Here is a 56894-nt window from a genome sequence, read left to right on the forward strand (position 1 = left end):
ACGTTTCAAACTCTAGCCGATCCCCGCTCCGAAAAGCGAATCCGGCCGCAATCCGATAAACAGCGCACGCCGAATAAGCACCGAGCCGAGACGCGAAAAAGCGAAACGACCGGCACGAACCGGAAGTGGTGTTTCAAGGGATTGGCTGCCGCGGGGCCGTCCGCGCAGATGCGTGTCCGGTGCTCCATGACAGGCAGCTCGAAGAACACTAGACCTCTGGAGTGGCCGAGTCAAGCACGGCAAGCGAATTTTCGGTGCCGCCCGCGGTGCCGCCCTCGGCGCCCTCCCTGCCCTCGTCCGCCGGCAGCTGGAAGGCCAGGACGGCGACGTCGTCGTCGTGCTCCGAGGTCACGCCCATCGCCCGGAGGAGCCGGGCGCAGATCACCTCGGGGGCGCCGACCGCGCCGGTGAGGGTGCGGGCCAGCAGGTCGAGGCCCTGGTCGATGTCCTCGTCGCGGCGCTCGACCAGTCCGTCCGTATAGAGGACGCCGGTGGTGCCGGGGAGCAGGCGCAGGGTGTGGGAGACGTGCAGGCCGTCCCCGGTGCCGAGCGGGGGGCCGTTCTGCTCCTCGCTGCGCAGGATGGTGCCGTCGGGGCAGCGCAGCAGCATGGGGAGGTGGCCGGCCGACGCGTAGGAGAGGGTGCGGCGGCTCGGGTCCCAGACGGCGTAGGTGCAGGTGGCGATCTGGTTGGCGTCGATCTCCATGGCGAGGCCGTCGAGCAGGCGCATCACCTCGTGCGGGGGGAGGTCGAGGCGGGCGTAGGCGCGTACGGCGGTGCGGAGCTGGCCCATCACGGCGGCGGCCCGCAGGCCCCGGCCCATGACGTCGCCGATGACGAGTGCCGTGCGACCGCCGTCGATGGCGATGACGTCGTACCAGTCGCCGCCGACCGCGGCCTCGGCGCCGCCCGGCTGGTAGGTGGCGGCGACCCGCAGGTCGGCGGGCTGGTCGAGCTTCTGCGGGAGCAGGCTGCGCTGGAGGGTGACGGCGGCCTCGCGCTGGCGGCGTTCGGCTTCGCGCAGGCGGGCGGCGGCGAGCACCTGGTCGGTGACCTCTGCCGCGAAGATCAGGACGCCGGCGGGCGGGCCCTCGGCGGGGGTGTCGCCGGTGTCGCCCGGGCCGAGCGGGACGCAGGAGACGTTGTAGTAGCGGTTGCCGGTGAGCCCGAGGATGCAGCGCGCCTTGACGCTCCGGGGGCGGCCGCCGCGGATGACCTGGTCCATCAGGGGCAGGACGCCCATGGTGCCGAGTTCGGGGAGGGCCTCCCCCGCGGGCAGGCCGGTGGGGCGTTCGCCGAAGAGTTCGCGGTAGGCCCGGTTGGCGTAGCCGAGCTGGTGGAGCGGGCCGTAGGTGACGGCGACCGGGGCGGGGATGCGGTTGAGCACCTCGCGCAGGTTCTGCGGTTTGAGGGGGTCGAGGAGTTCGGCGGTGGCGGCGGGGCTGGTGGGGTCCCGGGGGCCGGGGACGACGATGCCGTCGGTGGAGGGCGTGCCCTCGTCGGTGCCGGCCCCGTTGGACGGGGCGGCACGCCAGGGGACTCCGGTGAGCCGGGCGCTCCAGCGCATGAGGTTCAAACGACGGCCGCTTCCTCGTTTTCCAGGCATATCATCACTTTTTGTGTGCACAGCATCACATGGGGTAATGACCAGTTCGGGCTGATCCTGTCAGGCGGAGGCCCGGTTCCGGAAGTCGCGCGCCCGGCGTGGCCGTCGGTTCGGCTCCGGACCCCTGGCGGCGGGGTCACTCATCGGGGGGCGTCCGGCCCGGCACCGGACGGCCGCTCCGGCCCGGAATCGAAACCGCCCTCGAAGGCCGAACGCGGGTTCTCCATCGCCCCCAGCGAGACCACCTCGCGGGAGAACACCCCGCCGAGCACCCAGTCCATCAGCACCCGGACCCGTCGCTCCGCGCTCGGCAGCCGCCGCAGGTGCCGGGCCCGGTGCAGCCACCACGCCCGCCGTCCGGTGAGCCGGCCGCCGCGCCGGGTGTGGGCGACGGCCCGGTGCAGCCCCAGCGAGGTGGAACAGGCGGCCGGCCCGGGGCGGTACTCGACGAGGCCCGGCGCGTGCGGTCCACCCGCCAGCGCGACCGCGATGTTGCGGGCGAGCAGCTCGGCCTGGGCGAAGGCGTGCTGGGCGTTGGGCGCGCAGGGTGCGCCGTCCGCGTTCGGGTCGGGTACGGCGGCGCAGTCGCCGGCCGCCCAGACCCCGGGCAGTGCCCGCCCGTCCGGGCCGACGGCCTGGAGGGTGGCCAGGCAGCGGACCCGGCCGGCCGTGTCCAGCGGCAGGTCGGTGTCGCGCAGCAGCGGCGAAGGCCGGACGCCCGCCGTCCAGACCAGGGTGCGGGCGCCGAAGCGGCTGCCGTCGGAGAGCGTGGCGACCCCGTCGGCGGCGGACTCCAGGGTGGTGCGCAGGCGGACGTCGACACCGCGTTCGCGCAGCTGGCCGAGGGTGTGCTCGGCGAGGTCGGCGGACTCCTCGGCGAGGATCCGGTCGCCGGACTCGACCAGGACCCAGCGCAGGTCCTCGGCGCGGACGTTGTGGTAGCTCCGCACGGCGGTGCGGGCCATGTCCTCCAGCTCGGCCAGCGCGCCGACGCCCGCGTAGCCGGCGCCGACGAAGACGAAGGTGAGCGCGGACTGCTGCAGGGCCGGGTCGCGGGTGGCGGAGGCGAGGTCGAGCTGCTCCAGCACGTGGTTGCGCAGGTGCACCGCCTCGCCGACGGTGGAGAAGCCGAGCCCGTGCTCGGCCAGGCCCGGCACCGGAGCGGTGCGGGAGACCGACCCCGGGGCCACCACCAGGACGTCGTAAGGGAGTTCGAGCGGCGCCGGGGTCTCGCCGGGGCTCGCGGCGTCGGCCAGGGCGCGCCGGGCGGCGTGTTCGACGCGGGTGATCCGGGCGGTCACCACCCGGCAGTGCGGCAGGGCCCGGCGCAGCGGGACGACCACGTGCCGGGGATCGATCGAACCGGCCGCGACCTCGGCCAGCAGCGGGTGGTAGGTGGAGTACGCCTGGGGCTCGACCACGGTGATCTCCACCTCGCGGCGCCGCAGCTGTTCCCGCAGGACGCGCTGGAGGTGGAGTGCGGTGGCCATCCCGGCGCAGCCGCCGCCGACGATCAGGATCCTGATGGTGCACCTCCTGCCGGTGTGACGATTCGTCCCGGCCTCGCGGCCGGGGGTGTCCCCCCATCACGCCCCCCTATGAAGGACCGTCGGGGGTGGTCTTGTCCACAGTCCGTACGGGGCTGGTTGCGACGGAAGTGACGGGCGTGGCCAGTTGTGCTTCCCGGGCGACTTTCTGACGCACTTTCGGCTTCGAAGAGCCGTGAACTATGGTCGGATTGTGTGCCGGAGCGGCCACCGCCATGACAACCGGCGGCGACGCACCGTGGAGCGGCCACTACGGCCAGTTCCAGCGTTGGCGCGAGATCCCGACTGGGGGAGAGTCATCCGGGGAAGGGTAGTTCCCGGACGAGGCCCCGGTCGGTGCCGACGCGCCGAGCCGGACGCCGATGCGGTCCGGCGGCACGACCGTGGTCACCGGAACGCGACGGGCGGCACGAGCAATGGGTCATCTGGTCACTTCTGACGAGCTGAGCTGCACCGGGGGGTGCAGGGGCGGGCGACGACAGGGTCCGGTTTCGGACGCCTGCGGGGGAGAGTTGGGATGATGGAACAGAAGCAGGCATTGGGGCGGGCGAGCACACCGCACGCCGGACAGGGCATGGTCCCGGAGCAGCGCGGCCCGGTGGACCTGCCACCGGGCGGGATGTCGTACGCGGCGGTCCCGTACCGGACGGAGCCCCCGCAGGCCACCGCGCCGGTACCCGGGGCCCGGCTCCGGGTCGACGCGCGGCGGAACCTGGAGAGCGTGCTGCGCGCGGCCCGGGAGGTGTTCGGCGAGTTCGGCTACGGCGCTCCGATGGAGGAAGTGGCGCGCCGGGCCGGGGTCGGGGTCGGCACGGTCTACCGGCGGTTCCCGAGCAAGGAGGTGCTGGTCCAGCGGATCGCCGCCGAGGAGGTGGCCTGGCTGACCGCGCAGGCGCGGGAGTCGCTGTACGGCGGCGACGGCGCCTGGGAGGCACTGGCCGGCTACCTGGCCCGGGCGGTCGGCACCGGGGCGGGGCGGCTGCTGCCGCCGGAGGCGTTCCGGTACGCGGAGGAGCTGGGCCGGGTGCCCGAGCAGCGGGCTCCGGAGGCGCCGGCTGCCGTGCGCTTCGACCTGCGCGGCGAGGAGTCGCACTCCGGGGCGCCGGTCGAACCCTCGGCGGCGGACGCCGATCCGCGGCTGCTGCTGCAACTGCTGGCCGCCCTGGTGGCGCGGGCCGGTGCGGCGGGCGAACTGCGGCCGGGCGTCACGGTGTCGGACGTGGTGCTGGTGCTGACCGCGTCGGTACCGGTGCACGCGGCGCGGCCCTCGGTCACGGCGCCGCCGTCGGCCGGTTTCACGGCGACCGGTCCGCAGCCCGACGGTCAGTCGGCTCCGGGGCCGTCGGACCGGCTGCTGCAGCTCCTGTTGGACGGTCTGCGGGCCCGCTGACCCCGGCTCGGACCGCCCCGGGGCACGGGGCGGTGCCGGTCGCGTCGGTACGGGCGTCGGTCCAGGCACGGTCGACGCACCCGACGGGCCCGGGAGTTGGACGGGACCCGGACAGGAATCGGACGGGACTCGGACGGGAGTTGCGCGGGACACCGGCGCGCGGACAGGGCACGCGCGCCGGGTGCGGCCATCGTGCGACCCCGCGCAACACGCTGGGCGAACACGGCGCGAGGGCCCCTCGGAAGAGTGGGTACCGGCCGGTCCGGCTACCGCCCGTCCCTGCGCTATGCCATCCTTTGCCCGTGGTTGGAGCCAATGTCCCGATGCGCGCCCTTCGCGCGCCGTCGGCGCCGTACGCCGGGGAACCGTGCGCCTACGCACTCCCGCGCGCCCTGCCACACTACGGGGGCTGTCGTGGAATCTGGGGTCCGTTGTGAGCGCCGAGGAACAGAACGACTACGGGTACGGCCTCGACTTCGGGGGCTACTCCGGTAGCGCGGCCGAAGGGTCCGCCGCGGGCCCCGGCGGCACCGGGGCCGCCCAAGTACCCGGCGCCGCAGCCGGTTCGGGCCCGACCCCCGGTTCGAGCCCCGGACACGTCCCCGACCAGGCCGGGATGCCCAGCCGCGAGACGCTGTCCGCCTCCGCCGCCGCGCTGCCGCCCGGCCGGGTGCCCGGCCAGGCCCCCGCCGGCCGCGGCCGCGTCGCCCCCGAGGCCTTCGTCGGCGACGGGCGGACCGCCCGGCCCGGCGCCCGGCCCACCGTCCCGGCCCCCGCCGACCCGGTCGACGGCGACCGCCCGCCCTCCGACGCCGAGTTGACCGCCCGGGTCCGGGCCGGCGACGACCGCGCCTACGAGGAGATCTACCTCCGGCACGCCGACTCGGTGCGCCGCTACGCCCGCACCTGCTGCCGGGACAGCTTCACCGCCGAGGACCTCGCCGGCGAGGTCTTCGCCCGCACCCTGCAGGCGCTCAAGGCGGGCAAGGGGCCCGAGTTCGCCGTCCGCGCCTACCTGCTGACCGCCGTGCGCAACGTCGCCGCCGCCTGGACCCGCAGCGAACGGCGGGAACAACTCGTCGACGACTTCGGCGTGTTCGCCCAGACCTCGGCCGCCGTGGTCGACTACGACCTGGCCGACCCCGGCGCCGACGCCTGGGCGATGGCGATGGCCGACCAGCGGATGGTCATGCAGGCCTACGCCGAACTGCCCGAGGACGACCGGATGGTGCTCTGGCACACCGAGGTCGAGCAGGAATCGCCCAAGACCGTCGCCGTGATGCTCGGCAAGACCGCCAACGCCACCGCCGTCCAGGCCCACCGGGCCCGCGACCGACTGGCCGCCGCCTTCCTCCAGGCCCACGTCTCCGGCAGCCAGGCCGGCAGCTGCGAGGCCTACGCCAACCGGCTCGGCGCGTACGCCCGCGGCTCACTGCGCAAGCGGGCCTCGGCCGAGGTCGGACGGCACCTCAAGGAGTGCGACCGCTGCACGGCGGCCTGCCTCGAACTCGCCGAGATCAACACCGGCCTGCGCGCGCTGCTGCCCGGCGGCGTGCTGGTCTGGGTCGGGGTCGGCGGGTTCAGCGCCGCCGCGGCCGCCCTGGGCGGGGCCGCCGCCGTCGGCGGTGCGGCCGCCGCGGGCACGGCGGCCGCGGCGGCCGGCTCCTCGGGCACGTCCGCGGGAACCGCGGGGGCGGCCGGCGCCGCCGGTGCCTCCGGCGCGTCCGGCGGCAGCGGGGCCGGCGCGGGTGCCCTGGCCGGCGAGGGCCTCGGCACCGCCGCCAAGGCCGGGATCGCCGCCGCCGTGGCGGTCGCGGCCGCCGCCGTGGCCGCGTACGCGCTGACCGGCTCCCCCGAGCCGACGCCCCCGGCCGCCGCCCCGCCCGCCAGCAGCGCGCCGGTCGCCCCCGCCCCGGCGTCCCCGGCCCCGGTGCCCCCCGCGTCCGCACCGCCCGTCCCGGCCCCCGACAGCGCCGCCCCGGAGCCGCCCGCGACCAGTCCGAGCGCCGCCCCCAGCCCCGGCCCCAAGCCCAGCGCCAGGGCGAGCCAGGCGCCGGCGACCACCCGGGCACCGCGCAGCGAGCCACCCGCGGTCACCCCCGCACCACCCGCCGTCCCGGTGCCGACCCTCCCACCGGTGCCGACGCCCGAGGTCCCCGTCGTCCCGACGCCGACCCTCCCGCCGGTGCCCGAACCGACCGTCGCCACACCCACCCCGCCCAGACCCACCCCGCCCGCGCCCAGCGACTACTGGGGCGACTCGCTGCCCGTGGTCAAGCCCGGCCACCACCGGATTCCGCCCGAGGGGCCGAGCATCCGGCAGCAGGGCAGCGACCGGTTCTGGCAGCACGACGGCGGCTGGATCGGCGGCGAGTACCACCGGCACGCCATCACCGTGCACGCGCCGGCCACCACGCTGATCGACCTCAACCGCGGCTGCACGTCCTTCGACGCGGTCGCCGGGGTGGACGACGCCACGCTCAGCCCCGGCGGGGTGGTCTTCACCGTCCAGTCGGGCGACGGCGGCACCCTGTGGCGCTCCCGGATCCTCGCCGCCGGGGACGACGCGGTGCCGGTGCACGTGCCGCTGGCCGGGCAGAAGTCGATCCGGCTGGTGGTCACGCCGGCGAGCGGGATCTGGTCGGCGCTGAACGTCGCGGACTGGGCACAGGCCCGGTTCCGGTGCACGTGACGGCCTGAGAGGTGACGGTGAAGGGGCCCGGGGCCCGTTCCGGCTGGTTGCTCGGAACGGGCCCCGGGCCCCTCGTCACTCGGCTGCCGGGCGTCAGACCGCGCAGGAACCGTCCGCGCAGGCCTCACCGGCCGGGGCGACCTGCACCGGTACCGGACGGCGCTCGCCGATCTCGGCGGCGACCTGCTCCAGCACCTTGCGGAAGGTCTCGGCGTCCTGCCCGCCCTGGACCGCCCACTTGCCCTCGAACACGAAGGTCGGCACGGCGGTGATGCCCAGCTCACGGGCCTCGGCCAGCTGCGCCCGGACCTCGGCGGTGCCCTCCTCGCCCGCCAGGTAGGCCGTCACCCGCGCGCGGTCCAGGCCCGCCGCGACGGCCACGTCGGCCAGCGCGGCGCGGTCGCCGACGTCCACGCCGTCGGTGAAGTGCGCCTTGAGCAGCGCCTCCTTGAGCCGGCCCTGCACCTCGGCGCCGTACTCGGCCTCGGCGAGGTGCAGCAGGCGGTGGCCCAGGAAGGTGTTGGCGTGCAGGGCCGCGTCGAAGTCGTACGTGATGCCCTCGGCCAGGCCCAGCTCGGCCACCCGCGCGTCCATCGCGACGGACTGCGGGCCGTAGCGCTCGGCCAGCCAGGCGCGGTGCGGGCTCGCCGTCGCCGGGGCGTCGGGGACCAGCTGGTACGGGCGGTAGACGACCTCGACGGCCTCCTTGCCCGGGAAGTCCGCCAGGGCCTGCTCGAAGCGGCGCTTGCCGATGTAGCACCAGGGGCAGGCGATGTCGGACCAGATCTCGACCTTCATGTTCGGGGGGCTCCAAGGGGCGTCTCGTGGCGGATGTACGAGATAGGTGAACGATGAACCATCTCGGTACATTCCCGACACCGCGCCGGAAGGCCCCGGGGTCGCTCGATCGCGCCCCGGCGATACGGTCAGCCCTCGGCCGGCGCGGGGACCACCAGGACCGGGCAGGCCGCGTGGTGCACCGCCGCCGAGCTCACCGAACCCAGCAGCAGCCGGACGAACCCGCCGTTGCCGCGGGTCCCCACCACCAGCGTGTGCTGCCGGGTCGACGCCTCCAGCAGCACCTCGATCACGTTGCCCAGCACCACGTGCAGCGACAGCTCCCCCTCGTACGGCCGGACCCGCTGCCGCAGCACCGTCCCCACCGCCCGGCGCAGCCCGTCCGCCATGCTCTCGACCAGCGTCTCCACGCTCTCCTGCACCAGCTCCGCCATGCCCGGCGGGTAGCCGGCCGGCGCCGGGTTCACCACGGCCAGCACGTACAGCGGAAGCCCGAACAGCTCCGCCTCCGTCATCGCCCGGTCCAGGGCCCACAGCGAACCGTCCGACCCGTCGCAGGCCGCCAGCACCCCGGGCGGCCTGCCCGTCGGCGGCCGCCCCAGCACCGACAGCACCACGGGAACCTCCCGCCCCGGGCCCACACCGCCCACCGCACACGCTCCTCACCGCGGACACAGAACCACGCCATCATCCCGCCCGGCCCCTGCCCCGCCCGGCGACGCCGCGCCGGGCGGGGCGGGGCGGGGTCGGGGGGTGGATTCGGGCGGGCCGGGGGCTGGGCGCAGGAAGTCGGAGCGGCCGACTTCCTGCGCGCGGGGCGGGAGCGGGACGGGAGCGGGGCAGGACGAGCGGGGCGGCCCGGCGGCTGTGGGGTCAGGGGGTGAGGGCCGGGGGTTGGGGGCGGGGGAGCCCGGTCCAGCAGGCGCCGTGGCGGCGGGCGCGGAGGCGGCGGAGCCAGAGTTCGGTGGAGACGAGGTCGGCCAGGCCGGCCAGGGCGGCCGGGGAGAGCGGGGTGGCGGGGTCGGTGGAGTGGGCCAGGCCGGCGCGGACGGCGGGGAGGTCGATGAGGCCGGCCTCGGCGAGCAGGGGGGCGTCGAAGAGCTCGGCGAGCCCGTCGGCGGCGAGGCGCAGGCCGGCCCGGGTGGGGGCGGTGCGGTCGGGGCGGGGGCCGCGGCCCCAGTCGGGGGGCAGGTCGGTGCGGCCGGCGCCGGTGAGGACGGCGTGCAGGAGGGCGTGCCGGGCGCCGGGCTGGAGGCGGACATCGTCGGGGAGCAGCCTGGCGGCGCGGACCACCTGGTTGTCGAGGAAGGGCGCGTGCAGCCGCTGGCCGGGCCGTTCGGCGGCGTGCAGGAGCGTGCGGTAGGAGCGTGCCTGGCGGTAGAGGGCGTGCCGGGCCCGGTGCGCGCCCGGGTGTTCCTCGGGCGCCGGTCGGCGCGCCGCCAGCCGCAGTCGGAGGGCGACCGAGGAGAGCGCCTCGTCGGAGAGCCAGCGGGCGGCCGGGCCGGGGACGCACCAGGCGAGGTCGACGGCCGAGCGGTCGCCCGCGGTGCCGCCGCCGTCGGGGACGTGCCGGGCGGTCAGCTTGGCGGCGGCCTCGTCCAGTGCCTCGGCGTAGCGGACCCGGGAGAGCCGGTGGGCGGCCCGGACCACGGTGAGCGGGGTGCGCAGCGCGCCGGTCAGCACGCCCGCGGCGGCCCGGTCGACACCGGCCAGGGCGGCGACCGGGGGCAGCAGTTCGCGGGGCCGGCCGGCCCGGATCAGGTCGGCGAGCCGGGCCGGGTGGCCGTCCAGGACCTGGCGGGCGCCGTAGCCGGTGAGGTGGTCGGTGCCGCCGGCGTCGAAGCGGGCTCCGGCCCGGGCGGCGGCGACGAGTTCGGGGCCGGGCTCGTCGGTGAGCGGGCCGGACTGCGGGTCGGTGCGCAGGACGGCGTACGGGAGGGTGTCGGGGCCGGGGTCGAGCACGGTGTGCCGCAGCCGCGGGGTGTCGGGGGCGAGCGCGAGGCTGGTGGGCGCTTCGGTCTCGCCGAGCGTGACGGCGGCCAACTGCTCGGGGGTGGACGGGCCCTGGGCGGCCTCCCGGGCCCAGGAGCCCTTGACCGCGCCGCTCCTGGCCCCGGCGGCACTCCGGCCGCCGGTCGCGGTCGGCCCCGTCGACGCACCCGGAGCACCAGCCGGCACCGGCGGCAGCGGCACGGCGGCCGCGAGCAGGGCCACGGTGGCGGAGGCCGTCCCGTACGAGAGGTCGACGCCGAGCCGGGCGCGCCCGGCCGGGTCGGTGGCCGGGGCGGGGGTGCGGACCCGGGAGCGGACGGACTCCAGCAGGGCGCGGGTGAGTTCGCGGATGGCGGGGGCCTCGTCGCGGGGCTGTTCGGCGCCGGGCGGCTCGTCGTAGGCGTCGAGGTACGGGCGGCCGCCGCGGACGGCGAGCACGTGGCCGGGCGGCACCCGCTGGACGCCCAGGTACGGCGTGCCGGTGCCGAGCGCCTCCGGGGACTCCGGGCAGGCGAGCCGGGCGGCGAGGTGGCCGGTGTCCAGCGCGGCGCCGACCAGGTCGGCGAGCGGGAGGGCGGCGGTGGCGTACGCGGTGCCGCCGGCCCAGGGGGTGTGGAAGACCGGCTGGGCGCCGGCGAGGTCGGTGAGCAGCAGGGTGGAGCGGGCGCCGGTGCGCAGCACGACGGTGTAGCTGCCGGGCCAGGCGGTGAGGTGGCGGACGGCGCCGCCGCGGGCGGCGGCGAGGCCGGCGGCGAGTTCGGCGTCGGTGGCGCCGCAGTGGCCGAGGACGGCGAGCCGGGTGGTGGCGGGGGTGTCCTCGACCGGGTCGGGGGTGGTGGGGCCGGTGCTGACGACGGGGCGGGCGCCGGGGCGGAGGGTGACCAGGCGGATCTCCTCGGGCCGCCAGTCGCCCACGGCCCAGAGCGGGTTGGGGCCGGTCCACAGGGGGCGGGCGGCGATCGGGGCGACCGTGGCGAGGGCCTCGTGCACCGGCGCGCCCGGCCGGGGCGTGCCCGTGCTCCAGCCCGTCAGCCACCGCATCGCGCCTCCACCGGACGAGGACCTGCACTCGCGCGGCGCGTCCGGCGCCGGGCGGGCGGCCGGGTGGGTGCCGGGGGCGGCCCGTGGGCGCGTCCGGGCGTGCCCGCGTTCCGGCGCGCCGTCTGGAGACATCGTGCCACCACCGGGCGCTGCCGGGGCCGGTGTTGTCGGTTCCGCTTCCGTTTCGACGGGCCCGGCGCGGGTGTCGGGCGCGGGAAGGCGACGGGGCCCGGGCGCGGGGAGGCGGCGAGGACGGCGACGGGGGCGGGGTCGGGGGGTGGATTCGGGCGGGCCGGGCCTCCCCCTCCCCGGCCCGGACCGCCCGGGCGCACGCCCTTGACATGGGCATCGCGAGATGGCCGAAAGGCGTCGCCCCGCCCGGGAGGGCATCCGCATGCCCTCCCGGACTTCGCCGCCACCCGCGGGGATTGAGGCGGCGGCGTCCCCCGGCCCGCCGGGTCCTCGACGGCGGGCCGACCCACGACCACCAGCGAATCGCCGAGCAGCCGGTAGGGCCAGGGGGCACGGCCGGGCGCACATGAACACGGGACCGGAGCACGACGCTCCGGCGCACGGCGCGGCCGAACCGCTCCGGGTGGTCCGGACCAACCCCCGCGGCGGCCCGGCGCCGCGCCGCCGGGTGCGCGATCCCGCCATCCGGAATGCGGCCTCTTAACCGTCGGAACGCGTCCGACTACTCTAGGTACAGCAGCTACGGCCCGGTGCCGCCCGGGCCCCGCGCACAAGGCCGCAGGAGGTGCCGCCGCCACCATGACCGTCAGCCCACGAGGACCGAACGAACGGCTCGGCACGCTCCTGACCCTCGCCCAGATCAGCAACGCCGGACTGGCCCGAAGGGTCAACGACCTTGGCGCGCAACGCGGTTTGACGCTGCGGTACGACAAGACCTCGGTCGCGCGCTGGGTCAGCAAGGGCATGGTCCCGCAGGGGCCCGTCCCGCACCTGATCGCCACCGCGATCGGCGGCAAGCTCGGCCGGCCCGTCCCGCTGGAGGAGATCGGCCTGGGCGACACCGACCCGGCGCCCGAACTCGGCCTGGCCTTCCCGCGCGAGGTGGCCGACGCGGTGCGCTCGGCCACCGACCTGTTCCGGGTCGACCTCGACCTGCGCCGCGGGCCCGGCGGCGGCCGCTGGAGCGACAGCCTGGCCGGCACCTTCTCGGTCGCCGCGTACGCAACGCCCGTCTCCCGCTGGCTGATCAACCCGGCGGACGGCTCGGTGGCCCGCGACGTGCCGCGCTCCCCCAGCGAGAACTCCTCGTACCGGGTCGGCCACTCGGACGCGGTCAAGCTCCGCGAGGCCGCCCAGGAGGCCCGCCGCTGGGACTCCAAGTACGGCGGCGGGGACTGGCGTTCGTCGATGGTGCCGGAGTGCCTGCGGGTGGAGGCGGCGCCGCTGCTGCTGGCCTCGTACAGCGACGCGGTCGGCCGGGCGCTGTTCGGCGCGACCGCCGAACTGACCAGGCTGGCCGGGTGGATGGCCTTCGACACCGGCCAGCACGAGGCCGCCCAGCGGTACTACATCCAGGCCCTGCGGCTCGCCCGGGCCGCCGCCGACGTGCCGCTCGGCGGCTACGTGCTGGCCTCGATGAGCCTCCAGGCCGGCTACCGGGGCTTCGCCGAGGAGGCCGTCGACCTCGCCCAGGCCGCGCTGGAGCGCAACCGCAGCCTGGCCACCGCCCGGACCATGAGCTTCTTCCACCTGGTGGAGGCACGGGCCCAGGCCAAGGCCCGCAACGCGGCAGCGTGCGCGACGGCGCTCGGCGCGGCGGAGAGCGCACTCGAACGAGCACGCGCCGGGGACCCCGATCCGGCGTGGATCGACTTCTACGCCTACGACCGGCTGGCCGCCGACGCCGCCGAGTGCTTCCGCGACCTCGGAGTGCCCTCCAAGGTCCGGCAGTTCACCCGCGAGGCACTGGCCAAGCCCACCGAGGGCTACGTCCGCTCGCACGGCCTGCGGCTGGTGGTCTCGGCGATGGCCGAGGCCGAGGCGGGCAACCTGGACGCCGCGGTCGCCGCCGGCGAGCGCGCCGTCGAGGTGGCCGGCCGGATCTCCTCGCAGCGCAGCCGGGAGTACGTGGTGGAGATGCTGCGGCGGCTGGAGCCCTTCCAGGGCGAACGCCGGGTCCGCGAGCTGACCGAGCGGGCGCGGGCGGTGATCGTCGCTCCGGCGTGACGTCCGAGTGGCGTGGCGTTCGGGCCCGGCGATAAATGGGGTGCACCTGCGGGAGGGGACTGGATATGTTCTCTCTCGTCCAGGTGCGCAGGCGGAGGTTACTTCCACTCTTAATGGGCGTGTCGCGGGTTCGAGTCCCGTCACCGGCTTCGGGCCGGTGTAGCTCAGTTGGCAGAGCAGCTATGTCACCTCAGCCGTCCTTGAACTCTGGACACCCATACCTGAATAGAATTCCGCACCTCCCGGTGCGCCGGCAGCGGTTACTTCTGTGGAGTGCCCCTTCAACGGGGTGCGTTGAAGCAAACCCAAAAACCGCAGCCGAATCCATTGATCTCGGGAGGCAGCTGCGCTTCGGAGTGCCCGGTGCGCAGGCGGGGGTTACTTCGGATCTTGCGGTTCCGGGTTCAAATCCCGGGCGTGCCGTGCGCGAGCGCGGCCGCTAGCTCAATCCGGTAGAGCACAAGGCATATACCTCAGCCGACGTCGGTCGTCGTTCGACGACCGGCACGATCTCGGGCACCCCAGCCGCAGCATGCCTCCCTCCCGCTGACGACCGAGCACGCCGAGGGGGGCTGCAGCATGTCCAGGTTCAACATCCGCAAGACCAAGGCCAGTCCGAAGTCACCGGTGGCCACGACCGGGAAGCGCACCACCAACCACAACGGCGGCGTCGGATTCACCCGGGACGCCAAGTCCGAACTCTTCCTCCTCGCCGTGGCCAACATGGTCGGACAGGACACCTTCTACGAGCGCGGCGGCGCCCGCGACGACCGCTACACCGCGCTGGTGCGCGAACTCGGCGTCAGCGACCCGGAGTGGACCCTCGGGCTGCTGCGCTGGCTGCGGTACGGCGCGCAGCTGCGCACCGCAGCGCTGGTCGGCGCCGCCGAGTTCACCCGGGCCCGGCTGGACGCCGGTGCCCACGGGCACTCCCGGCAGGCCGTCGACGCCGTGCTGCGGCGGGCCGACGAGCCCGGTGAGCTGCTCGCGTACTGGACCTCGCGCTACGGCCGGGCGCTGCCCAAGCCGCTCAAGCGCGGCGTCACGGACGCGGTGCGGCGGCTGTACGACGCCCGCGCGCTGCTCAAGTACGACACCGCGGGCAAGGGCTACCGCTTCGGCGACGTCCTGGAGCTGACCCACCCGGCGCCGGACCCGGCCAAGCCCTGGCAGGGCGCCCTGTTCCAGTACGCGCTGGACCGCCGGCACCGGCCGGAGGAGGCCGTCCCGCCCGCCCTCGACCGGATGCTGACCGCCAACCGCGAGCTGCTCGCGCTGCCCGTCGGGGAGCGCCGGGCGGCCGTGACGGCGGAGGACGGCGCGGAGCGGCTGGCCGCCGCCGGGCTGACCTGGGAGGCGTTGGCGGGCTGGCTGCAGGGTCCGATGGACGCCGCGGTCTGGGAGGCGGTCATCCCGTCCATGGGCCCGATGGCGCTGGTGCGGAACCTGCGCAACTTCGATCAGGCGGGGGTGTCGGACGCGGTCGCGGCCGAGGTGGCCCGGCGGGTCTCCGACCGGGGCGAGGTGCGGCGCTCGCGCCAGTTCCCGTTCCGCTACCTGGCCGCGTACCGGCACGCGCCCTCGCTGCGGTGGGGGCACGCGCTGGAGACGGCGCTCGGCCACTCGCTCGCCAACGTGCCCGAGCTGCCCGGCCGGACGCTGGTCCTGGTCGACCGCTCCGGCTCGATGTTCGACCGGCCCAGCGCGCAGACCCAGCTCAACCGGGCGGACTCGGCGGCGATCTTCGGCACCGCGTTGAAGGTGCGGGCGGCCGAGGCGGACCTGGTCGAGTTCGGCAGCGTCAGCCGGGTGGTCGAGGTCGGCCGCGGGGAGGCGGTGCTGCGGGTGCTGGGGCGCTTCTCCAACCTCGGCGGCACCAACACCGCCCAGGCCGTCCGGGACCACTACCGGGGCCACGACCGGGTGGTGATCATCACCGACGAGCAGCCCGGCGCCGGGTACGGGGGCAGCGATCCGCTCACCGCCGTACCGGCCCACGTGCCCGTCTACACCTGGAACCTGGCCGGCTACGCCACGGGCCACGGCCCGAGCGGCGGTGCCAACCGGCACACCTTCGGCGGCCTGAGCGACGCGGCCTTCCGGCTGATCCCCCTGCTGGAGGCGGGGACCGACGCCGGCTGGCCCTGGGAGGTCTGACCACGACGCGGCCGGACGGGGGGCGGCGGCGACGCGCGGAGCCGGGGGGCTCTGCGCGGCGGCGCCACGGCCGCACAGAGGGGGGCGCGGCGCGCGGAGTCGGGGGGCTCTGCGCACCGCACCACGGCCGGTCCGGGGGGACCGGCCGATGCCCCGGGGGGCGAGGTGGGCGGCAGGACACTGCCGCCCACCTCGGCATGCCCCGGGCCGGCCGGACGAAGGACGAACCGACGAAGGACGAACCGACGAACGGACGAAGGACGCGTACCCGCGCAGCGGAGCCTTGACGGGCCGACCGCCGCGCGACGTCCGCCCCGCCCGTCACGCGGTCTCGACCCCCGCCCGGAGCCGTGGCAGCATCTGCGGCGGAAGCCGGGGCGGGGGGCGACGCACGCCGCCCGTACCGGCTTCGGCGACGGCGACCCGGCGGTGGACGAGGAGCGCAGCGTGGCGGACGACTTCGATGTCCTGGTGGTCGGCGGCGGGATCGTCGGACTGGCCACGGCGTACGCCCTGACCCGGGCCAGGCCCGGGCTGCGGCTGGCGGTGCTGGAGAAGGAGAACGGCTTCGCGGCGCACCAGACCGGGCGCAACAGCGGGGTGATCCACAGCGGCGTGTACTACCGCCCCGGCTCGTACAAGGCCCGCTTCGCGGTCGCCGGCGCCGCCGAGATGGTCGAGTTCTGCCGTGAGCACGGCCTCCCGTACGAGGTCACCGGCAAGCTGATCGTGGCGACCGAGGACGCCGAACTGCCCCGGCTGGCGGCGCTGGCCGAACGCGGGCGGGCGAACGGCATCCCGGTCACCGAGCTGGACCGGGCCGGGATCGCCCGGTACGAGCCCGCCGTGGTCGGGCGGGCCGGGCTGCACGTCGGCACCACCGGCATCTGCGACTTCCCGGCGGTCGCCACGGCCTACGCCCGGCTGGCCCGGGAGGCGGGCGCCGAACTGCGGCCCGGCACGGCGGTGCGGGCGGTGGCCCGGCGCCGGGACGGGGTGACGGTCGGCACCTCCGGCGGGGAGCTGCGCTGCGGGGTGCTGGTGAACTGCGCCGGGCTGCACAGCGACCGGATCGCCCGGCTGGCCGGGGACGACCCGGGGGTGCGGATCGTCCCGTTCCGCGGGGAGTACTACGAACTGGCCGAGCACCGGCGGGACTTGGTCCGCGGCCTGGTGTACCCGGTGCCCGACCCGGCCTTCCCGTTCCTCGGGGTGCACCTCACCCGGGGCATCCACGGGGACGTCCACGTCGGCCCGAACGCGGTGCCCGCGCTGGCCCGCGAGGGGTACGACTGGCGGACCGTCCGCCCGGGCGACCTGGCCGAGACCCTCGCCTTCCCCGGCACCTGGCGGATCCTGCGGCGGCACTGGCGGTACGAGGTCGGCGAGTTGCACCGCTCGCTGTCCAAGCGGGCGTTCACCGCCGCCGTCCGACGGCTGCTGCCCGCCGTGACCGCCGCCGACCTGGTGCCGGCCACGGCCGGGGTGCGGGCCCAGGCGGTGGCCCGGGACGGCTCGCTGCTGGACGACTTCGCCTTCGCCGGCTTCGACCCGGCGGACCCGCGCTCCCCGCGCCGGGCGGTGCACGTGCTGAACGCCCCCTCCCCCGCGGCGACGGCCTCGCTGCCGATCGGCCGCGAGGTGGCCCGCCGGGCCCTGGCCGCCCTGGAGGCCGGTGGCTGAGCCCGCCGCCGTACCGGCCCGGCGGAGCGCGCGGCCCCGGCCCGGATGAGCCCCGTCACACACCCCTCCGGGTGCCCCGCGCGGCCCCGTAGACTCGGTTGATTGTGACTTCCACCGCCCCGATCCCCCAGCAATCGCCGTCCGCCCGGCTGTCCGCGGCGCCGGCCGCCTACCCCGCGCCGATGTACCCGCACAAGGCCACCGAGGAACAGCACCGGGAGCGGCGGATCCGCAGCTTCCAGCCGCGCCGGGGCCGGATGACCAACGCCCAGGCGGGCGCCCTGGACCGGAGCTGGGAGACGTACGGCGTCCCGATCGACGGCACCCCGCTCGACCTCGCTGAGCTGTTCGACGGTCTGCCGGTCACCCTGGAGATCGGCTTCGGCATGGGCGAGACCACCGCCGCGATGGCCGCCGCCGACCCGTCGACCGGCATCCTGGCCGCCGACGTGCACACCCCCGGCCACGGCAACCTGCTCGGCATGCTGGAGCGGGACGGCTCGCGGAACGTCCGGCTGGCCGCCGGGGACGCGATCATCCTGCTGCGCGACATGCTGCCGGACGCCTCGCTGAACGGCCTGCGGGTCTACTTCGCCGACCCGTGGCCGAAGCCCAAGCACCACAAGCGCCGACTGGTCCAGCCGTCCTTCCTCGACCTGGTGCTGCCCCGGCTCGCCCCGGGCGCCCTGGTGCACTGCGCGACCGACTGGGAGCCGTACGCGGAGCAGATGCTGACGGTGCTGTCCGCCTCTCCCGAGCTGGAGAACCTGCACCCCGAGGGTGACGGGACCGGCTGGCTGGAGCCCGCGGACCACCCGGACGGCAGCGTCCCCGGCTACGCGCCCCGACCGGACTGGCGGCCGGTCACCAAGTTCGAGCGGGCCGGGATCGCCAAGGGCCACGTGGTGCACGACCTGCTGTTCCGCCGCCGCTGACCCTCCGGCAGCCGTTCGAACGGGCCGCGCCGGGCTGACCGGCCGGTCGCGGCCGGGACGAACGGTTCGTCCCGAGTCGTCCCGACCGGCCGCCGCCGTGGCCTACCCTGAGCCGCATGGGCAGCCCGCCCGGCGGCGGGCCCCGGGCGACCGCCCGCACCGCCGCCGACGCACCGGGTACGGTCCCGCGCACCGGCGTCACCCGGACCATCCCGGGGCCGCGGAGGCGCCGGGCCGACCGGCTGCTGTCCCGGCCCGGCGGCGCGGCACCGGCCGCCCCGACGGCCCTCGTCGCCGGTCGGCTCCCGGCCGGCCCGACCACGGCGCCCCCGGGCCGCGTCCGCTCGCTGGCGCTCTCCTCCGTCACCACCTCCGCCGTCCTGACCCTGGCCTGCTGCGGGGTGCTGATCCTGCACCTGGTCCAGCGGCAGACCGGCACCGTCGGACTGCTGGTGGGACTGGGCCTGGCGATGGTGCCGCTGCCCTTCGTGCTCGGTGGCCTGGCCTGGCTCAACCTGACCGCCCGGGTGCCGCTGCGGCACACCGTGTTCTGCCTCGGCTGGGGCGCCTGCGCGGCCACCACGATCGCGATCCTCGCCAACAACTGGACCGCCGACTACCTGACCGCCCACCACCACGCCTTCGGCGGGCTGCTCGGCTCCGGCGTCGCCACCCCGGTGATCGAGGAGAGCGCCAAGGCCACCGCCCTGCTGGTGCTGCTGCTGCCGCTCGGCCAGCGGCTGCGCTGCCACGGCCGCCGCTCCGGCCGCCCCTGCGCACCGCTGCTGCACCGGGCGCCCGCGCCCCGGCGCCCCCGCCCGTACCAGCGCCGCCCGGCCGGACCGCACGCCCGGGGCCGGCTGCGGCTCCGCCCGTACCTGCGGCCCCTGCCCTACCTGCGCCCGGCCCCGCCCGCCCCGGGCACCCCGGGCGCCGCGCACCGCCGCTCCCGGCCGCGCACCCTGGCCGCCGGGATGGTGCTCGGCGGGATGACGGCCTGCGGCTTCGCCTTCACCGAGAACGCCCTCTACCTGGGCCGGGCCTTCACCACCGACCAGCGCAACCGGCTGGACAGCATCGGCCTGGGCGATCCGCCCAGCCTGCGCGACTTCGACAGCACCGTGCAGACCTTCGTCCTGCGCGCCCTGCTCTCCCCGTTCGCCCACCCGCTGTTCACCGCGCTCACCGGGATCGGCCTGGCCGTCGCCCTGACCACCGGGCGGCGCTGGCTGGCCCGGCTGGCCGCACCCGCCGGGCTGCTGCTGGCGATCGTGCTGCACGGCACCTGGAACGCCGCCGCCGACCTGGGGACGGACGGGTTCCTGGTGGTCTACGGGGTGCTGATGGTGCCCTGCTTCGCGGCCCTGGTCGGCTTCGCGCTCTGGGCCAGGGCCCGGGCCGCACGGCACGGCGGGCGGTCCGGAGGGCGCCGCGCGGATCGGCACGGAGGGTGATACGTCAGCGCCGGAGGGTGAGTTGGGGCCGTCCTGCAGAACCGATTTCCCATCTCGGCGACTTCCCCGTATTGTTGTGTTCACCGACGCGGGGTGGAGCAGCTCGGTAGCTCGCTGGGCTCATAACCCAGAGGTCGCAGGTTCAAATCCTGTCCCCGCTACTCAGTAGCCGAAAGGGCCCGGAGGATTCGTCCTCCGGGCCCTTTCGTTTTCCCGCCACACTCAGGGCACGGTCCCGCCACGAAGCGGTAACGGCACCCCGTTTTCAAGATCTGCTGTCAGACCGCTCCCCCATACTGAGGAAAATTTCATCCAAGTGGGGGGCGGCGGGACCGTTCCCTGGATAAGGAACGACCTCATGCTGTCGAAGCGCCTGGCGAGCACCGCCGCGATCTGCCTCCTCCTGGGAGCCGGCACGGCCGCCTGTGGCGACAACAAGGACTCGGACAAGGCCGCGGCGCCCGCGGCCACCACCGCCGCGGCGGCCGCGACTCCGACCGCCACGCCGACTCCGACTCCGACCGTGGCGAAGCTCGACACGGACAAGCTGACCGCCCAGGAGATCGAGAAGAAGGCCAAGGACGCGCTGGCCGGCGCCACGTCGCTCAGGATCAGCGGCAAGATGGCGAGCGACGAGGGCGAGATGACCATCAACATGGTCATGGACTCGAAGGGCGCGTGCCAGGGCAGCATGGCGCTGCCCGGGATGGGCTCCTTCGAGCTCCTCAGCGACGGCAAGCAGTACTTCCTCAAGCCGGACGCCCAGTTCTGGAAGACCTTCGGCGGGCCTAAGGGCGACGCGGTCGCCGAGGTGTTCAAGGGCCGCTACCTGACCGGCTTCCAGGACGACCCGAAGATGAAGGACCTGACCGACTTCTGCAAGCTCACCGACGCGAGCAACCAGATGCTCGACGACGGCTCCAGCACCCCCACCAAGGGCAGCGCCGGCACCGTCAACGGGGTGAAGACGTTCAGCCTCCGACAGAAGGACGACAAGGGCGAGGAGTCGCTGCTCCACATCGCCACTGAGGGCAAGTTCTACCCGGTGCGGATGGAGAAGACCACCGGCTCCGACAAGGGCCAGGTCGACTTCACCGACTACGACAAGCCGGTCACCATCCAGGCCCCGTCGCCCGACAACGTGATCGACTACACCAAGTTCCAGGACAAGGTGAAGGGCGCCTGAGCGGCGCCCGCGAATAATCCGTTGCCCTCCCGACAGGAGGCTGCCTACAGTGGCGGCACACTGAAAGGAGGTGATCCTGAGTTGAGTTCCATCAGGATGTGTGAGGTGGCTGCTCGCTAGAGCCGCCCCTGCCTGCGCAGGATGAGGCCCCTGGCCTCCGGCAGGCGAAATCCACAGCAGTCACCCGACCCGCAGGCTCACCGGTACATCCCCGGTGCCTCGGCGTCAGGCCAGTGCACGGGCCTGCGTCGAGGAGCAGCCTGCGGGTCGTCTGCGTTTCCGGCCGCCCGTCGTAGCCGCGGCGCCCCCGGGTCGTTCCCGTGCTGGCGCCGCAGCGCTAGAGTCGGCGCGGCCCCGCGGTGGCGACGGGGCGCAGCGGCGCGAACACAGGGGGTGGGCGATGACGAGGGTGCGGCGACGGGCCGGCGGGTCGGCGCTGCGGACGGCGCAGTGGACGGCCGCCGGGGTGCTGACCGGCACGGGCCTGCTCGGACTGCTGCTGTTCGCGCTCGGCCGGGCCCAGGCCTGGCAGGCGCTCGGCGGCGGCTTGGTGGTGGCGGGCGCCTCGACGGTGCTCGGCGGCGCGCTGGGCTTCCTGTTCGGGGTGCCCCGGGTGAAGAGCGGCTCCGGCGAGCCGCAGGGCTCGTACGCGCCCAACACCAATCTGGAACAGGTCTCCGACTGGCTGACCAAGGTGCTGCTGGGCGTCGGGCTGACCCAGCTCGGCTCGCTCGGTGAACGGCTGCACCAGCTCGGTACGGCGCTGGCGCCCGTGCTGGGCGGGGAGGACGCAGCGGTGCCGTTCGCGGCGGCGCTGGTGCTGTACTTCCTGGTGCTCGGCTTCCTGGCCGGCTGGCTGGTGACCAGGCTGGCGCTGCCCCGGGTGCTGACCGAGACGGACGAGGCGCTGGACCTCTTCCTGGCCGGGCAGGACCGCGACCGGCACGGCGACAAGGTGGGCGCCGACGACCTGCGGGTACGCGCGATGCAGCAGCTCGGCCTGCTCGGTGGCAGCGCGGAGCGACCCGCCGCGCTGGCCGCCCAGTTGCCGCCGTCCTCGGACTCCCCCGCCGGGCCGGACGGCGTGGTGGCGGAGGTCCGCTCGACCGCGACGCGCTCGGCGCTGACCGCCGACCAGGTGCGGGCCCTGTTCGCGGCCGGCTCGGAGGGCCGCCGGATCCAGGCCCTCGCGCTGATGCAGGGCGATCCCTCGCTGGCGGACCTGCCGAGCGTGCTGGAGGCGATCGAGCACCCCCGCTCGGGGTTCGAGCAGTACCACGCGCTGCTGGCCGCCCGGGGCCTGCTCTCCCGGCTGCCGGGCGCCGAGGCGCAGCGGCTGCGGGACGCGGTGGCGGCGCAGTTGGTCGACCCGCAGGGCATTCCGTACGGGTCGGACCGCAGTTGGCTGGCGGAGAAGATACTGTCCCGGCTCCAGGCGGCGGCCTTCGTCCCGGCGCAGCCGACGCCGGTGGCGTCTGCGGCAGTGGCGTCGGCGGCAGTGGCCGTCGACCCGCCGGCGAATCCCTAGCCGGTGAATCCCTAGCCGGTGAACCCCTGGACCGTGAAGCGCAGTTCGGGCTGCGACCAGGGGGTCTTGGGCTGCGGCGGGCGGGTGCCGGTGCGCACGGCGCCCACCTGGAGGTAGAAGCCCTCGGCGGGCGGGTGCGAGACGACCTTGACCGCCGCGATCCCGGCGGCCCGGGCGCGGTCGAGCATGTCGGCGATCAACACCCGTCCGATGCCCAGTCCTTGGGCGTCGTCGGCGACGAACATCAGGTCCAGTTCGGCCGGTTCGTGGATCAGCCCGTAGAAGCCGAGCAGCCGGTCGTCGGTACGGTCCACGGCCATCCGCACCTCGTGGCGCTCGATGTAGTCGGGCCGCACGGCATAGCCGTCGATCATCGCGAAGTACGCACCGCGGTAGGCGGCGGAGGCCTGGATCAGCGCAGTGAGCCGGTCGGCGTCGGCGGGCCGGGCGGGCCGGATCGTGGTCTCGCTCATGCGAGCGAGTATAGGGGCCAACCGGCCCAGTGACCATTACAGGAGTATGGCCGGTTCCGGCCCGCGGGGCCGGCCACGGGCGGCCCGGAGCACCAGGACCCCGCTGGTGCGGCCGCCTTCGTGCGGCACCCGGTGGACCTCGCTGGCGATCCGGCGCTCGCCGAGCGCGTACCGCAGCCGGTCGAGGTGGCCGCAGCGGCGGCCGCGACCGTCGTTCAGCGGCTGGACCCGTACCTCCCCGTCCGCGGCCGTCACCCGGACCAGCTCGGCCAGCGCGGCCAGCTGCCGCTCCGGGCCGAACAGTTCGGGGTAGGCGAAGATCAGGTAGCCGCTCAGGGTGAGTGCGAAGGCGCCGTCCGCGAAGGGCAGCCGGGGCAGCGCGGCGGCCAGGTAGCACTGCGGGTGGGCGGCCGAGTCGGCGGCGAACAGCCGACGGGCGCGGTCCCAGCTGCGCAGGTAGCGGTCCGGGCGGGCGGGGCGGCGCAAGGGGTACAGCTGCGGGCGGGCCGCCATCGCGACGGCCATCGACGCCCGGGCGGCCCGTGCCCGGGCGGCCAGCTCGGGCGGCGGCAGCGCGTACGCCGGGTCGACGGCGATCACCCGACAGCCCAGCTCGCGCGCCTCGGCGGCCAGGCCGGACGTACCGCCCGGGCAGTCCAGCAGCGGGCCGGGCAGGGCGGCGAGCCGGGCGCGGGTCAGGCCGAACAGGGCGCAGTACTCGTCCAGCGGACGGGAGGTGACCAGGACGTCCGGGGCCGGCACGGGGGTGGGGGCGGTCGCCACCCGGCCATCCGAACACGGGGCCGCCCCACCCGCATCCGGAGGGCGTCCGGAGCACGGGCGGGGCGGAGGCAAGACAGAGGCGGGGCGGGGCAGAGGCGGGGGTGGAACGTCAGGGAGCGGGCCGGGAGCGAGCGGGCCGGGCCTCAGCGGCCGAGCAGCCCCCGGGTGGCGGCCCGGTTGACGTTGGTCAGGCCGCGGACCAGCCGCGCGGTGAGGAAGATCAGCAGGACCCCGATCGCCGAGAACGCGGCGATCTGCCAGGTGCCCTCCACGTAGTAGGCGTGCCGGACGTGGTGGCTGTCGGTGAAGTCGAACAGCTGGTACCCGTGCCAGGAGGTGTAGCGCGGGAAGACCCAGTGGTAGAGCGGGTAGAGCGCCATCGCCCAGCCGAGCAGCAGGAACGTCAGCGTGAGGCAGAAGCTGAACACCGCCCAGGGGAACATCACCAGCTGGTACAGCGCGGCCTTCCAGCCCGCCCCGTCGGCCAGCCGTGCGGTGATCGAGCCCCAGCTGCCCGGGCGCACCTGCTGCACCGGCGCCGGGCCGGGCACGTCCAGCGCGAGCATCCCGCGCACCCGGGCCCGCTCGGCCCGGCCGAGGCCCCGGGCGGTGCTGGTCAGGGCGGCCAGCACCGGCAGGCCGAGGACGGTGACGAAGGTGCCGACGCCGAGGCAGAACAGGACGATCGCGACGACGAAGCCGACGATCGCGACCGGCAGCCCGGTGAGCGCGTAGCCGACCTCGCGGTAGTAGTGCCCGGAGAACGGCGCCCGCCAGAAACCGGGCGGCTCCTCGGTGCGGCGGGCCCGGGCCGGACGGGCCCCGTCGTCGCCGTAACCGCCCGCGGCGTCCCACCCCTGACCCAGCGTGCTGCCGCTGCTGCTCATCTCCCGGTCCCCGGCCCCTCGTTGTCGTGGTCTTCCGTACTCGCTGACGTGGTCAAGTCTGGCCGAGGCGGGGCCCGGCGGGTATCGGGCCGACCGGCGGATCGGGGGTGGGGTTAACCCCCCTGCCCGGCCTCGCGCCCCTGCCCGGCTCCCGGGCGCGGCGCGGGCGGGCCGGACCACTCGTCGGCGAGCAGCGAGTAGCGGTACGAGTCGCGCCAGGCGCCGCCCTTGTACAGGTCGTGCCGGACACGCCCCTCCAGCCGGAAGCCGAGCCGGGTGAGCACCTTGGCCGAGGCCGTGTTCTCCACGTCGACCCGGGCGGCCAGCCGGTGCAGGCCGAGCGCCCCGAAGGAGAACTCGCAGAGCAGTCCGGTGATCTCGCCCGCGTAGCCGCGGCCCCACACCGGGCGGCTCAGCACGTAGCCGAGGCGGGCCGAGCGGTACTCGCCGAGGGTGAGGGCGGCGTGCGCGACCGGCAGCGCGTCCTCCAGGTCCCCGGCGTCCCCGGCGTCCCCGGCGTCCTCGCGCCGGACGACGGCGAGCCGGTAGACGCCCCGCTCCTCGGCCATCGCCTCCTCCAGGTAGAGCTCGATCTGGTCGGCGCAGGTCTCGCGGTCGCGCGGCTCGAAGGGGAGGTAGCGGGTCACCTCCGGGTCGCCGTACAGCGCGTGCAGCGCGTCCACTTCCTCCGGGGTGTGGCGGTACTCGCGGAGGGCGAGTCTGGGGCCGGTGAGGCGTACGGGGACCATGGCTGCCGACCCTACCCGCGTCCGGCGGCTACCGTTCGGAACATGAACGACGAAGACCTGCGGCTCGCCCCGCGCACCAGGGCCGCCGACCTGCTCGCCTGGGCGGCCGGCCAGGACCGCGCGCCGGTGGCCGAAGCGCCGCTGCGCGCGGTGCTGGCGCTGCTGGAGCTGGGCGGGGGCAGGATGCACGACGGCTGGCCCGAACTCACCTCCGACGAGGTGGAGCACCTGCTGTACGAGCGGCTCCACCTCTACGTCCAACCCGCGCCGGAGCAGGACCCGCTCGCCTACGGCGAGGCCGTACGGCTGCTGGTCGACCACCAGCGGGCCGCGAAGCGGCTCAACGCCAAGCGCCAGGAGCGGCTGCACGCCGAGGCCGAGTGGCAGGGCGAGGTCGCGGCCGGGCTGCTGCACCGCGCCGACCTGGTGACCTGGCCCCGGCTGTACGCGGTGCTGCTGCACGCCCACGGGGTGGACGTGACGGACCCGGCGGCCGTCCGGGACTGGCTGGCGGGCTTCGCCGCGCTCGACGAGGAGCAGCGGCTGGCCGGGTACGAGGCGCTGACCACGACCGGCTGGCTGGACGAACCGGACGAGCAGGGCTGGGGGCCGGGCCGGGTGCTGTCCGTCGGCATGGCCACCGACGGCGCGCGGCTGCTGCTGGAGCAGGGCCTGATGCGGCGCAGCTACCGCAACCTGGCCGAGCTGAACGCGTTGGGGCGCCCGATGCCGGACGAACTGACCGGTGGCTTCGAGGAGTTCGAGGCGGCGGCGGCCGAGGCGGCGCTCGACCTGCTCGGCGAATGGACGGTGCCCGGGCTGCCGCGCCTGCTGGTGGAGGAGTTCCCGGAGCTCGCGCCGGAGCCGGGAGCGGCCGAGATCGACGCCTACCTGGCGCAGCTGCCCGCGGAGGAGCAGGAGGAGCAGGAGGAGCCGGAGGGGTCGGAGGAGCCTCAGGAGCAGGAGCAGCAGTGAGCCGACGTGGCAGGGCCCCGGGCGTGCGCCGCCCGGGGCCCTGCCACGTCCGTCGGTCCTACGGGGTGAGGCCGCGCTGCTGGAGCCAGGTCTCCGGGTCGACCGGGGCGCCGCCGCCGGGGCGGACCTCCAGGTGCAGGTGCGGGCCGGTGACGTTGCCGGTCGCGCCGACCTTGCCGATCTGCTGGCCGGCGGTGACCTTGCCGGAGCCCTTGATGATCGAGGAGAGGTGGCAGTACCAGATCTCGGTGCCGTCGGGCAGGGTCTCGACGATCCGGTAGCCGTACGAGCCGGACCAGCCGGCCGAGGTGACGGTGCCCTGGCCGACGGCGTAGACCGCGGTGCCGGTGTCGGCCGCGAAGTCCAGGCCGGTGTGCAGGTGGGCCCAGTAGCGGGCGCTCTGGCCGTAGTGGGCGGAGAGGTCGTAGTCCTTGACCGGCAGGGTGAGGGCGGCGGCCTTGGCCCGCTCGGCCTCCTCGGCGGCGCGCTTGGCCTCCGCCTCCTTGGCGGCGGCCTTGGCCTCGGCCTCCTGGGCGGCCTGGACCCGGGCGCCCTCCTCGGCGGCGGTGCGCTGGCTGTCGGCCTGCTGCTGGATCCGGGCGGCGAGCGCGAGGCCGGGGTCGGCGGCCAGGGCGACCGTCTCGTCCGGGGCCTCGACGGCGGGCGCGGCGGCCGGGGTCGCGGAGGCGAAGCCGGTGGCGCCCAGGGTGGCGGCGACGGCGGTGACGCCGAGCAGCGGGGAGGCGCCGCGGGTCTGACGCGGCATCCGGTGGCGGTTGGCCTCGGCTTCCGGGGCGTACGGCTCGGCCGGTCCGGCGGACCCGCCGTCGCGGGGCTCGGCACCGTGCGGGCCGGGGTGGTCGAGGAGCCGGGTACCGGCTGCGGGGCCGGCCGGGTGTGCCGGGGTGTGCGTCGACGCCACGGAGGCGCGCTCCTTTCCTTCCTTCGCGCCTACCGGGTTAGCTGACGGGTTCGGAGCAGGAAGGTCTCCTACGGCCGGGCCGGAGCCCCGCCGATTCACCCCAAGGAACGTGGTTCCCCGGCTCCCTGACCTGCCCGGAGGCCGGTCGGTGGGATTAGGCGACGGCGCACGGTGCCGTCTGGGTACGGCATTGACGACCGCGCTGCGTTATCAGACGTTAATCCTAGGACGCTCCGATTCCAAGCCATCCGCTCGGGGTCGCTGGGAACAGGTGATCGGACGTCAACGAACGACCCCTCAGCCACCCGGCCCATCTGAGTACTCCTACTCATGTGCGACCCGGCCGCCCCGCCGCATCCTGGCGCCATGAGCACACCGATGCAGTCACGGACCACGGCCGCGTACTTCGTCCAGGCCGTCCTCTCCTTCGCCCTCTCCGGCACCGCCCTCGCCGCCGGGATCGCCTACCTGCCGGTCGGCGGCTGGACCCGGGCCTTCCTCGGGATCGGCCTCCTCTACACCGTCACCTCCTCGTTCACGCTGGCCAAGGTGGTCCGGGACCGGCAGGAGTCCTCGGACACCGTCGCCCGGGTCGACCAGGCCCGGCTGGAGAAGCTGCTCAGCGAGCACGACCCCTTCCGGATCGAGGGGGCGTGAACGGAAGGGCGCCCCCGGTACCGGCCGGACGCTTGACGGCTAAGGCTATTAGCCTTAGCTTTATGGCTACAGGCAGAAACGAGCGAGTCGGCGGAGGCCACCATGAACGGCACCAGCACCCCGAGCACCCAGTACCTCGACGTCCCCGGCGGCCGCCTCGCCTACGACGACACCCGGCAGGGCGACGGCACCCCCGTCGTCCTCCTCCCCGGAATGCTCGACTCCCGCCGCGCCTACCGGCACCTGCACCCGCTGCTCACCGCCGCCGGCCACCGGGTCGTCACCATGGACCTGCGCGGCTTCGGCGACTCCTCGATCGTCTGGGACGACTACGGCCCCGCCGCCGTCGCCACCGACGTCCTCGCCCTGCTCGACCACCTCGGCATCGAACGGGCCGTCCTGGTCGGGCAGTCCTACACCGGGGCGACGGTCGTCAAGGTCGCCGGCGACGCACCCCAGCGGGTCGCCGGGATCGCCCTGATCGACGCCTTCGTCGAACACCGCGCCAACGCCCTCATGCAGGGCGTCATGGTCGTCATGGGCGCCGCCATGGTCCGGTGGCCCGGCGTCTGGGGCTTCTACCTGCGCAAGATGGCCTACCCCGGCCCCCGCCCCGCCGACCTCGACGGCTACGTCGACGGACTCGTCGCCGCCCTGCGCACCCCCGGCCGGCGGACCGCCACCCGCGGCCACGTCACCGGCGACTCCGCACCCGTCGGCTGGTGCGCGGCCGTCCGCTGCCCGGCCCTCGTCCTCATGGGCAGCAAGGACCCCGACTTCCCGAAGCCCGAGGCCGTCGCCGACCTCCAGGCCGAGAAGCTCGGCGCCCGCAAGGTGATGATCGAAGGGTCCGGGCACTACCCGATGGCCGACAACCCGCAGGCCGTCGCCGACGCCCTGCTGCCCTTCCTCGCCGAACTCGCCTGAACCCCCGCCCGTACGGAGAAACGAAGCCATGCCCCGCGTAGGACTGACCCCCGATCAGGTCGTCGACCACGCCCTCGCCCTCATCGACGACCAGGGCGGTGAAGCCCTCACCCTCGCCTCCGTCGCCACCCGGGCCGGCGTCGCCACCCCCTCGCTGTACAAGCACGTCAGCGGCGGACTCGGCGAACTACGGCGCCTCATCGCCGTCCGGGTCACCGAGGAGCTCGCCGACCGGCTCGCGGACGCCGCCGTCGGCCGCAGCGGGGACGACGCCGTCACCGCCGTCCTACGCGCCTACCAGGCCTACGCCACCGCGCACCCCCACCGCTACGCCGCCCTCCCCCAGGCACCCCAGCCCGACGACGACCTCACCCGCGCCGCCACCCGGCTCGTCGGCGTCATCATCGCCGTCCTCCGCGGCTACGGCCTCGACGGCCCCGAAGCCATCCACGCCGCCCGCACCGTCCGCTCCCTCGCCCACGGCTTCGCCTCCCTCTCCATCGCCGGCGCCTTCCAACTCGCCGAGGACCTCACCACCACCCACGACCGCCTCATCACCACCCTCACCACCGCCCTCCACACCTGGCCCGGCACCGCCACCCCCGCCTGACCACCCCGGGCCCACCCCCACCCGCACAGCACCTGAGCGGCGCAGGAAGTCGGCCCGGCCGACTTCTGGTGCGGCGGGGCTGCCGGTCGGCCGACTTCTCGCGACCGCAACCCCGCGAAACCGCACCGCAGAAGCCCACCGGAGCGGAGCCCGGACCGCGCGCAGGAAGTCGGCCCGGCCGACTTCCAGTGGCGCGGGCTGCTGATCGGTCGACCTGAGCGGGCAACGGCCGCCAGCCCATCGACCACCCGCGGGGCCGGAGTAGTGCGCAGGAAGTCGACCTGGCCGACTTCCTGCGCAACACCACGTAGGCAGGGGGCCTACAGGGCGACCGGCACACGCACCTCGGGCCACAGAGGAACGCGGCGGCGTCGGCGGGCGCACCAGAAGTCGGGCCCACCAACTTCCCGCGCTCGCCGCTCCCACGGAACCCCATCGCAGAAGCCCCCAGGGCAGAGCCTGGGCCACGCATTGGAAGTCGAGCCGGCCGACTTCCAGTGGCGCGAGGCTGCCAGCTAGGCCGGGGAAGCGCACAGGAAGTCGACCTGGCCGACTCCTGGCGAGGCGAGGTTGCCCGCTGGGCCGGCGCGGCCGGGGGAGACTGGCCGACTTCCTGCGCAGCACCACGTAGGCAAGGGGCCTACAGGGCGACCGGCCGCGGGCCTCGGGGGCGGAGAAGCGCTGCGGCATTGGTGGGCGCACCAGAAGTCGGCCCTATCGACTTCTCGTGCGAGGCCGGTCGAGAAGGAGCCCGGCGGGGACGACCGGGGCAGCCGAAGGGCGCGGCTCTGCCGATCGGCAGGATCAGGCGGGCGCCTCGGCGAGGAGGCCGGTCTCTCCCACAGGCGGGGGCTGTGCGCAGGAAGCGGCGGAGGGAGCACGGAGCTGCGGGCTTTGCCGGGTGACGGGCAGCCGAGAGGCGGCGGCAAGAAGCGGCGCGCCAGAAGTCGGGCGGGCCGACTTCTGGCGACAGCGGGTTGCCTGGTTGTCGAGCCGCTGGGGCGAGGGCATCGCCGTAAGGAACCGCAGCAGTGTCGGCGGCCGGCGCCCAGGTGCGCACCGGAAGTCGGGTGGGCCGACTTCTGGTGCGCGTGGGGCCGGAACGGGCTTGGTGGAGACGGGTGGAGCCCAGCAGTGGGCACCTCGGGGGAGGAGGGTTGCGGGGCGGCAGGCGGGGGCGGGTGGGAGTGGGAACTGCGCTGAGGGGGGTGGGAGGGGAGGGGTTAGTGTGGCCGGGCTGACTGGTGGTCATGACAGGGGACCGCCCACGCCTTCGCGGAGGTTCCGGGTGCCCGCACTGATAGCGAGGGTGCGGCGGTGGTACGGCCGGGTGCTGGACGGGGACGTCCGGGCCGGGCGGGTGGCGCTGGGGGTGCTGCTCGGGGTGACGGTGGTGCTGGGGGTGCTGCCGGTCCTGTTGCCGTACGGGTGGCCGCCGTCGGCGCTGGTGCTGCCGGTGGTGGGTGGCGGGCTGGTGCTGCGGCGCGGGCAGTTGCGGGTGCTGGTGTGCGCGGCGCTGGCGGGCGGTCTGCTGGGGGCGGTGGTACAGGATCCGCACGGGGTGCGGCTGGGGGTGACGCTGGTGGTGGCGGCGACGGGGGCGACGGTGCTGACCGCGAACCGGTTCCGGGACCGGCTGGGACTGCGCGGCACCCAGGGCGATTCGATGCTGCTGGAGCTGGCGGAGCACAACCGGGCCCTGGCCCGGCTGCCGGAGCGGCTGCTGGACTGGCACTTCGACAGTGCGCTGGCCCCGGCGGGCGGCACGTCGTTCTCCGGGGACTTCTTGCTGTGCGCCCACCGGCCGGAGGAGGACCTGCTGGAGCTGGTCCTGGTGGACGTGTCGGGCAAGGGCAGTCGGGCGGCGGCCCGGTCGACGCACCTGTCGGGGGCGTTCGCGATGCTGCTGGGCCGGGTGCCGCCGGAGGCGTTCCTGCCGGCGGCCAACGACCACCTGGTGCGGATGGGCTGGGAGGACGACTTCGCCACGGCCGTGCACCTGGCGCTGCACCCGGCGACGGGCCGCTACCGCCTGTTCAACGCGGGCCACCCGCCGCCGGTGCGGTTCTGCCGCCGGGCGGGCTGGGTGCCGTCGGAGCACGGCGGTCCGGCGCTGGGGCTGGTGCCGGGGGCGCCGTACCCGGGGGCGTCGGGGCGGCTGGCGTACGGGGATTCGCTGCTGCTGTTCAGCGACGGCCTGGTGGAGGTGCCGGGCCGGGACCTGGACGAGGGGGTGGGCCGGCTGTTGGCGGCGGCCGAGCCGGAGGTGCGCACCAATCCGCCGCAGCGGCAGGCGGTCCGGGGGGCGGCGGGCCGGCTGGTGGAGGCGGTGGCACAGGACGTCGCGGACGACCGGACCCTGGTCCTGGTGCGGCGGCTGAGAGCGACCGCGGACCACGGAAATGGGGTATGAAGATTTGGTGTCCTCTCCCGTTCGTAGTCCGATGCGCTGCGTGCGCCTGCTGCTCGGCTGCACCAGCGCCGCCGAGCTGCTCGGCACCGTCCTCGCCGAGGGCCCGAACTGGATCACCGGCGAGGGCTCCGCGCTGTACCTGCTGGACCCCGCCGGGATGCTCCGGCTGACCGCCTCGCACGGGCTGCCGGACTGGGCGCACGAGCGCTACGGCCTGGTCGACCCGGCCGGCGAGCTGCCCGCCGCGATGGCGCTGCGGCTGCGCCGCCCGTACCTGCTCAGCCCGGAGCACACCAGCGTCGACTACCCGAACCGGAACGCCGGCATGGGCACCGGGATGGTCGCCGTGGTCAGCCTGCCGCTGGTGGTGGACGAGCGGCCGATCGGCGTGCTGGCCCTCGCCCTGGCGCACCGGGGCACCGTCCCGGGGCGCGACCTGGACGTGCTGGAGACGATCGCCGGGGCCTGCGCCCACCGGCTGCACCACCTGCTGGACCACGTCCTCGACCACACCGGCGACCGCACCGGAAACCGCACCGCGGAGCGGCCCCCGACCGCCCCGACCGCCCCGGACGCCGCCCTGGCCCACCCGCTGCTGTCGCTCGCGGTGCGGGCCGCCGGGCACGGCGCCTTCGAGCGCGACCTGGTCACCGGGGAGAGCTACTGGGACGCGGCCGCCTTCGCGGTGGCCGGCCGGCCCGTCGACCCGGACGGGACCGCCCCGGAGCTGGAGCGGATCGTCCACCCCGAGGACCTGCCGGACGTCCAGGCGGCCCTGGCGGAGGCGCTGGCGAGCGGGGGCCGCTACCGGATCGGCTACCGGATGCTGCGCCGGGGCGGGAAGGTCGCGCGGGTCGAGGAGTCCGGCGAGGTGATGCTGGACGTGCACGGCCGCCCGGTGCGCATGGCCGGGCTGATCGCCGACGTGGAGCACCGCCGGGCGCGGGACGCCGAGCCGCCGCACGACCCGGCCGGGGCCCGGACGGCCCTGCTGCTGTCGCTGACCCGGGCGCTGTCCCGGGCGGTGACCGTCCGGGACGTCACCGCCGCCGTCACCGACGTGGCCCGTCCGGCGCTCGGCGCCGCCAGCATCGTGCTGGACCTGGTGGACGAGGGCCGGCTGCTGCCGGTCTCGCACACCGTGTACGGCGGACCGCGCCGGGCCGAGCTGACCCGGCTGGCGGACCTCTCCGAGCAGGTGATGCAGCACTCGCTGGCCCGCTCGGCCCCGCTGTTCAGCCAGCCCGGTGGCGGACCGGTGCGGCCGGACGCCCCGGCCGCCTGGGCGGTGCTGCCGCTGGTCGCCTCCGGTCGGCAGGTCGGCTCCTGCCTGATCACCTTCGCCACCGAGCGCGCGTTCGGCCGCGCGGACCGCACCCTGTACTCGACCTTCGCCGGCATCCTCGCGCAGTCCCTGGAGCGGGCCCGGCTGTACGACACCCACCACCACCGGGCCGGTGAACTCCAGCGCGCGATGCTCCCGCGCACCCTGCCCCGGCTGCCGGGGATCGCCAGCGCCGCCCGCTACCTGCCGAGCACCGAGGGCATGCAGATCGGCGGCGACTGGTACGACCTGCTGAAACTGCCGGACGGCCGGATCGGGCTGGTCATCGGCGACGTGCAGGGCCACAACGCCGAGGCGACCGCCGTGATGGGCCAGCTGCGCAGCGGCCTGCGGGCGTACGCCACGGACGGGCACGACCCGGCGGCGACCCTGGCCCGGACCAGCCGGCTGCTGTCCGAGCTGGACACCGAGCTGTTCGCGACCTGCCTCTACCTGACCCTGGACCCGGCCGACGGCAGCCTGACCGCGGCCCGGGCCGGCCACCCGGCACCGGTACGGATCGCCGCCGACGCCACGGCCGTCGAGCTGGAGCTGCCGGGCGGCCCGCCGCTGGGCGTGGACCCGGGGCAGCCGTACCCGCTGGCCACCGGCCGGCTGGCGGGCGGCGAGACCCTGCTGGTCTACACGGACGGGCTGGTCGAGGACCGGGAGGAGGACTACGACGAGTCGGTGCACCGGATGATCGGCGGGCTGGAGCTGTGGGCCCGGCAGACCGGCCCGGAGCGGATCGGCGCGGCCCCCGCGCTGGAGCGGCTGGCCGACCTGCTCACCCTGAACGTGACCGAGCGCCGCTCCCGGCCGGACGACGTGGCGCTGCTGCTCCTGCACCGGATGCCGCCCGAGGCCTGACACCCGAAGCCCGGCACCCGGCACCCGGCACCCGAGCCCGGCACCTGACGGCGCGCGCTCCTGCACCTGATGACGCCGGTTCGGCGACACCGTGCACACGGGCCCCACACATCACGGGACGCGAACCGGCCACCACGCGCCACATCGAGGGGGGTCGAAAGACCCTGGACGAACGATCGGACGGCTTGTCAGGGCCCCGCGATCGCGGTCGAACGACGCGGGAACGGCGGCGTATTGACTCGATATTGACGAGATCCAGTCACATGGCGAGATCCGTTCACACCTTCGTAGGATCATCGCCCTAGAATTCGCGGCGTGACGATGACTCAGTGGTGCGCAACGGCTACCGGCGTGCTCGCCGTCCTCGCCCTCGTGGCCGCCGCGCGGTACCGCGCCGTGTCCGTCACCCAGCGCGGCCGGGCCGACCGGCTGGCGGGCGAGCTCGCCCGGCTCCAGGAGCAGCTGGCCGCCGAACTCTCCCGCCGGGGCGCCGACCTGGCCGCCGTCCAGCAGGAGCAGGAGCTCACCGCCTCCAGCCAGCGGGCCTTCCTCAGCGTCGCCCGCCGGATCCTGGTCATGGCCCACGACCAGCAGGCCCTGCTCGACGAGATGGAGCGCACCCACGACGACCCGGCGCTGCTGGAGGGCCTGCTCAAGGCCGACCACGCCGCCGCCCAACAGGCCCGGCTGGCCCAGACCCTGGCCGTGCTGTGCGGCGCCCGGGCCGGGCGGCACTGGCCGGAGCCGGTGTCGCTGGAGGACGTGGTGCGCGGCGCCCAGTCGCGGATCCTGCCGTTCCAGCGGGTGGTCGTCCGCAGCCGGATCGAGACCGCGGTGGTCGGCGCGGCCGCCGAGGCGCTGATCCACGCCATCGCCGAACTGCTGGACAACGCGACCCGCTACTCCCCGCCCAGCACCCAGGTGTTCGTCACCCTGATGCCGGTGCACAACGGCGCGGTCATCGAGATCGACGACGGCGGCGTCGGCATGCCGGAACAGGCCGTCGCCAAGGCCGCCGCCGCCCTCGCCGGGGGCAGCAGCCTGGAGGTCTCCCGGCTCGGCGAGGTGCCCCAGCTGGGGCTGGCCGCCGTCGGCCGGCTCGCCGAGAGCTACGGGTTCCGGGTCACCCTCAGCTCGGCGCCCTCCCCGTACGGCGGCGTGCGCGTGGTCCTGCTGCTGCCGAACGCCCTGCTCACCGAGCCGCTGCCGCCCACCGTGCCCGGACTCGGGCCGGACGACCGGGCGTTCACCCCCGACCCCCGGCCGCTCGCCGGCCCCGACCACCCCGGCGCCGTTCACCCGCTGGTGGAGGCCCCGCCCACCAGCCGGGCCCCGGCGGCCGACACCCCTCCGCCGCTGCCCCGCCGGAGCCACCGGCGCGACCGTGCGAACCGACCCGCCCAGCACGCCGCTCCCCCACCCGCGCCCGAGCCGCCGTACCGCTCGGCCCGGGACGCCCAGGCGTTCATGGCGATGTTCCAGGCCGGGACGGCCAGCGGCCGGTCGGCCGCCCGCACCCGGGCCCAGGGCCCGCCCGGCCCGCACTGAGCCGGCCCGGCCCGCACCGAGCCCGCACCGAGCCCGCTCCCGTCCCGCTCCCCCGACCTCCCCCCGACTTCCCCAGCGCCCCGGAGAGTTCCATGACCACCACCCCCGATCTCGGCTGGCTGCTCGCCGACATCATCGCCGTCCCGCAGGTCCAGCACGCCGTCGTCGTCTCCAACGACGGTCTGGAGATCGGCCGCAGCGCCGACATCGCCCGGGAGGACGCCGAACGGCTCGCCGCCGCCTGCTCCGGGCTCCAGTCGCTGGCCCGCGGCGTCGCGACGGGCTTCGGCGGCCCCGGCAGCGCCACCCGCCAGATCATCATCGAGTACGGCGGCGGCTACCTGTTCGTCGTCGCCGCCGGGGCCGGCGCCCACCTGGCCGTGGTGACCAGCGAGGCGGTCGACGCCGGGCTGGTCGCGTACCAGATGCAGGTCCTGGTCGAGCGGATCGGCACCCACCTCACCAGCCCGCCGCGCGTCGACCACGCGGCGGGGGGGCACCGGTGAACGGGCCGGTCCGGCCCTACGTCATCACCGGTGGGCGCAGCCGCCCCACCCGCGCCGACCTGGCGATCGAGAGCCTGGTCAGCGCGTTATCAGATCCCCCGGCACTGCCCGAGCACGTCCTGCTCAACCGGGAGCACCGGCGCATCCTCGGGCTCTGCCACAGCCTGCTGTCCGTCGCCGAGGTGGCGGCCCACCTGGGGCTGCCGCTCGGCGTCGTCAAGGTGCTGGTCGGCGACCTCTGGGACCTCGGCGCCGTGCAGGTGCTCCCGCCCGTCCCGCAGGCCGAACGCCTGCCCACAACCCTCCTGGAAGAGGTGCTCGTTGGCCTCCGCCAACTCCGCTGAAGCCCCCGCCGACGTGCCGGCCGGACCGCAGTACCTGCCGTCCTCGGTGCAGGGCGCGGTGAAGATCCTGGTCACCGGCCCGTTCGGGGTCGGCAAGACGACCCTGGTCGGCTCGCTCAGCGAGATCACCCCGCTGCGCACCGAGGAGACCATGACCGCCGCCAGCAGCGGCGTGGACGACCTCACCGGGCGCAGCGGCAAGACCACCACCACGGTCGCGCTGGACTTCGGCCGGATCACGCTCAACTCCCGGCTCGCGCTGTACCTGTTCGGCACGCCCGGGCAGCAGCGCTTCTGGCCGCTGTGGGACGACCTGTCGCGCGGCGCGCTCGGCGCCATCGCGATGGTCGACCTGCGCCGGCCGGACGAGAGCTTCGACGTGCTCGGCCGGCTGGAGGAGCAGCGCATCCCCTTCGCGGTGGCCGTCAACACCTTTCCGGACACGCCGAGTTACCCGGAGGAGGAGCTGCGCTCCGCGCTGGACCTGCTGCCGGAGGTGCCGATCCTGTACTGCGACGCCCGGGACCGGCGGGCCTCCTACGACCTGCTGATCGACTTCGTCGACCACCTGCACCGCAGCTCGCTGCTGGAGCTCCAGCCGTGACCGCCCCCGAGCCCCCGCGGCCCTCCGGCTGCCCGGTCGCGCACGGCACCGGCGGGCCCCACGGCGCCGGCGGTCCGTACGGCACCGGCGGTCCGTACGGGACCGGAGCTCCGTACGGCGCCCCGCCCGGTGGCGGGCTGCCGGTCGGCGTCCCGCTCACCCCGCTGTACGGGCAGGCCGTCGCCGACGACCCGCACGGCCTGTACGCCCGGCTGCGCGAGCGCTACGGCCCGGTCGCGCCGATCGAGCTGGAGCCCGGGGTGGAGGCCTGGCTCGTCCTCGGCTACGCCGAACTGCTCGAACTCACCCGCAACGAGGCGCTGTTCTCCAAGGACTCGCGGCAGTGGCGGGTGCCCGCCGAGGGCCGGCTGGCCGCCGACTCCCGGCTGCAGCCGATGACCGCCTGGCGGCCCACCCTGCTCAACCTGGACGGCGCCGAGCACCAGCGGCTGCGTGCCGCCGTCTCGGACACCCTGGCCCAGATCGACCACCGGCAGCTGCGCGAGACCACCGAGGCCGCCGCCAACGGCCTGATCGACAGCTGGGGCCCGGACGGCACCGCCGACCTGATCGGCCAGTACGCCCGCGCCCTGCCGCTGCTGGTCTCCACCCAGCTGGTCGGCCTGCCCACCGGCAGCGGACCCCGGATGATCGAGCTGATCAGCCACTTCGTCGACAGCGGGCCCGAATCGGTGCGCGCCGCCGGGGAGTTCCAGAACACCCTGGTCGAACTGGTCCGGCAGCGCCGCACCGCCCCCAGCGCCGACCTCACCTCCTGGCTGCTCGCCCACCCGGCCGCGCTGACCGACGAGGAGGCGGTGCACCACCTGGTGGTGATGATGGTCGCTGGCAACGAGACCTGCATCAACTGGATCGGCAACACCCTGCGGCTGCTGCTCACCGACCGCCGCTTCCGGGCCACCCTGACCGGCGGGCGGCTGACCGTCTCCGACGCGCTGGAGGAGGTGCTCTGGCGCGACCCGCCGACCCAGAACTTCCCCGGCCGCTGGGCCACCGGCGACACCGTCCTCGGCGGCCAGTACGTCAACAAGGGCGACATGCTGGTGCTCGGCCTGGCCGCGGCCAACGCCGACCCGGCCGCCCAGGGCACCTCCTCGGCCGCCCAGGGCTCGCTCGGCGGCAACCGGGCCCACCTCGCCTGGGGCGCGGGCCGGCACGTCTGTCCGGCCCAGCACCCGGCCCGGATCATCGTCGAGACCGCGATCGAGACCCTGCTGCACCGCCTTCCCGACCTCCAACTTGCCGTACCCGCAGGCGAGTTGACCTGGCGTCCGTCTCCGTGGTCACGGGCCCTGGTCGCCCTCCCGGTGCTCTACAGCGCCTTCACCCCGCCCCGCCCGCCAGCCCCCGAAAGGCCCGCATGGACACCGCCGACGACCCCCGCGGCCCCCGCCCCGAGCCCGTCCGACCCGAGCCCGTCCGGCTCGACCCCTTCGGACGCGACCAGCACGGCGAGAACGCCCGGCTCCGGGCAGCCGGCCCGGCCGTCCTGGTGGAGCTCCCTGGCGGGGTGGTGGTCTGGGCGGTAACCCACCACGACACCCTCCAGGCGCTGCTGGCCGACCCCCGGGTCGGCAAGAACCCCCAGCTGTGGACCCTCTTCCGGGAGGGCCGGCTGCCGTACGGCTGGCCGCTGCTCAACTTCGTCACGGTGCCCGGCATGATCACCGCCGACGGCGAGGACCACAAGCGGCTGCGCGGGCTGGTCAGCCAGGCCTTCACCCCGCGCCGAACAGCCGCGCTGGCCCCCGCGATCGAGGCCCGGACCGTCGCGCTGCTCGACGGGATCGCCGCGCTGGAGGGCGAGTTCGACCTGCGCGAGCACTTCGCCTACCCGCTGCCGATGCAGGTGATCGGCGAACTCCTCGGTCTCGCGGCGGAACAGCAGGACGAACTGCACCACCTCTCCGACACCCTGGTCTCCAGCTCGGCCACCCCCGAGGCGGCGCTCGCCGCCCAGCGGGACCTCAACGCCCTGCTGGCCTCGGTGGTCGCCGCCAAGCGGGCCGAACCCGGGGACGACCTCACCACCGACCTGATAGCCGTCCGCGAGGCCGGGGACGGGCTCAGCGAGGCCGAACTCGTCGGCACCCTGCTGCTGATGCTGGTGGCCGGGCACGAGACCACGCTCAACCTGATCACCAACGCCGTCCGGGCCCTGCTCGCCCACCCCGACCAGCTGCGACTGGTGCTGGACGGCGCGCAGCCGTGGTCCGCGGTGGTGGAGGAGACGCTGCGCCACGACTCGCCGGTCGGCCAGTTCCCGCTGCGCTACGCGAGCGAGGACATCGAGGTCGGCGACGTGGTGATCCGCCGCGGCGAGGCCCTGCTCGCCTCGTACGCCGCGGCCGGGCGCGACGCCGGGCACTACCCGGACGCCGACCGCTTCGACCTCACCCGGCAGCCCGCCCGGCACCTGTCGCTCGGACACGGCCCGCACTTCTGCCTCGGCTCGGGGCTGGCCCGGCTGGAGGCGGAGACGGCGCTGCGGCACCTGTTCGCGCGGTTCCCGGCGCTGGCCCTGGCGGAGGGCGAACGGCCGGAGCCGATCGGCTCGTTCGTGAGCAACAGCGTGCGGACGCTGCGGGTGACGGTCCGGGGGACGGGCGCGTGATGCGGGCCGCCGGAACGGGCGACAGGGGTGACGGTTGCCGCCACCCGGTTACCTGAGGGCGGCCCGGTCGTTCGGCAGGGCATGAAGAAACTCGCCACCCTCGCCGCCCTCACCATGGCGGGCCTCGCCCTCGCCGCCCCGGCGGCCTCCGCCACCAGCCAGGTCGCCAGCTCGCCGGACGCCACCGGCGGCCTCACCGACGGCCTCACCCTCTCCCCCGCCGACCTCGCCCTGCAGACCGCGGGCAAGCTCCCGGTGGTCGGGCACACGGCCGACGAGGTGGAGGCCATCGGCACCAACCAGATGTCCCACCCGGGGCTCAGCGGGCAGATCGGCTGACCCACCCGCCGCCACGGGCCGCCCACCGCACCGGGCCGCCCGCCGCACCGGGCCGCCCGGACGTGCGGTGGAGCGGGCGGCCGACCGACCCCCGTCCGGTCCGCCGCCCGCTCCTGTCTGCTGCCCGCTCCTGCCCGCTGCCCGCCCCCGGGGCTCAGCCCGTGAACAGGCCGTTGAGCTCCGGGTAGGTCAGCCCGCCGTCCAGGGCGGCGTACGTACCACTCCCGTACACCTCTTCGGCCGCCCGGCGGACCGCCGCGTAGGCCACCTTGGCCAGGCCCGGGCCCAGGCTGATCCGGGCCACGCCCAGCTTCGCCAGCTCGGCGACCGTGGGTGCGCCCGGCGCCGCCAGCACGTTCAGCGGGGCCGGGACGGCCGCGACCAGGGCGGCGACGGTCTCCGGGTCGGCGACGCCGGGGACGAACACGCCGTCCGCGCCCGCCTCGACGTACGCCCGCAGCCGGCGGACCGCCTCGTCCAGCCGGCCCTCCGGCTCGCCCAGGCCGTGCAGGAACACGTCGGTCCGGGCGTTCAGGAACAGCGGGACGCCGGCCGCGTCGGCCGCCGCCCGGGCCGCCGCGACCCGCTCCGCGGCCTGCTCCGGGGTGTGGTCCGCGTCCTCCAGGTTCACCCCGACCGCGCCGGTGGCGAGCAGCGCGGTGACGGTCGCGCCGACCCCGGCCGCGGTGTCCGCGTAGCCGCTCTCCAGGTCCGCGGTGACCGGCAGGTCGACCGAGCGGACCACCTCGGCGGTACGGGCCAGCACCTGGTCGCGGTCGGCGCCGCCGCCGTCCGGGCTGCCGAGCGACCAGGACACGCTGGCGCTGGCCGTCGCCAGCGCCCGCGCCCCGGCGCCGGCCACCAGCCGGGCGCTCGCCGCGTCCCACACGTTGGCCAGCACCAGCGGCTCGCCCGGGCGGTGCAGCTCCCGGAGCAGCCGGGCCTTCTCCTGCTGGGTGGTCATCGCGGCCCCGCTCACTTCGCGGCCGGGCTCATGCGGGTGGACACGCCGATCCGGTTCCAGGCGTTGATGGTGGCGATCAGCGCGATCAGCTGGGCCAGTTCGGCCTGCTCGAAGTGCGCGGCGGCCTCGGCGTACACGGCGTCCGGCACGTGCCCCTGGGTGAGCAGGGTGACCGACTCGGTGAGGGCGAGGGCGGCCCGCTCACGGGCGGTGAACCACGGGGTCTCGCGCCAGGCGGGGAGGGAGACCAGGCGGTGGTCCTGCTCGCCGTTCTTGCGGGCGTCGGTGGCGTGCATGTCGATGCAGAAGGCGCAGCCGTTGATCATCGAGGCGTGCACCTTGACCAGCTCGGCGAGGACCGGGTCCAGGCCCTGCCGGGAGGCCCGGTCCACGGCGATCATGGCCTGGTAGAACTCGGGGGCGAGCCGCCCCAGCTGCAGGCGCAGCTCGGGGGCGGGCACGGCGTCGGTCTGGTGGGTCTCGGTCTCGTTCGTCGTCACGGTCGCCAGCCTAGGAGCCGACTGGCCCGTCCCACTGGTGCATTCGCCGCTCGGATCCTTGGGCCACTTCCGGCGCACGAACGGGCGTGCGAGGATCGCTGGTGGATCTTCGGATCCTCGGACCTCCGGATCCTCGCACCTTCCGAGCGGATCGGACCAGGGGGCGGGACCGGCGGATCGGACCGGCAGATCGGACCAGCGGATCGGACCAGGGGGACGGGACCGTGTGCACGGCGTTCATCAGCATCGAACCGGAGGCAGCGGTACCGGTGCTGCTGCTCTCCGTCCGGGACGAGTACCTCGGCCGCGCCTGGCTGCCGCCGGACCACCACTGGCCGCAGCGGCCCGAACTGCTCGGCGGACTGGACCTCGCGGCCGGCGGCACCTGGCTGGCCGTCGACCCCACCCGGCGCACCGCCGCCTGCCTGCTGAACGGCTTCGGCCCGCTCGCCCCCGCCGACAGCAGGCTCAGCCGCGGCGAACTCCCGCTCACCGCCGTCCGCGAGGGCGGGATCGGCCACCTCGACCTGACGCCGTACGACCCCTTCCACCTCGTCCAGGTCCGCCCCGACGGCGCCCGGGTCGCCAGTTGGGGCGGCGGCCGGCTCACCGAGCACGAACTGCCCACCGGGCTCAGCGTGGTGCTCAACGACGGGCTGGAGGGGATGGCGGCCAACCGCACCGCCTCCGAGCGGATCCGCTCGCTGATGGCCGCCCGCGCGGACCACTTCCGGGCCCGGTTCCGCGCCGAGCCCCGGCCGAGCCCCACCGCCGACGGCCCGACCGAGCGGGCCTGGGGCGGCTGGCTGCCGGTCGTCACCGGCGACGGGCTGGCGCCGGACGAGGACGCCGCGCTGATCCAGCGCCGGGACTTCGGCGACGGGCGGATCTGGGGCTCCTCCTCGATCTCCCTGCTGGCACTCGGGCCGGACCTGCTGCGCTACGACTTCGCGACCGCCCCGGTGCCCGCCGACGGGTCGGGGTGGCGGCGGGTGGAGGCCTGACCGGGACGGACGTGCGTCCAGGTCGTACGTCCGACCGACACGGACGTCCGAGACGGACGTACGTCCCGGCCGGCCGCCCGCGAGCGATCCGGACGTCCGAGACGGACGTACGTCCGGACCGGGTCCCGGAAAAGGACTTGAAGCTGACGCTGCGGGAGGCTGCATCGTAGGGCTCCGTCGACCCCTCGCCCCCGTAGGAGGCGCCCGATGGACCGCCCGCCCCGCACGCCCCGCCGGTCCGCCCTGCTGGCCGTCGCCCTGCCGCTGCTGGGCGTCCCGCTCGCCGCGACCGCCGGTCTGCTGCTCGGCGCCGCCGTGCACCGGAGCGTGCCGTTCGGCAGTCTGCTGGGCGCCCTGGCCGGCGCGCTGTTCGGCTGAGTCCGGGCCCGGTGACGCCCGGACATACGCTCGATGAACTTCTGGGAGCGGGCCTGCCAGGCGTCTACATGCCCGTAGTAGCTTCGCGGTGGCCACCGGGATCGGGCGGCCGCAGACCCCCGAGCGAAGGTGCGCGATGTCCACCCTGACCTACCCGGAAGCGATAGGCGTCGGCCTGCTGCAGGGTGTGACGGAACTCTTCCCGGTCTCCAGCCTGGGCCACAGCATCCTGCTTCCGGCCGTGCTCGGCGGGAAGATCCAGCAGGACCTCGACATGACCGCCGACGGCTCCCCCTACCTCGCCGCGCTGGTCGCCCTGCACCTGGCCACCGCGCTCGCCCTGGTGGTGTTCTTCCGGCGGGACTGGGTCCGGGTGGTCAGCGGCCTGGTCAGCTCGATCCGGCACCGCCGGGTGCAGACCCGGGACGAGAAGCTCACCTGGCTGCTCATCATCTCCACCATCCCGGTCGGCGTGGCCGGACTCGTGCTGGAGAAGGCCCTGCGGCACGCCCTCGGCAAGCCGCTGCCCGCCGCGGTATTCCTCGCCCTCAACGGCCTGGTGCTGCTCGGCGCCGAACGGCTCAAGCGCGGCGGCAGCGGCCGCCGCCGGGCCGGGTACGCCGCCCCCGTCGACGAGCCCGGCCTCGACCCGGCGACCGCCTCCGACGTCCGGCTGACCAGGCTCGGCTACGGCCAGGGCGCCTGGATCGGCGCCGCCCAGATCCTCGCGCTGTTCCCCGGCATCAGCCGCTCCGGCGTCACCATGAGCGCCGGCATCCTGCGCGGGCTGCACCACGAGGACGCCGCCCGGTTCTCCTTCCTGCTCGCCACCCCGGTCATCCTGGCCGCCTCGGTGCTGAAGGTGCCCGAGCTGTTCAAGCCGGAGAACTCCTCCGTGCTCGGCCCGGTCGCGGCCGGCAGCGTCGCCGCCTTCGTGGCCGGCTACATCTCGGTGCGCTTCCTCACCAAGTACTTCGAGACCCGCAGCCTGACCCCGTTCGCGGTGTACTGCTTCCTGGCCGGCCTCGGCAGCGCGATCTACCTCTCGATCTGAGCCCCCCTCCCGCGGCTCCGACAGCCCACAGTCGGCCCCGCCGGAAATCCCGCGCACCGAACAGCCGCCTCGGCGACCATGTCACCGGCAGGACAGGCGACTTCGCGAGAGGTGGAACGGTGGCAGGAACGGCGGCAGGACAGGTGCGCAGGGTGGCCGAGGGCAGGGCGGCGGTCGTCACGGGCGGCTCGCGGGGCATCGGACGGGCGATCGTCGAGCGGCTGGCGCGCGAGGGCGCGGACGTCGTCCTCGGCTACGCCACCGACCGGGCGGCCGCCGAGGCGGTGGTCGACGCGGTGGCGGCGGGCGGCGGACGCGCCTGGGCCGTACCGGCCGACCTCGCCGAACCGGGCGCCGCCGAGCGGCTGATGGCCACGGCCGAGGAGCGGCTCGGCGGGCTGGACATCCTGGTGAACAACGCCGCGCGGTCCTTCACCCCCACCCCGCTCGCGGACCTCGACGACACGGCCTTCGACGCCGTCCTGGCCGTCAACACCCGCGCCGTGTTCACCACGGTCCGCTACGCGGCCCGCCGGATGCGCGAGGGCGGACGGATCGTCAACATATCCAGCGTGAACACCGTGCGCCCCGTCCCCGGCATCGCCGCGTACGCCGCCAGCAAGGGCGCCGTCGAACAGCTCACCGCCGTCGCCGCGGCCGAACTCGGCCCGCGCGGCATCACCGTCAACACCGTCTCCCCCGGCGCCACCGACACCGACCTGCTGCGTGCCGCCAACCCGCCCGAGGCGCTCGACCGGGTCGCGGGCCTGACCCCGCTGCGCCGGCTCGGACAGCCCGAGGACATCGCCGACGTGGTCGCCTTCCTGGCCGGGCCGGACGCCCGCTGGGTCACCGGGCAGAACCTCCGGGCCACCGGCGGCCTGGGCTGACCGACGGCGCACCGACGGCGCACCGACGACAACCCGCGGGCCGTACGGCGAACTGCCGTACGGCCCGCGGGCGTTCTACCCGGTGAGCCCCAGGGCGGCCAGCCGGTCCGGGTCGGTGAGGACGTCCAGTCCGGTGATCCGGCCGCGGTGGATCGTGAAGGACATGACCGACAGCGGGCGGCCCCCGGCGAAGGACACCACGCCGGGCGAGCCGTTGACCAGCACCAGGCGCCCGTCGGCGGCGAACCGGGCGAAGGCGATCGCCTGGGCGGCGACCTCGGCCGCGCCCCGGCGCAGCACGCTCGGCACCAGCGGGCCGCCGTCGGACCGGGCCACCACCTCCGGGTCCAGCACCGTCAGCAGGGCGTCGAAGTCCCCGCCCCGGGCGGCGGCCAGGAAGGCCTCCACCACCGTGCGCTTGAGCCCGTCGTCGGTGTCTCCGGCCGGGGTGGCGCCCTGCACCCGGCGGCGGGCGCGGCTGGCCAGTTGGCGGGTCGAGGCGGCGGTCCGGCCGAGCACCTCGGCGATCCCGTCGAAGGGCACGTCGAACAGGTCGTGCAGCACGAAGGCCACCCGCTCCGCCGGGGAGAGCGTCTCCAGCACCACCATCAGCGCGATGCCCACCGAGTCCGCGACCAGGATCCCGTGCACCGGGTCCAGCGCCGCCGACCCGCTCACCACCGGATCCGGCAGCCGCACCCGCCCCTCCTGCTCGGGCAGCGGGTCCTCCCGCCGGGAGGCCCGGGAGCGCAGCTGGTCCAGACAGATCCGGCCGACCACCGTGGTCAGCCAGGCCCCGAGGTTGCGCAGCTCGCCCGTGTCACCGCGGCTCAGCCTGAACCACGCCTCCTGGACGGCGTCCTCCGCCTCGGCGACCGAGCCCAGCATCCGGTAGGCCACGGACCGCAGTTGGGGCCGCTCCGCCTCGAACCGCGCGGCCAGAAGCTCCGCTCCGGAGTTCTCCTCGCCCATCTGTCACATCCTCGTCTCGGCACCCGTCGGATCGATGACGGACACCGACCGCCCACCCCGACGGTCCCACCGGCCCGACCGGCCCCACCAGCCCCGACGACCCCACCCGATTCTGCCGAACCCGAGGGAGGACGGCCACCGCTTCGAGCACATCGGCACCCGCCGCGACAGGCGAGAATGGGGCCCGTGAACGGCTCCTGGACCGCCTTCGGCGGCGATCTGCATCTGGACCTCACCGGGCGGCGTGCTGCCGGCGCCGGGCTGCGGGCGGCGCTGGAGGACGCGCTGCGCGAGGCGGTGCAGGACGGGCGGCTGGCGCCCGGGACGCGGCTGCCGTCCTCGCGGGCGCTCGGGGAGGACCTCGGGATCGCCCGCAACACGGTGGTCGAGGCGTACGGGCAGCTCGCCGCCGAGGGGTGGCTCAGCTCGCGGCAGGGGTCCGGCACCACCGTCGCGCGGCGGGCCGTGCCGGTGCGGGGCACGCGGTCCGCGCCCGCCGGGGGGCGGCGGCCGAGCGTCCGGCACGACCTGATGTCCGGGCGGCCCGACCTCTCGCTGTTCCCCCGCAACGCCTGGCTGGCCGCGGCCCGCCGGGCCCTCGCCACCGCACCGCACGACGCGTTCGGCTACGGCAGCCCGCTGGGCCGGATCGAACTGCGCGAGGCGCTGACCGACTACCTGGCCCGGGTCCGCGGGGTCCGCACCGACCCGGACCACCTGCTCGTGTGCAGCGGCTTCCAGCAGGGCCTGGGGCTGCTGTGCGCGGCGTTGAAGGAGCGCGGGGCCCGTTCGCTCGCGGTGGAGGCGTACGGGCTGCCGCCGCAGCACGCCGTGGTGCGGGCCGCCGGGCTGGCGACCGTCCCGCTGCCGCTGGACTGCGAGGGCGCGCTGGTCGACCGGCTGGACGCCGGCCCCGCCGCCGCCCTGCTCACCCCCGCCCACCAGTTCCCGACCGGCGCGCCGCTGTCCGCCGACCGGCGGGCGGCCGCGGTGCGGTGGGCGCGCGAGCAGGACCGGTACGTGATCGAGGACGACTACGACGGCGAGTTCCGCTACGACCGGCAGCCGCTCGGCGCGATGCAGGCCCTCGACCCGGAGCGGGTGGTGTACGCGGGCACCGCCGCCAAGAGCCTGGCCCCGGGCCTGCGGCTGGCCTGGCTGGCCCTGCCGGACGCGCTGGTCGAACCGGTCGCCCGGTCGAAGGTGCTCGCGGACACGATGTCCCCGGTGCTGGACCAGCTGACCCTGGCCGAGCTGATCACCTCGGGGACGTACGACCGGCACGTGCGGCGCTGCCGGCTGCACTACCGGCGCCGCCGGGACCGGCTGGTCGCCGCGCTCGCCGAGCACGCCCCGCAGGTCGAGATCACCGGCATCGCGGCCGGACTGCACGCCGTCCTGCAACTCCCGCCCGGCGCGACGCCGGAGGCGGAGCTGCTGGCCCGCGCCGAGGCCGCCGGACTGGCCCTCAGCGGCCTCGACCGGCACCGCGCCGACCCGGCGACGCCGGGGGCGGAGCAGGAGACCGGGCCCGCGCTGGTGATCGGCTACGGGTCCCCGCCGGAGCACGCCTTCCCGGCGGCCCTGGAGGCCCTCTGCCGAGTGCTCCGCGACGCCTGACCGCGCCGGGCGGTCGGACGGGCGCCCGCCTCCGACGGGGGCGGAGACGGACGCCCGGCAGGTGGGGTCACCTACTTGTTGCGGGTGCCCAGTTCGAACAGCAGGATGATGAACCCGGCGAAGAGGTGGCAGCCCACGGTGTAGATCACCAGGCGGTGGTAGACCCGCTTGTTGGCCCACTTGCCGGCGTCGACGGTCTTCGGGCCGGCGGCGGTGTCGGGGGCACCGACGGCACCGGTGGTGGCGGCGGCGGTGTCGGCGGTGGTGGGATCGGCCATGGTGATCTCCTCCGAGGTGTTCTGACGGCTGGTCAGTGGCTCGCGGCGGGGCCGCCGCCGAGGCAGAGTTCGCCGCCGGGGCTCTGCAACAGGGTGTGGACGAAGAGCAGTTCGACGCCGGTGCCGGATGCGGCGGCGATGCAGTGCGGGGTGAGCGAGTCGTAGTGCGCGGAGTCGCCGGGGGCGAGGTGGTGGACGCGGTCGCCGAGGGTGACCCGCAGTTCCCCGCGCAGGACGTACAGCCACTCCTCGCCGGGGTGGACCCGGACCACCTCGTCCTGGACGCCCGGCGGGACGAACACCCGTAGGGCCTGCATGGCGCGGCCGGGGGCGCCGGCCCGGCGGTAGCCCCAGCCGCCGGCCCGGCCGGGCTCGATGGCGCCGCCGCGGACCACCGGGTCCGGTTCGACCAGGGCCTCGCCGAGCAGCCCGGAGACCGAGGTGCCGTAGGCGCGGGCCAGGCCGAGCAGGACGGGCAGCGAGGGCTGGCGGCGGCCGGTCTCCAGCCGGGACAGATAGGCTGGGGAGAGGCCGATCCGGCCCGCGGCGACCTCCAGGGTGAGGCGGCTGCTGAGCCGGTGCTCGCGGAGGCGGGCGGCGAGGCCGGCGACCTCCTGGTCGTCGAGCCGGCCGTCGTCGGCGGGAGTGCCGGTGGCACCGGTGGTGCTGCTGCTCATGCGTCCAGTGGACACCCGCCCTGCCGCAGGGGCAAGAAACTTGCCTCAGGGGCAAACCGCTCCGAGGGGGCTCACGGCCGGGGGATGTTCCGCAGGTTGCTGCGCGCCAGGTCGACCATCCGCCCGACCCCGCCGGACAGCACCGTCCGCCCGGCGGCCAGCGCGAAGCCCTTCACCTGGGCGGCGGTGATCCGCGGCGGGATGGACAGCGCGTTGGGGTCGGTGACCACGTCCACCAGGGCCGGTCCGGGCCGTTCCAGCGCCTCCGCCAGCACCTCCCGGACCCTGGCCGGCTCGGTGACCCGCTTGGCCGGGATGCCCATCGCCCGGGCGATGCCCGCGTAGTCCACGTCCCCGTTGTCGATCTCGTACTCCGGGTAGCCGGAGACCAGCATCTCCAGCTTGATCATGCCGAGCGCGCCGTTGTTGAGGACCACCGTCTTCACCGGCAGCCGGTGCTTGGCCACCGTGAGCAGTTCGCCGAGCAGCATGCCGATCCCGCCGTCGCCCGCCATCGCGATCACCTGCCGCCCGGGGCAGGCGAGTTGGGCGCCGATCGCGTGCGGGAGGGCGTTCGCCATCGAGCCGTGCAGGAAGGAGCCGATCACCCGGCGGCGGCCGTTCGGCCGGAGGTAGCGGGCGGCCCAGACGTTGTTCATCCCGGTGTCCACGGTGAACACCGCGTCCTCGGCGGCGACGTCGTCCAGCACCGAGGCGACGTACTCCGGGTGGATCGGCAGGTGCTTCTCGATGTCCCGGGTGTAGGCGCCGATCACGTCCTCCAGCGACTTGCAGTGCTTGCGCAGCAGGCCGTCCAGGAAGGAGCGGTCCGGCTTCGCCTCCAGCAGCGGCAGGACGGCCCGCAGGGTGGCCGCGACGTCGCCGTGCACGGCCAGCTCCAGGGCGGTGCGCCGGCCCAGCCTGGTCGCGTCGTGGTCGACCTGGACGGTGTGCGCCTGCGGCAGGAAGGAGTCGTACGGGAAGTCGGTGCCGAGCAGCAGCACCAGGTCGGCGGAGTGCAGCGCCTCGTGGCAGGCGCCGTAGCCGAGCAGTCCGCTCATCCCGACGTCGTACGGGTTGTCGAACTGGATCCACTCCTTGCCGCGCAGCGAGTGCCCGACCGGCGCGTGCAGCGCCTCGGCGACCGCCATCACCTCGGCGTGCGCACCGCGCACCCCGGCACCGCAGAACAGGGTGACCCGGCGGGCCGCGTTCAGCAGCCGGGCCAGCTCCCGCACCTGGGACCAGGGCGGCGCGGCCACCGCCTGCTCGGTGAGGAAGTGGCTGCTGCCGGTCGGCCCGGCGGCGGGCAGGGCTGCGACGTCCCCGGGGAAGGCGAGCACCGAGACGCCGTGCGAACCCAGCGCGTGCTGGATGCCGACCCGCAGCAGCCGGGGCAGCTGGGCGGGGGTGGAGAGCATCTCGCACCAGTTGCTGCAGTCGGTGAACACCCGCTCGGGGTGGGTCTCCTGGAAGAAGCCGGTGCCGATCTGCCCGGACGGGATGTGCGAGGCCAGCGCGAGCACCGGCAGGCCGCTGCGCTGGGCGTCGTACAGGCCCTGGATCAGGTGGGTGTTGCCGGGGCCGCAGGAGCCGGCGCAGACCGCCAGCCGGCCGCTGAGCTCGGCCTCGGCGGCGGCCGCGAAGGCACCGGCCTCCTCGTTGCGCACGTGCACCCAGCCGATGCCGTCCGCCCGGCGGATCGCGTCGACGACCGGGTTGAGGCTGTCCCCGACGACGCCGTAGACCCGCTCCACCCCGGCCTGCCGGAGCACCTCCACCATCTGTTCGGCCACCGCCGCCACGGGCGCACCCCTTCGCCGGGCGCCGGGCTCGGCCGGGCGCCGGTTGTCACCGGACGTGCCCACCCTCCGAGGTGCGGGCCCGCCCCGCATCCGGAGCGGGCCCGAACAGGCGAGCGACCGGCGCGGCTACTCCGCCGCCAGGTGGTCCTGCTGGCCGAGCTTGCCGGCCACCAGGCCCGCCTGGGGCTGGCGGCGGGCCGGCTCGCGCCCCGGGGGCTGGGCGCAGCGCTCCTGGGCGGGCGGGACGGTGGTGGGCAGGGTGACCGGGGTGCCGGCCTTGACCTGGACCGTCTCGCCGTCGTGCCGCAGGTGGATCACCTCGCCGCGGCGCAGGGTGTAGGTGGTGCCCTCGTGGGTGATCCGGACGCCGAGCAGGTGGCCGCGGACCAGCAGCGAGAAGCTCAGCCGCATCAGCCCGGAGGGCAGCCGGGGCCGGAAGTCCAGCGTCTCCCCGTGGTCGCGCAGCCCGCCGAAGCCGGCCACCAGGGCGATGCAGGCCCCGGCGAGCGAGGCCATGTGCAGGCCGTCGCGGGTGTTGCCGCCGAGGTCGTGGAGGTCCATCAGGGCGGCCTCGGCGGTGTAGTCGTAGGCGAGGTCGAGCTGTCCGACCTCGGCGGCGATCACCGCCTGGGTGCAGGCGGAGAGCGAGGAGTCCCGGACGGTGAGCCGCTCGTAGTAGGCGAAGTTGCGGGCCTTCTGCTCGTCGGTGAAGGCGTCGCCGCGGACCTGCATGGCGAGCACCAGGTCGGCCTGCTTGACCACCTGCTTGCGGTACAGGTCGAAGTACGGGTAGTGCAGCAGCAGCGGGTACTTCTCCGGCGGGGTGCCCTCGAAGTCCCAGACCTGGTGGTGGGTGAAGCCGTCGGCCTGGGGGTGGACGCCGAGGTCCGCGTCGTACGGGACGTACATCGCGGCGGCGGCGTCGCGCCAGGCGGCGGTCTCCTCGGTGTCCACGCCGAGCGCGTCGGCCTCGCGCGGGTGGCGGACGGCGGCCTCGGCGGCGGCGCGCAGGTTCGTCTGCGCCATCAGGTTGGTGTAGACGTTGTTGTCGGCGACGGCGCTGTACTCGTCGGGGCCGGTGACGCCCTCGATCCGGAACCGGCCGGCGCTGTCGTGGTGGCCGAGCGAGCGCCACATCCGGGCGGTCTCCACCAGGAGTTCGAGGCCGTACTCGCGCTCGAACTCCGCGTCCCCGGTGGCCCGGACGTAGCGGGCCACGGCGGCGGCGATGTCGGCGCCGATGTGGAAGGCCGCGGTGCCGGCCGGCCAGTACCCGGAGCACTCCTCGCCGCGGATCGTCCGCCAGGGGAACACGGCTCCGGCCAGGCCGAGTTGGGCGGCGCGTTCGCGGGCCAGCGGGAGCGTGGTGTGCCGCCAGCGCAGGGCCTGGTTGACGGCGCCGGGCAGGCAGTAGGTGAGCACCGGCAGGACGAAGGTCTCGGTGTCCCAGAAGCTGTGCCCGTCGTAGCCCGGGCCGGTCAACCCCTTGGCGGGGATGGCGCGTTCCTCGCTGCGGGCGCCGGCCTGGAGGACGTGGAAGACGGCGAACCGGACGGCCTGCTGGAGTTCGACGTCGCCCTCGATCTCGACGTCGCTGGTCTCCCAGAACTCCCTGAGGTAGTCGGCCTGTTCGGCGACCAGGCCGTCCCAGCCGGTGTACCGGGCGGCGTTCAGCGCGGCCTCGACCTGGTCCCGGACGGCGGGCAACGAGCGGGTGCCGGACCAGCCGTAGGACATGAACTTGACCAGCCGCAGCCGCTGTCCGGGGGCGAGCACGGTGGTGACGCTGATCCGGCAGTGGTCGGCCTCGGCCTCGGCGACGGTGTCCAGCCGCTCCGGGCCCTCGATGACGTGGTCCATCCCGGCGGCGACCCGGATGCCGCTGAACCGGGTGCGGTGCACCAGGACGGCCTTGGTGCCGCTCGCGTGGTGCGCCTCGGCCTGCAGCGGCGCCTCCAGCACGGCGGCGGCCCGCGGGTCCCCCTCGGGGCCGCCGGGCAGCTGCTCGTTGGCGACCAGTTCGGACTGGAGCACGATCCGCACCGGCCCGTCCACCGCCTCGACGGTGTACTCCACGGCGGCGATGGCCCGTTGGGTGAGCGAGACCAGCCGGGAGGAGCGCACCCGGATGGTCCGCCCGGCCGGGGAGGTCCATTCGCACTCGCGGTGCAGCAGTCCCTCGCGGAAGTCCAACCAGCGGGTGTGGCCGACCAGTTCGCCGTAGCGCAGGTCGAAGGGCTCGTCGTCCACCAGCAGCCGGATGATCTTGCCGTTGGTGATGTTGATGACGCTCTGGCTGGACTCCGGGTAGCCGTAGCCGCCCTCGCCGTAGGGCAGCGGCCGCAGTTCGAAGACGCCGTTGAGGTAGGTGCCGGGCAGGCCGTGCGGCTCACCCTCGTCCAGGTTGGCGCGCAGGCCGATGTGGCCGTTGGAGAGCGCGAAGACGGACTCGGCGCGGGCCAACGAGGCCGGGTCCAGGCCGTGTTCGGTGATCTGCCAGGGGTCGATGGCGAAGTTGTCGGCGGGACTCATGACGTCGCCCCCTCGTCGTCCGACAGCAGCTCGGCGAGGTCGTCGACGACCACGGTGGCGCCGTCGCGGCGCAGTTCGGCGGCCTGCCCGGTGCGGTTGACCCCGACCACCGCGCCGAAGCCGCCGGCCCGGCCGGAGGCGACCCCGGCCAGCGCGTCCTCGAAGACGGCGGCGTGCGCGGGCTCGACGCCCAGCTCGCGGGCGGCGTACAGGTAGGTGTCCGGGGCGGGCTTGCCGGGCAGGGACCGCTGCTTGGCGACCACGCCGTCCACGATCACGTCGAAGAGGTCCAGGATGCCCGCCGAGCGCAGCACGTCCCGGCAGTTGGCGCTGGAGGAGACCACCGCGCGGGGCAGTCCCAGCGCGCGCAGCCGGTGCACGTAGGCGACCGAGCCCTCGTACGGGGCGACGCCCTGCTCGCGGATCAGCCGCAGCACGGTGTCGTTCTTGGCCCGGCTGACGCCCTGCACGGTGCGGGTGTTCGGCGGGTCGTCCTCGGTGCCCTCGGGCAGGTCGATGCCCCGGCTCCGCAGGAAGGCCCGGGTGCCGTCCAGGCGCGGGCGGCCGTCCACGTAGGTGTCGTAGTCGGTGACGGCGTCGAAGGGGACGAACGGCCCGCCGGTGCGGGCGGCTTCGGCGCGCAGGAAGGCGTCGAAGGTGTCCTTCCAGGCCGCGGCGTGCACGGTCGCGGTCCGGGTGAGCACCCCGTCGAGGTCGAAGAGGAAAGCGCGGATGTCGTCCGGTAGCCCCAGCATGGGTGCAGTCTGCCCCGGGAACGCGGGGGATGCCGCCCATTCCCGGCGGCGCGTCGCCGGAAGGGCGGCATCCGGTCGCCCACCGCGTCCGGGGGCGGCGGTTACGGCGAGTCCGGCATCTGCGCCTCGGGCGACTGGACGACGGCGAACAGCGCGCCCTGCGGGTCCCTGACCACGGCCATCCGGCCGGACTGCATGTCGAACGGCGGCTGGAGCACCGAACCGCCGGCCTTGACCAGGGCGTCCACCGTGGAGTCGGCGTCGTCCACCGAGAAGTACGCCATCCAGTGCGAGGGGGTGCCGGACTCCAGGTACCCGGGGACCGCCTGCATGCCGCCCACCGTGCGGTCGCCGACGTTCAGCGAGTAGTAGCCGTCCATGCCCTGGATGGTGGCCGGGCGCAGTCCGAGGGCCGGCTGGTAGAAGCGGCCGGCCGCCTCGGTGTCGGTGGTGTTCAGCTCGTTCCAGACCAGCGCGCCGGGCTCGTTGACGACGCCCGCGCCGATGAAGTCCATCGCCTGCCAGACCCCGAACACCGCGCCGGTCGGGTCGGCGGCGACCAGCATTCGGCCGACCGTGCCGACGTCCATCGGCGGGTAGACCACCGTGCCGCCGGCCCCGGTGATGGCGGCGCCGGCCGCGTCGGCGTCGTCCGAGGCCAGGTAGGTGGTCCAGCCGACCGGCGGCAGCGGCTGGCCCTCGGGCGCGGACCGCGCCATGATCCCGGCGACCGGGCGGCCGTTGAGGGTGCACACGGCGTAACCGCCGAACTCGGCCGGGCCGAGCTCGCCCTGCCAGCCGAACAGGTCGCGGTAGAAGTCGAGCGCGGCCTGCTGGTCGCTCGCCATCAGGTCGATCCAGCACGGGGTGCCGGGCTGGTACGGATCGGTCACTAGGGGCATCGCTGGGCCTCCCGGAGGCGGTGGTGGCCGGCTGGGGTCGTCGGGCGGGCGGGCGGGCCCGGCCCGACCGGTACCGCCGTCCGCGCGGACGGCGGTACGACGGCGGTACACCGCCCACCCTCAGCCCGGCGCCGCGTTCCCGCCACCGGGCGGCGCCCTGGTGGGCGACCGGTGGCGGGACGGCGGCCCGGTGGCGGCCGGACGGTGGCCGGGCGGTCACTCCTCGTCGTGGCGCAGGGCGGTGACGAACAGCGGCTGCGCCTTGCCGCTCTGCGCGTAGTCCTTGAGCCGGACCAGCAGTTCGGCCCAGGTGCCGGCCACCATCGGGACGCCCTCCTCGCTGCCCGGCTGCCAGCCGCCGTGCCGGAACAGCAGCCGGGTGCGGCCCGGGTCGCCGGGCCGGTCGGCGAGCTCCCAGCTGATCCAGGTGCCGGCCCAGTGCGGCGGGAAGGCCCCGGTGTTGGCCCACAGCACCCGGTCCCGGTCGGCCCGCTCGCGGCGCAGCCGGAACGGCTCGGGGACCCCGGGGAAGTCGAACAGCAGCACCTCGCCCTCGCGGCCCACCCCGGTGGTCCACCAGCCGGTCAGCCCGTCGTGCGTGTTGAGCGCGGCCAGGACGGCGTCCCGGGAGGCGGCGATGTCGAACTGCATGGCGATCTCGGGCATGGGGTCCGCCCTTTCGGTGCCGGCGACCGGTGGGCCCCCCGCTACCGCCACCATGGCACGACCCCCGGGGCCACGCGCTCCGGGGGCCGTGCGGTCGGTCCGGCCGGTCGTCCGGCGGGTGGGATCAGCCGCCGCTGCCGTAGGTGGTGTTGGCGCAGATGTCGTCGTCCGCCGAGCGGGCGTCGTTGGTGACGGTGGTGGGCAGCGGCTGCGCGGGCGTCTGGGCGCCGGGGGTGGCGGCGGCGGACGCGCCGGCCCCCATGCCGTTGGCCGCGGCGAAGTCCTGGCCGACGATCAACGAGATGCCGCGGGAGCTGCCGGGCTCCAGGCTGGCGCCCGGGAACAGCGCGGCGAGCTTCTCGGCGTTCGCCTTCTGGCTGGAGCCGTACTCGATGGTGGTGGTCTTGTACTTGGTGCTGGCCGCCTGACCCGCCGTACTGGCCGAGTACTTGGCGCCCTTGAGCAGGTCGGTCGCCTTGCCGGCCAGGCCGTTGACGGCCGTGCCGTTGTAGACCGCGACCTTGACCGAGGCGTTGGAGGCGTCCGCGGCCGCCGCGGCGGAGGTGGCGGCCGCGGTCGGCTGGGGGGCGGCGCTCGGGCTGGCGCCGGCGTCCGGCTGCTGGCCGGTGGCGTTCTGGCCGTCGATGGTCTGGTCGGCCTTGAGGGTCTCCCAGAGCTTGTTGGAGTCCGGCTGGACCAGGTCGATGTTGGCGTCCTGGGTGCGGTAGCGCCAGGGCGCGGTCACGAACTTGAGGTCGTGCATGTCGATGTTCTTCAACGACAGGCCGAAGGAGAGCAGCTTGTCCGCGGAGTCCAGCCCCGGGTCGACGGTCAGCGACTTGGTGGCCGCGTCGGCCAGCGGCAGCAGGTTGGTGGGGCTGAGCCCCTCCTTCTTCATCTTGGTGGCGAGCGAGCTCATGAAGGCCTGCTGGCGCTTCATCCGGCCGATGTCGGAGCCGTCGCCGATGCCGTGCCGCAGCCGGACGTAGTCGAGCGCCTGCTGCCCCTGGACGGACTGCTTGCCCTGCGGGAGGACGAGGTTGCCCTTCTTGTGCAGGTTGGGGTTGATGTCGCCCTCGTAGATCGCCTTCGGCAGGCAGACGTCCACGCCGTTGACGGCCTTGGTCATCGCGGAGAAGCCGTTGAAGTCGACCACCATGGTGTGGTCGACCCGGATGCCGGTCACCTTCTCCACCGTGTTCTGGGTGCAGGCCGGGTTGCCGCCGTCGCTGCCGCCGACCGAGAAGGCGGCGTTGAACAGGTCGTTGCCGCCCTTGGTCCACTTGCCGTTGGGGAGCTTGCAGGAGGGGATCGGCACGATCGCGTTGCGCGGGATCGAGATGCCCACGGCGTGCTTGTGGTCGGCGTAGACGTGCAGCAGGATCGTGGTGTCCGAGCGGGCGCCGCCGTCCTCGCCGCCGCCGAGGTCGGAGTTGTTGCCGCCGCGGCTGTCGGAGCCGATCAGCAGCACGTTCACCGGCTTGTTGCCGTCCGCGTCGGCCTTGGCCTCGGGCGGGCGGTCGGTGGCTATCGCGTCGGCGTCGAAGGACTTGATGTTGGCGTTCAGCTTGTAGTAGATCGCGCCGCCGGCGCCCGCGATCAGCACCAGCACGCCGGCCGCGGACCAGGCGACGATCTTCTTCACGTTCTTCTTGGGCTTGGCGCCTCGCCGCGCCGCCGCCCGTCCGCCCGCGCCGCCCGCGCCGCCGGAGGTTCCGGAGCCGCCGTCCGCCCGGCCGCCGCCCTTGCCCTGGGCGGCGCGGCGGGCCTCGGCCCGGCCGCCGGAGCGCGGCCCGGGCACGCCGCCCGCCGCACCGTCCTCGGGGAGTGCCCCGGGCGCGTCCTCGCCCTGAGCCGGGCTCTCGCCCCTGCGACCTGCCATGCGCGTACCTTTCACCGACGGAAGCGACGCCCCGGACGATCTGGCGCACCGCACTCAGGGAGACGACCCGAACCGCTCCCTGGTTGTACGTACGAAGGTCGGTACAGACCGACCATCGTGGCTTCCGATCATATGGAGATCGAAGGTGATCACCGACCCCCGGTGCACCAACCACCCCGGCGGTCACGGGACGATCCCGTCACAGAACATCCGAAAAGGGCTGATTCCGGCGGGCTCCGGC

General features: G+C 75.1%; 47 protein-coding genes, 2 tRNA genes, 1 pseudogene and 1 riboswitch. Of the genes and pseudogenes, 29 read left to right on the forward strand and 21 right to left on the reverse strand.

Going from position 1 to position 56894, the window contains the following annotated elements; genetic code table 11:
* Nucleotides 1–289: 289 nt before the first annotated feature.
* Nucleotides 290–1576: pseudogene (locus tag ACFY2K_RS33360) on the reverse strand (SpoIIE family protein phosphatase); the annotation flags it as partial.
* A gap of 170 nt (nucleotides 1577–1746) precedes the next feature.
* Nucleotides 1747–3132 (reverse strand): NAD(P)/FAD-dependent oxidoreductase, encoded by a 1386-nt coding sequence (locus ACFY2K_RS33365; RefSeq protein WP_380595283.1) that lies wholly within the window; start codon nucleotides 3130–3132, stop codon nucleotides 1747–1749.
* A 538-nt stretch (nucleotides 3133–3670) separates the two neighbouring features.
* Here ACFY2K_RS33365 and ACFY2K_RS33370 point away from each other — a divergent pair.
* A complete protein-coding gene (locus tag ACFY2K_RS33370) occupies nucleotides 3671–4543 on the forward strand; it encodes a TetR/AcrR family transcriptional regulator (protein ID WP_380645047.1) in 873 nt (290 codons plus the stop codon).
* Between the two features lie 433 nt (nucleotides 4544–4976).
* Nucleotides 4977–7235 carry a sigma-70 family RNA polymerase sigma factor gene (locus ACFY2K_RS33375; protein ID WP_387716402.1) on the forward strand — a complete coding sequence of 753 codons (2259 nt, stop codon included), beginning with the start codon at nucleotides 4977–4979 and terminating at the stop codon, nucleotides 7233–7235.
* Nucleotides 7236–7328: 93 nt separating this feature from the next.
* Here ACFY2K_RS33375 and ACFY2K_RS33380 read toward each other — a convergent pair whose 3' ends face one another.
* The 3 genes from ACFY2K_RS33380 to ACFY2K_RS33390 all read right to left on the reverse strand — a co-directional run bounded on the left by ACFY2K_RS33380 (nucleotide 7329) and on the right by ACFY2K_RS33390 (nucleotide 11066).
* Nucleotides 7329–8033: a DsbA family oxidoreductase gene (locus tag ACFY2K_RS33380; RefSeq protein ID WP_375892929.1), complete on the reverse strand. Its 705-nt coding sequence runs from the start codon at nucleotides 8031–8033 to the stop codon at nucleotides 7329–7331.
* 128 nt (nucleotides 8034–8161) lie between these two features.
* Nucleotides 8162–8683, reverse strand: coding sequence for a universal stress protein (locus ACFY2K_RS33385; RefSeq protein WP_375892927.1), 522 nt, complete (start codon nucleotides 8681–8683; stop codon nucleotides 8162–8164).
* A 223-nt stretch (nucleotides 8684–8906) separates the two neighbouring features.
* The gene (locus tag ACFY2K_RS33390; protein ID WP_387716404.1) at nucleotides 8907–11066 is read right to left on the reverse strand and encodes an asparagine synthase-related protein; all 2160 of its coding nucleotides are present in this window, start codon (nucleotides 11064–11066) and stop codon (nucleotides 8907–8909) included.
* 771 nt (nucleotides 11067–11837) lie between these two features.
* On the opposite strand from ACFY2K_RS33390, the gene ACFY2K_RS33395 reads away from it, so the two are divergent.
* The 9 genes from ACFY2K_RS33395 (at nucleotide 11838) to ACFY2K_RS33435 (ending at nucleotide 22208) form a co-directional block, all read left to right on the forward strand.
* Entirely contained in the window at nucleotides 11838–13265 is a 1428-nt protein-coding gene (locus ACFY2K_RS33395; RefSeq protein ID WP_375892924.1) for an MFS transporter, read from the forward strand.
* An 87-nt stretch (nucleotides 13266–13352) separates the two neighbouring features.
* Nucleotides 13353–13414, forward strand: a tRNA-Ser gene (locus ACFY2K_RS33400).
* 430 nt (nucleotides 13415–13844) lie between these two features.
* A complete protein-coding gene (locus ACFY2K_RS33405; RefSeq protein ID WP_387716406.1) occupies nucleotides 13845–15422 on the forward strand; it encodes a TROVE domain-containing protein in 1578 nt (525 codons plus the stop codon).
* Nucleotides 15423–15869: 447 nt separating this feature from the next.
* Nucleotides 15870–17105: an L-2-hydroxyglutarate oxidase gene (lhgO, locus tag ACFY2K_RS33410; protein WP_380530238.1), complete on the forward strand. Its 1236-nt coding sequence runs from the start codon at nucleotides 15870–15872 to the stop codon at nucleotides 17103–17105.
* A gap of 104 nt (nucleotides 17106–17209) precedes the next feature.
* On the forward strand, nucleotides 17210–18040 hold the full coding sequence (gene trmB, locus ACFY2K_RS33415; RefSeq protein ID WP_380530235.1) for a tRNA (guanosine(46)-N7)-methyltransferase TrmB: 831 nt from the start codon (nucleotides 17210–17212) through the stop codon (nucleotides 18038–18040).
* 116 nt (nucleotides 18041–18156) lie between these two features.
* Nucleotides 18157–19494 (forward strand): PrsW family intramembrane metalloprotease, encoded by a 1338-nt coding sequence (locus tag ACFY2K_RS33420; protein WP_380644757.1) that lies wholly within the window; start codon nucleotides 18157–18159, stop codon nucleotides 19492–19494.
* Between the two features lie 87 nt (nucleotides 19495–19581).
* A tRNA-Met gene (locus tag ACFY2K_RS33425) sits at nucleotides 19582–19655 on the forward strand.
* Between the two features lie 197 nt (nucleotides 19656–19852).
* A complete protein-coding gene (locus tag ACFY2K_RS33430; RefSeq protein WP_380530229.1) occupies nucleotides 19853–20680 on the forward strand; it encodes a hypothetical protein in 828 nt (275 codons plus the stop codon).
* A 400-nt stretch (nucleotides 20681–21080) separates the two neighbouring features.
* Nucleotides 21081–22208, forward strand: coding sequence for a hypothetical protein (locus ACFY2K_RS33435; protein WP_380644758.1), 1128 nt, complete (start codon nucleotides 21081–21083; stop codon nucleotides 22206–22208).
* Between the two features lie 11 nt (nucleotides 22209–22219).
* Here ACFY2K_RS33435 and ACFY2K_RS33440 read toward each other — a convergent pair whose 3' ends face one another.
* The 4 genes from ACFY2K_RS33440 to ACFY2K_RS33455 all read right to left on the reverse strand — a co-directional run bounded on the left by ACFY2K_RS33440 (nucleotide 22220) and on the right by ACFY2K_RS33455 (nucleotide 25100).
* Nucleotides 22220–22681, reverse strand: coding sequence for a GNAT family N-acetyltransferase (locus ACFY2K_RS33440; protein ID WP_380530223.1), 462 nt, complete (start codon nucleotides 22679–22681; stop codon nucleotides 22220–22222).
* Between the two features lie 36 nt (nucleotides 22682–22717).
* Nucleotides 22718–23464, reverse strand: a complete 747-nt coding sequence (locus ACFY2K_RS33445) for a hypothetical protein (protein ID WP_375892912.1) — start codon at nucleotides 23462–23464, stop codon at nucleotides 22718–22720.
* 143 nt (nucleotides 23465–23607) lie between these two features.
* Nucleotides 23608–24351, reverse strand: coding sequence for a sensor domain-containing protein (locus ACFY2K_RS33450; RefSeq protein ID WP_375892910.1), 744 nt, complete (start codon nucleotides 24349–24351; stop codon nucleotides 23608–23610).
* A 113-nt stretch (nucleotides 24352–24464) separates the two neighbouring features.
* Complete coding sequence (locus tag ACFY2K_RS33455; protein ID WP_387716410.1) at nucleotides 24465–25100, reverse strand: GNAT family N-acetyltransferase; 636 nt, start codon at nucleotides 25098–25100, stop codon at nucleotides 24465–24467.
* Nucleotides 25101–25142: 42 nt separating this feature from the next.
* Between ACFY2K_RS33455 and ACFY2K_RS33460 the strand changes: the two genes are divergently transcribed.
* Nucleotides 25143–26075 carry a hypothetical protein gene (locus ACFY2K_RS33460; RefSeq protein ID WP_380594466.1) on the forward strand — a complete coding sequence of 311 codons (933 nt, stop codon included), beginning with the start codon at nucleotides 25143–25145 and terminating at the stop codon, nucleotides 26073–26075.
* A 58-nt stretch (nucleotides 26076–26133) separates the two neighbouring features.
* Here ACFY2K_RS33460 and ACFY2K_RS33465 read toward each other — a convergent pair whose 3' ends face one another.
* Nucleotides 26134–26997 (reverse strand): M23 family metallopeptidase, encoded by an 864-nt coding sequence (locus tag ACFY2K_RS33465; protein ID WP_380594993.1) that lies wholly within the window; start codon nucleotides 26995–26997, stop codon nucleotides 26134–26136.
* Between the two features lie 12 nt (nucleotides 26998–27009).
* A riboswitch (cyclic di-AMP (ydaO/yuaA leader) is annotated at nucleotides 27010–27168 on the reverse strand.
* A 195-nt stretch (nucleotides 27169–27363) separates the two neighbouring features.
* Between ACFY2K_RS33465 and ACFY2K_RS33470 the strand changes: the two genes are divergently transcribed.
* The 12 genes from ACFY2K_RS33470 (at nucleotide 27364) to ACFY2K_RS33525 (ending at nucleotide 39774) form a co-directional block, all read left to right on the forward strand.
* Complete coding sequence (locus tag ACFY2K_RS33470) at nucleotides 27364–27654, forward strand: YiaA/YiaB family inner membrane protein (protein WP_380594995.1); 291 nt, start codon at nucleotides 27364–27366, stop codon at nucleotides 27652–27654.
* A gap of 102 nt (nucleotides 27655–27756) precedes the next feature.
* The gene (locus tag ACFY2K_RS33475) at nucleotides 27757–28581 is read left to right on the forward strand and encodes an alpha/beta fold hydrolase (RefSeq protein ID WP_380408015.1); all 825 of its coding nucleotides are present in this window, start codon (nucleotides 27757–27759) and stop codon (nucleotides 28579–28581) included.
* Between the two features lie 28 nt (nucleotides 28582–28609).
* On the forward strand, nucleotides 28610–29191 hold the full coding sequence (locus ACFY2K_RS33480; RefSeq protein WP_375892899.1) for a TetR/AcrR family transcriptional regulator: 582 nt from the start codon (nucleotides 28610–28612) through the stop codon (nucleotides 29189–29191).
* Nucleotides 29192–30479: 1288 nt separating this feature from the next.
* The gene (locus ACFY2K_RS33485) at nucleotides 30480–31604 is read left to right on the forward strand and encodes a PP2C family protein-serine/threonine phosphatase (RefSeq protein ID WP_387716413.1); all 1125 of its coding nucleotides are present in this window, start codon (nucleotides 30480–30482) and stop codon (nucleotides 31602–31604) included.
* A 31-nt stretch (nucleotides 31605–31635) separates the two neighbouring features.
* Nucleotides 31636–33798 carry a SpoIIE family protein phosphatase gene (locus tag ACFY2K_RS33490; protein ID WP_380594997.1) on the forward strand — a complete coding sequence of 721 codons (2163 nt, stop codon included), beginning with the start codon at nucleotides 31636–31638 and terminating at the stop codon, nucleotides 33796–33798.
* A 321-nt stretch (nucleotides 33799–34119) separates the two neighbouring features.
* Nucleotides 34120–35346: a sensor histidine kinase gene (locus ACFY2K_RS33495; protein ID WP_380530241.1), complete on the forward strand. Its 1227-nt coding sequence runs from the start codon at nucleotides 34120–34122 to the stop codon at nucleotides 35344–35346.
* A gap of 92 nt (nucleotides 35347–35438) precedes the next feature.
* Entirely contained in the window at nucleotides 35439–35852 is a 414-nt protein-coding gene (locus ACFY2K_RS33500; RefSeq protein WP_375892893.1) for a roadblock/LC7 domain-containing protein, read from the forward strand.
* On the forward strand, nucleotides 35849–36196 hold the full coding sequence (locus tag ACFY2K_RS33505) for a DUF742 domain-containing protein (RefSeq protein ID WP_375892891.1): 348 nt from the start codon (nucleotides 35849–35851) through the stop codon (nucleotides 36194–36196). The genes ACFY2K_RS33500 and ACFY2K_RS33505 overlap by 4 nt, the downstream gene beginning before the upstream one ends.
* Complete coding sequence (locus tag ACFY2K_RS33510; RefSeq protein ID WP_380408005.1) at nucleotides 36174–36800, forward strand: ATP/GTP-binding protein; 627 nt, start codon at nucleotides 36174–36176, stop codon at nucleotides 36798–36800. The genes ACFY2K_RS33505 and ACFY2K_RS33510 overlap by 23 nt, the downstream gene beginning before the upstream one ends.
* The gene (locus ACFY2K_RS33515) at nucleotides 36797–38350 is read left to right on the forward strand and encodes a cytochrome P450 (protein ID WP_380595001.1); all 1554 of its coding nucleotides are present in this window, start codon (nucleotides 36797–36799) and stop codon (nucleotides 38348–38350) included. The genes ACFY2K_RS33510 and ACFY2K_RS33515 overlap by 4 nt, the downstream gene beginning before the upstream one ends.
* Nucleotides 38335–39435, forward strand: coding sequence for a cytochrome P450 (locus ACFY2K_RS33520; RefSeq protein WP_387716417.1), 1101 nt, complete (start codon nucleotides 38335–38337; stop codon nucleotides 39433–39435). The genes ACFY2K_RS33515 and ACFY2K_RS33520 overlap by 16 nt, the downstream gene beginning before the upstream one ends.
* A gap of 81 nt (nucleotides 39436–39516) precedes the next feature.
* Nucleotides 39517–39774, forward strand: a complete 258-nt coding sequence (locus ACFY2K_RS33525) for a hypothetical protein (protein ID WP_375892885.1) — start codon at nucleotides 39517–39519, stop codon at nucleotides 39772–39774.
* A gap of 154 nt (nucleotides 39775–39928) precedes the next feature.
* Here the strand turns inward: ACFY2K_RS33525 and ACFY2K_RS33530 are convergent, their stop codons facing one another.
* A complete protein-coding gene (locus tag ACFY2K_RS33530; RefSeq protein ID WP_380593249.1) occupies nucleotides 39929–40738 on the reverse strand; it encodes an isocitrate lyase/phosphoenolpyruvate mutase family protein in 810 nt (269 codons plus the stop codon).
* An 11-nt stretch (nucleotides 40739–40749) separates the two neighbouring features.
* A complete protein-coding gene (locus ACFY2K_RS33535; protein ID WP_380531002.1) occupies nucleotides 40750–41238 on the reverse strand; it encodes a carboxymuconolactone decarboxylase family protein in 489 nt (162 codons plus the stop codon).
* 224 nt (nucleotides 41239–41462) lie between these two features.
* Between ACFY2K_RS33535 and ACFY2K_RS33540 the strand changes: the two genes are divergently transcribed.
* From ACFY2K_RS33540 to ACFY2K_RS33555, 4 genes are all read left to right on the forward strand, one after another.
* Nucleotides 41463–42242 carry an NRDE family protein gene (locus ACFY2K_RS33540; RefSeq protein ID WP_380530999.1) on the forward strand — a complete coding sequence of 260 codons (780 nt, stop codon included), beginning with the start codon at nucleotides 41463–41465 and terminating at the stop codon, nucleotides 42240–42242.
* A gap of 207 nt (nucleotides 42243–42449) precedes the next feature.
* Nucleotides 42450–42620: a hypothetical protein gene (locus ACFY2K_RS33545; RefSeq protein ID WP_380530997.1), complete on the forward strand. Its 171-nt coding sequence runs from the start codon at nucleotides 42450–42452 to the stop codon at nucleotides 42618–42620.
* Between the two features lie 136 nt (nucleotides 42621–42756).
* Nucleotides 42757–43674 carry an undecaprenyl-diphosphate phosphatase gene (locus ACFY2K_RS33550; protein ID WP_375892876.1) on the forward strand — a complete coding sequence of 306 codons (918 nt, stop codon included), beginning with the start codon at nucleotides 42757–42759 and terminating at the stop codon, nucleotides 43672–43674.
* A 152-nt stretch (nucleotides 43675–43826) separates the two neighbouring features.
* Nucleotides 43827–44564 (forward strand): glucose 1-dehydrogenase, encoded by a 738-nt coding sequence (locus ACFY2K_RS33555; protein WP_387716421.1) that lies wholly within the window; start codon nucleotides 43827–43829, stop codon nucleotides 44562–44564.
* Nucleotides 44565–44639: 75 nt separating this feature from the next.
* Here ACFY2K_RS33555 and ACFY2K_RS33560 read toward each other — a convergent pair whose 3' ends face one another.
* Complete coding sequence (locus ACFY2K_RS33560) at nucleotides 44640–45536, reverse strand: sigma-70 family RNA polymerase sigma factor (protein WP_380530989.1); 897 nt, start codon at nucleotides 45534–45536, stop codon at nucleotides 44640–44642.
* 186 nt (nucleotides 45537–45722) lie between these two features.
* Between ACFY2K_RS33560 and ACFY2K_RS33565 the strand changes: the two genes are divergently transcribed.
* Entirely contained in the window at nucleotides 45723–47156 is a 1434-nt protein-coding gene (locus ACFY2K_RS33565) for a PLP-dependent aminotransferase family protein (protein WP_375892870.1), read from the forward strand.
* A gap of 71 nt (nucleotides 47157–47227) precedes the next feature.
* Here the strand turns inward: ACFY2K_RS33565 and ACFY2K_RS33570 are convergent, their stop codons facing one another.
* The 8 genes from ACFY2K_RS33570 to ACFY2K_RS33605 all read right to left on the reverse strand — a co-directional run bounded on the left by ACFY2K_RS33570 (nucleotide 47228) and on the right by ACFY2K_RS33605 (nucleotide 56653).
* Nucleotides 47228–47434 (reverse strand): DUF6126 family protein, encoded by a 207-nt coding sequence (locus tag ACFY2K_RS33570; RefSeq protein ID WP_380530986.1) that lies wholly within the window; start codon nucleotides 47432–47434, stop codon nucleotides 47228–47230.
* Nucleotides 47435–47466: 32 nt separating this feature from the next.
* Nucleotides 47467–48111 (reverse strand): helix-turn-helix domain-containing protein, encoded by a 645-nt coding sequence (locus ACFY2K_RS33575; RefSeq protein ID WP_375892867.1) that lies wholly within the window; start codon nucleotides 48109–48111, stop codon nucleotides 47467–47469.
* Nucleotides 48112–48182: 71 nt separating this feature from the next.
* Nucleotides 48183–49916 (reverse strand): pyruvate dehydrogenase, encoded by a 1734-nt coding sequence (locus ACFY2K_RS33580; RefSeq protein ID WP_387716424.1) that lies wholly within the window; start codon nucleotides 49914–49916, stop codon nucleotides 48183–48185.
* 126 nt (nucleotides 49917–50042) lie between these two features.
* Entirely contained in the window at nucleotides 50043–52448 is a 2406-nt protein-coding gene (locus ACFY2K_RS33585; protein WP_380530982.1) for a glycoside hydrolase family 65 protein, read from the reverse strand.
* A complete protein-coding gene (locus ACFY2K_RS33590; protein ID WP_380530979.1) occupies nucleotides 52445–53203 on the reverse strand; it encodes an HAD family hydrolase in 759 nt (252 codons plus the stop codon). Before ACFY2K_RS33590 ends, ACFY2K_RS33585 begins: the two co-directional genes overlap by 4 nt.
* 101 nt (nucleotides 53204–53304) lie before the next feature.
* Nucleotides 53305–54105 (reverse strand): VOC family protein, encoded by an 801-nt coding sequence (locus ACFY2K_RS33595; protein ID WP_380530977.1) that lies wholly within the window; start codon nucleotides 54103–54105, stop codon nucleotides 53305–53307.
* A 216-nt stretch (nucleotides 54106–54321) separates the two neighbouring features.
* Entirely contained in the window at nucleotides 54322–54771 is a 450-nt protein-coding gene (locus ACFY2K_RS33600) for an SRPBCC domain-containing protein (protein WP_375892858.1), read from the reverse strand.
* A gap of 124 nt (nucleotides 54772–54895) precedes the next feature.
* A complete protein-coding gene (locus ACFY2K_RS33605) occupies nucleotides 54896–56653 on the reverse strand; it encodes an LCP family protein (protein ID WP_387716427.1) in 1758 nt (585 codons plus the stop codon).
* Nucleotides 56654–56894: the final 241 nt, after the last annotated feature.

Origin of the sequence: Kitasatospora sp. NPDC001309 (genome assembly GCF_042896295.1) — a bacterium.
Classification (GTDB): Bacteria; Actinomycetota; Actinomycetes; order Streptomycetales; family Streptomycetaceae; genus Kitasatospora.

Bases quoted from the DNA above. Each gene is read 5' to 3' on its own strand.
- ACFY2K_RS33460 (WP_380594466.1), top strand. From the start codon at position 25,143: ATGAACGACGAAGACCTGCGGCTCGCCCCGCGCACCAGGGCCGCCGAC.
- ACFY2K_RS33395 (WP_375892924.1), top strand. From the start codon at position 11,838: ATGACCGTCAGCCCACGAGGACCGAACGAACGGCTCGGCACGCTCCTG.
- ACFY2K_RS33550 (WP_375892876.1), top strand. From the start codon at position 42,757: ATGTCCACCCTGACCTACCCGGAAGCGATAGGCGTCGGCCTGCTGCAG.
- ACFY2K_RS33490 (WP_380594997.1), top strand. From the start codon at position 31,636: ATGCGCTGCGTGCGCCTGCTGCTCGGCTGCACCAGCGCCGCCGAGCTG.
- ACFY2K_RS33590 (WP_380530979.1), bottom strand. From the start codon at position 53,203: ATGCTGGGGCTACCGGACGACATCCGCGCTTTCCTCTTCGACCTCGAC.
- ACFY2K_RS33455 (WP_387716410.1), bottom strand. From the start codon at position 25,100: ATGGTCCCCGTACGCCTCACCGGCCCCAGACTCGCCCTCCGCGAGTAC.
- ACFY2K_RS33380 (WP_375892929.1), bottom strand. From the start codon at position 8,033: ATGAAGGTCGAGATCTGGTCCGACATCGCCTGCCCCTGGTGCTACATC.
- ACFY2K_RS33570 (WP_380530986.1), bottom strand. From the start codon at position 47,434: ATGGCCGATCCCACCACCGCCGACACCGCCGCCGCCACCACCGGTGCC.
- ACFY2K_RS33405 (WP_387716406.1), top strand. From the start codon at position 13,845: ATGTCCAGGTTCAACATCCGCAAGACCAAGGCCAGTCCGAAGTCACCG.
- ACFY2K_RS33545 (WP_380530997.1), top strand. From the start codon at position 42,450: ATGGACCGCCCGCCCCGCACGCCCCGCCGGTCCGCCCTGCTGGCCGTC.
- ACFY2K_RS33475 (WP_380408015.1), top strand. From the start codon at position 27,757: ATGAACGGCACCAGCACCCCGAGCACCCAGTACCTCGACGTCCCCGGC.
- ACFY2K_RS33575 (WP_375892867.1), bottom strand. From the start codon at position 48,111: ATGAGCAGCAGCACCACCGGTGCCACCGGCACTCCCGCCGACGACGGC.
- ACFY2K_RS33595 (WP_380530977.1), bottom strand. From the start codon at position 54,105: ATGCCCCTAGTGACCGATCCGTACCAGCCCGGCACCCCGTGCTGGATC.
- ACFY2K_RS33600 (WP_375892858.1), bottom strand. From the start codon at position 54,771: ATGCCCGAGATCGCCATGCAGTTCGACATCGCCGCCTCCCGGGACGCC.
- ACFY2K_RS33435 (WP_380644758.1), top strand. From the start codon at position 21,081: ATGACGAGGGTGCGGCGACGGGCCGGCGGGTCGGCGCTGCGGACGGCG.
- ACFY2K_RS33370 (WP_380645047.1), top strand. From the start codon at position 3,671: ATGATGGAACAGAAGCAGGCATTGGGGCGGGCGAGCACACCGCACGCC.
- ACFY2K_RS33430 (WP_380530229.1), top strand. From the start codon at position 19,853: ATGCTGTCGAAGCGCCTGGCGAGCACCGCCGCGATCTGCCTCCTCCTG.
- ACFY2K_RS33390 (WP_387716404.1), bottom strand. From the start codon at position 11,066: ATGCGGTGGCTGACGGGCTGGAGCACGGGCACGCCCCGGCCGGGCGCG.
- ACFY2K_RS33450 (WP_375892910.1), bottom strand. From the start codon at position 24,351: ATGAGCAGCAGCGGCAGCACGCTGGGTCAGGGGTGGGACGCCGCGGGC.
- ACFY2K_RS33440 (WP_380530223.1), bottom strand. From the start codon at position 22,681: ATGAGCGAGACCACGATCCGGCCCGCCCGGCCCGCCGACGCCGACCGG.
- ACFY2K_RS33480 (WP_375892899.1), top strand. From the start codon at position 28,610: ATGCCCCGCGTAGGACTGACCCCCGATCAGGTCGTCGACCACGCCCTC.
- ACFY2K_RS33470 (WP_380594995.1), top strand. From the start codon at position 27,364: ATGAGCACACCGATGCAGTCACGGACCACGGCCGCGTACTTCGTCCAG.
- ACFY2K_RS33585 (WP_380530982.1), bottom strand. From the start codon at position 52,448: ATGAGTCCCGCCGACAACTTCGCCATCGACCCCTGGCAGATCACCGAA.
- ACFY2K_RS33525 (WP_375892885.1), top strand. From the start codon at position 39,517: ATGAAGAAACTCGCCACCCTCGCCGCCCTCACCATGGCGGGCCTCGCC.
- ACFY2K_RS33495 (WP_380530241.1), top strand. From the start codon at position 34,120: ATGACTCAGTGGTGCGCAACGGCTACCGGCGTGCTCGCCGTCCTCGCC.
- ACFY2K_RS33605 (WP_387716427.1), bottom strand. From the start codon at position 56,653: ATGGCAGGTCGCAGGGGCGAGAGCCCGGCTCAGGGCGAGGACGCGCCC.
- ACFY2K_RS33530 (WP_380593249.1), bottom strand. From the start codon at position 40,738: ATGACCACCCAGCAGGAGAAGGCCCGGCTGCTCCGGGAGCTGCACCGC.
- ACFY2K_RS33420 (WP_380644757.1), top strand. From the start codon at position 18,157: ATGGGCAGCCCGCCCGGCGGCGGGCCCCGGGCGACCGCCCGCACCGCC.
- ACFY2K_RS33560 (WP_380530989.1), bottom strand. From the start codon at position 45,536: ATGGGCGAGGAGAACTCCGGAGCGGAGCTTCTGGCCGCGCGGTTCGAG.
- ACFY2K_RS33500 (WP_375892893.1), top strand. From the start codon at position 35,439: ATGACCACCACCCCCGATCTCGGCTGGCTGCTCGCCGACATCATCGCC.